General features: G+C 42.3%; 28 protein-coding genes and 2 tRNA genes. 16 read left to right on the top strand and 14 right to left on the bottom strand.

What is annotated here, in order from left to right; all coding sequences use genetic code 11:
- Positions 1–63: 63 nt before the first annotated feature.
- The 5 genes from K2Y18_08280 to K2Y18_08260 all read left to right on the top strand — a co-directional run bounded on the left by K2Y18_08280 (position 64) and on the right by K2Y18_08260 (position 7892).
- On the top strand, positions 64–828 hold the full coding sequence (locus tag K2Y18_08280) for a hypothetical protein (protein ID MBX9805731.1): 765 nt from the start codon (positions 64–66) through the stop codon (positions 826–828).
- A gap of 11 nt (positions 829–839) precedes the next feature.
- Positions 840–2618, top strand: coding sequence for a hypothetical protein (locus K2Y18_08275; protein ID MBX9805730.1), 1779 nt, complete (start codon positions 840–842; stop codon positions 2616–2618).
- 184 nt (positions 2619–2802) lie between these two features.
- On the top strand, positions 2803–4107 hold the full coding sequence (locus K2Y18_08270; protein MBX9805729.1) for an efflux RND transporter periplasmic adaptor subunit: 1305 nt from the start codon (positions 2803–2805) through the stop codon (positions 4105–4107).
- An 11-nt stretch (positions 4108–4118) separates the two neighbouring features.
- Positions 4119–7367 carry a CusA/CzcA family heavy metal efflux RND transporter gene (locus K2Y18_08265; protein MBX9805728.1) on the top strand — a complete coding sequence of 1083 codons (3249 nt, stop codon included), beginning with the start codon at positions 4119–4121 and terminating at the stop codon, positions 7365–7367.
- Positions 7368–7568: 201 nt separating this feature from the next.
- A complete protein-coding gene (locus K2Y18_08260) occupies positions 7569–7892 on the top strand; it encodes a YnfA family protein (GenBank protein MBX9805727.1) in 324 nt (107 codons plus the stop codon).
- A gap of 19 nt (positions 7893–7911) precedes the next feature.
- On the opposite strand, the gene K2Y18_08255 is transcribed toward K2Y18_08260, so the two are convergent.
- Together K2Y18_08255 and K2Y18_08250 are read right to left on the bottom strand one after the other, a co-directional pair.
- Positions 7912–10251 carry a hypothetical protein gene (locus K2Y18_08255; protein MBX9805726.1) on the bottom strand — a complete coding sequence of 780 codons (2340 nt, stop codon included), beginning with the start codon at positions 10249–10251 and terminating at the stop codon, positions 7912–7914.
- Positions 10226–11749, bottom strand: a complete 1524-nt coding sequence (locus K2Y18_08250) for a hypothetical protein (protein ID MBX9805725.1) — start codon at positions 11747–11749, stop codon at positions 10226–10228. The genes K2Y18_08255 and K2Y18_08250 overlap by 26 nt, the downstream gene beginning before the upstream one ends.
- A gap of 645 nt (positions 11750–12394) precedes the next feature.
- Here K2Y18_08250 and K2Y18_08245 point away from each other — a divergent pair.
- The gene (locus tag K2Y18_08245; GenBank protein ID MBX9805724.1) at positions 12395–12766 is read left to right on the top strand and encodes a hypothetical protein; all 372 of its coding nucleotides are present in this window, start codon (positions 12395–12397) and stop codon (positions 12764–12766) included.
- Positions 12767–12827: 61 nt separating this feature from the next.
- Here the strand turns inward: K2Y18_08245 and K2Y18_08240 are convergent, their stop codons facing one another.
- The 3 genes from K2Y18_08240 to K2Y18_08230 form a co-directional block, all read right to left on the bottom strand.
- Complete coding sequence (locus K2Y18_08240; GenBank protein ID MBX9805723.1) at positions 12828–14003, bottom strand: tyrosine-type recombinase/integrase; 1176 nt, start codon at positions 14001–14003, stop codon at positions 12828–12830.
- Positions 14004–14186: 183 nt separating this feature from the next.
- Positions 14187–14262 (bottom strand) — tRNA-Lys (locus K2Y18_08235).
- Positions 14263–14322: 60 nt separating this feature from the next.
- Complete coding sequence (locus tag K2Y18_08230; GenBank protein MBX9805722.1) at positions 14323–14811, bottom strand: GyrI-like domain-containing protein; 489 nt, start codon at positions 14809–14811, stop codon at positions 14323–14325.
- Between the two features lie 178 nt (positions 14812–14989).
- Between K2Y18_08230 and K2Y18_08225 the strand changes: the two genes are divergently transcribed.
- The 3 genes from K2Y18_08225 to K2Y18_08215 all read left to right on the top strand — a co-directional run bounded on the left by K2Y18_08225 (position 14990) and on the right by K2Y18_08215 (position 20597).
- Positions 14990–15064: transfer RNA gene (locus K2Y18_08225), tRNA-Gly, on the top strand.
- A gap of 42 nt (positions 15065–15106) precedes the next feature.
- Positions 15107–15610 (top strand): DNA-3-methyladenine glycosylase, encoded by a 504-nt coding sequence (locus tag K2Y18_08220; GenBank protein ID MBX9805721.1) that lies wholly within the window; start codon positions 15107–15109, stop codon positions 15608–15610.
- Between the two features lie 70 nt (positions 15611–15680).
- Entirely contained in the window at positions 15681–20597 is a 4917-nt protein-coding gene (locus K2Y18_08215) for an NAD-glutamate dehydrogenase (GenBank protein ID MBX9805720.1), read from the top strand.
- Here K2Y18_08215 and K2Y18_08210 read toward each other — a convergent pair.
- Positions 20594–21163, bottom strand: coding sequence for a hypothetical protein (locus K2Y18_08210; protein ID MBX9805719.1), 570 nt, complete (start codon positions 21161–21163; stop codon positions 20594–20596). The two genes, K2Y18_08215 and K2Y18_08210, sit on opposite strands and share 4 nt — an antisense overlap.
- A 185-nt stretch (positions 21164–21348) precedes the next feature.
- Between K2Y18_08210 and sdhC the strand changes: the two genes are divergently transcribed.
- The 4 genes from sdhC to K2Y18_08190 are packed head-to-tail and all read left to right on the top strand — an operon-like array spanning position 21349 to position 24703.
- On the top strand, positions 21349–21753 hold the full coding sequence (gene sdhC / locus K2Y18_08205) for a succinate dehydrogenase, cytochrome b556 subunit (GenBank protein ID MBX9805718.1): 405 nt from the start codon (positions 21349–21351) through the stop codon (positions 21751–21753).
- Positions 21750–22121, top strand: coding sequence for a succinate dehydrogenase, hydrophobic membrane anchor protein (gene sdhD / locus K2Y18_08200; protein MBX9805717.1), 372 nt, complete (start codon positions 21750–21752; stop codon positions 22119–22121). Before sdhC ends, sdhD begins: the two co-directional genes overlap by 4 nt.
- Positions 22122–22131: 10 nt before the next feature.
- Entirely contained in the window at positions 22132–23913 is a 1782-nt protein-coding gene (gene sdhA / locus K2Y18_08195) for a succinate dehydrogenase flavoprotein subunit (GenBank protein ID MBX9805716.1), read from the top strand.
- A 13-nt stretch (positions 23914–23926) separates the two neighbouring features.
- Positions 23927–24703, top strand: a complete 777-nt coding sequence (locus K2Y18_08190; GenBank protein MBX9805715.1) for a succinate dehydrogenase iron-sulfur subunit — start codon at positions 23927–23929, stop codon at positions 24701–24703.
- Positions 24704–24715: 12 nt separating this feature from the next.
- Here K2Y18_08190 and K2Y18_08185 read toward each other — a convergent pair whose 3' ends face one another.
- The 5 genes from K2Y18_08185 to K2Y18_08165 all read right to left on the bottom strand — a co-directional run bounded on the left by K2Y18_08185 (position 24716) and on the right by K2Y18_08165 (position 33213).
- Complete coding sequence (locus tag K2Y18_08185) at positions 24716–27124, bottom strand: sel1 repeat family protein (protein MBX9805714.1); 2409 nt, start codon at positions 27122–27124, stop codon at positions 24716–24718.
- A 420-nt stretch (positions 27125–27544) separates the two neighbouring features.
- Complete coding sequence (locus tag K2Y18_08180; protein ID MBX9805713.1) at positions 27545–29668, bottom strand: hypothetical protein; 2124 nt, start codon at positions 29666–29668, stop codon at positions 27545–27547.
- A 2-nt stretch (positions 29669–29670) separates the two neighbouring features.
- Positions 29671–30429, bottom strand: coding sequence for an F-box protein (locus K2Y18_08175; protein ID MBX9805712.1), 759 nt, complete (start codon positions 30427–30429; stop codon positions 29671–29673).
- A 473-nt stretch (positions 30430–30902) separates the two neighbouring features.
- Positions 30903–31676 carry an alpha/beta hydrolase gene (locus tag K2Y18_08170; GenBank protein MBX9805711.1) on the bottom strand — a complete coding sequence of 258 codons (774 nt, stop codon included), beginning with the start codon at positions 31674–31676 and terminating at the stop codon, positions 30903–30905.
- Positions 31677–32067: 391 nt separating this feature from the next.
- On the bottom strand, positions 32068–33213 hold the full coding sequence (locus K2Y18_08165; GenBank protein MBX9805710.1) for a hypothetical protein: 1146 nt from the start codon (positions 33211–33213) through the stop codon (positions 32068–32070).
- A 583-nt stretch (positions 33214–33796) separates the two neighbouring features.
- Here K2Y18_08165 and K2Y18_08160 point away from each other — a divergent pair.
- The gene (locus K2Y18_08160; GenBank protein MBX9805709.1) at positions 33797–34138 is read left to right on the top strand and encodes a hypothetical protein; all 342 of its coding nucleotides are present in this window, start codon (positions 33797–33799) and stop codon (positions 34136–34138) included.
- A gap of 78 nt (positions 34139–34216) precedes the next feature.
- Here the strand turns inward: K2Y18_08160 and K2Y18_08155 are convergent, their stop codons facing one another.
- Complete coding sequence (locus K2Y18_08155) at positions 34217–34894, bottom strand: outer membrane beta-barrel protein (protein MBX9805708.1); 678 nt, start codon at positions 34892–34894, stop codon at positions 34217–34219.
- An 85-nt stretch (positions 34895–34979) separates the two neighbouring features.
- Complete coding sequence (locus K2Y18_08150) at positions 34980–38432, bottom strand: FAD-dependent oxidoreductase (protein MBX9805707.1); 3453 nt, start codon at positions 38430–38432, stop codon at positions 34980–34982.
- Between the two features lie 174 nt (positions 38433–38606).
- Here K2Y18_08150 and K2Y18_08145 point away from each other — a divergent pair, with 174 nt between their 5' ends.
- Both K2Y18_08145 and K2Y18_08140 read left to right on the top strand, forming a co-directional pair.
- Complete coding sequence (locus tag K2Y18_08145; GenBank protein MBX9805706.1) at positions 38607–40214, top strand: hypothetical protein; 1608 nt, start codon at positions 38607–38609, stop codon at positions 40212–40214.
- A gap of 108 nt (positions 40215–40322) precedes the next feature.
- On the top strand, positions 40323–40739 hold the full coding sequence (locus K2Y18_08140) for a hypothetical protein (GenBank protein MBX9805705.1): 417 nt from the start codon (positions 40323–40325) through the stop codon (positions 40737–40739).
- A 57-nt stretch (positions 40740–40796) separates the two neighbouring features.
- On the opposite strand, the gene K2Y18_08135 is transcribed toward K2Y18_08140, so the two are convergent.
- Positions 40797–41828, bottom strand: coding sequence for an SRPBCC family protein (locus K2Y18_08135; protein ID MBX9805704.1), 1032 nt, complete (start codon positions 41826–41828; stop codon positions 40797–40799).
- Positions 41829–41968 lie beyond the last annotated feature (140 nt).

Here is a 41968-nt window from a genome sequence, read left to right as displayed (position 1 = left end):
AAACGATTTCCATTTTATACCTCCATTAGTTGTTTGGAGGCATCTTAGCATGACGTCACTTATTTGTTAATACCCTCAAATTATTATAGGCGGATAGTACATCTGCATCACGAAAAACAATGGCATATTGGATGGCTTGAGGTAAAGTTTTTGCCGGACTTAAGCGTAGTTCAGGTGACGCTGGATAACAAACTTATACCCGTTATTATGCCGGTCATAAAACGTATCAAAAAAGCTTTCGATCTTACATGTCACCCAGATGAAATTATATCAGCTTTGGGTTCTCTAACAGATGTAAATCCTGGTTTGCGGGTACCTGGAGCTTTTGATGGTTTTGAAATAGCAGTTCAAGCGATTCTTAATCAGCATGGCCCAACTAAAACTGCGTATGAAACACTAGAGAAGTTTGTTGTTTGGTTTGGTGAATCATATTCTACACCTTTTCCTGAGGTGACCCATGCTTTTCCTAACCCCAAGCGTATTGCAGCAGCCACAGTTAAAGAGCTCTCTATCCTGGGTATAACGCGTGTGCAAACCAAAGAAATTATTGCTTTAGCCCAAGCTATTGTGAACAAAAAATTAGTTCTTACGCCAGATGCCGATGTAGAAAGCACCCTAAATCAGCTCAGGACCTTACTGAATAGAGATGAATGCTTAGCTCAGTATGTTGTGATGCGCGCATTGTCTTGGCCTGACGCCTTTCCATTTTCAAATAAAGATTTAATGAAAACTCTGAAGATAAATTCATCCTTAATGGCTCAAAAATCTCTAGTTTCGTGGCAACCTTGGCGATCATATGCCGCAATGCACTTATGGCCAAATTTATGAGGAGAAAGACGATGAAGCAATTACCTATAATAGCTTCTCTTTTATTTATCTTGTTAATAATTTTTCCAGACTGTGCTCGATCCATGGATCTCACTGTTGAAACAGTAGAAATGAAACCCATTTCAAGGATGAGTCGTGTACCAGATGAGATAGAAAAAAGAGAAAGTATTGACGAAAACAGCCACCCTCAAATGAAATCATTAGCTCAACAATTTGATGATATGGTTGAAGATAGAGAGTTTGATGATTATTTAAACAAATTGTCTAATAACGGTTTAGTAACTTCTCTTAAGGAGCACATTAGTTTAGTAAATGGCGAACAAATTATTAAACGCCATGGCAAACGAAAAGCTGCTACATTAATTACGCTTTTTTCAGGTGCCGTGGTCTCAGCTATTGGTTCATTGACATTCTTAGTGGGGGAGCAGTTTCCGGAAGAGTTTGCAAACTTTATCAACATTAGTATTTCAAACAGTACGGCTGATGGCCTTGGAAAGTATCTAGGATGGAGTAATATGGCTGTTGAGACACTTTTTTATACTTGGACGATAAGTGGAATGTTGCCTCCGCTGCGTCCGGAGCTAGCTGCAGCTAGTCTTTTTCATTGCTCCAAAATTTGTTCTTGGTTACCAACTTTAGGAGAATGGGGGTTATCTCTTGCATCTGCTATTCCCCTTACATTGTTAAGTTGGGTAGATCAAGCAACTTCAGAAAGCAACTTTAAATATGTGGTTGTAGGATCTATTGGATTAGTCACATTAGTATCAAATAAGTTCTTTTTGTCCTTGATGCATAGACAAGCTAAAAGTGTGTGGACTTGGTTGTGGGGTCGAAAAAAAACAGAGGAGCCAGAGTCTCCTCCAAATGTCTTAGAAGAAGCTAAGAAAGCATTTGCCGTGTCAACTGTTCGAGCAAATGAAAAACTAAAACACCTATCAAAACCTGAGGTCAAACAACTAATAAGTGCCACAAAAAGCATCTCTCGCTCTGAAGAAGACTCATTAGTTGATCCTTTAGTTAACGAGCGATGGGTAACTTTAACAAATTATATGTTTGCAGATTTATCTTTTGCTCCAGCTAAAGTTAATAAGAAAGCTATTGTGCTTGTACCATCTCTTGCTGTTTTTACAGCCTTTTCTTGGCTGGGGTTAATTGCCACTGTTCCAACAGGGATACAAGCAACTGTAAGCTCTTCAGCAGCTTTACAATACACGTTGATGGTTCTTGCTGGAATACCCCTCATAGAAATTGGGCTATCTGTAGGGGGTTCTTTTGGATTAAAACTCTCTAGAATTGGTGATGGTTATTACTCCTTAAGTGAAGTTCTAACCAATCGAGCAGAGAGATTCTTGGGTTATATCCCGATATCTTTAGCTGGTATAGGCTCTTTTGCGACAACAGCTACCTTAACAATTAGACAATTCAAGTCTACACCTGGAGTAACATGGGCATTATTGCCTTCCGCTGTCCTAGGTATGGATTTAATCAATATTTCTACTGGCATGGAACTTTGGGATGATACTTTAGTGGCTATTAAGTGCGGAATTAACGATGATAAAGCTCTTTTTGTTAGTCACATCAAGTTTTTACAATATTTTCAGAAAAGATTAGATGTTACCCCTGCTAGGGAAGTAGCCGCAATTCTTCTAAAATTAGACCATGTAGTACAGAAAAATATCATGCAATTTGTTCCAAGCATGAGAGATGGGGAGCCTAGCGAATGGCAGCATGCCTTAAGGAAAGCCTTAAGGGAAGAAAGGGAAAAAGAGGTATGTATAAATACACTTTAATATCGCTTCGTTAAAAACAAGCAAGGCTATTGTTTAATCTATGATCAATCGAATTAATTTAACTAAAGGATATGCCTTTAAAGCGTAATCACCCGGAATGGATTGGGTAAGGAAATGTTAACATTTACACCTGTAAAGTAAATATAGGAAAGTGCTTCTTTTAAAGGGCTCAGGGGAAAGATTAATGAATAAAAAGGGCTTTATCAAAGTAGTGCTTATCTCAATTGCTATAGTATTAGGCTTCTACTATATTCCATTCGATTGGAACATTGCTTATAAATTTTTCGGGCAAGAAGAAAATCAAGGGACCGATGATCCAACCAAACTCACGACAGAGAAACCCCATGACAGTCATCATGAGGAAAAGAAGCATGATGAGCATGAAGCCCATGGAGGTTTCAAAGAACATGGCAATCATGAACATGAAGAAGAAAAAATTATCAAATTAAGCCCAGAACAAGTTAAGCGCTTTGGTATTGAAACCCTTAAAATCAACAAAAGTAGTTTTCAACATCGTCTTACCCTACCCGGACATGTTGAGTTGAATGAGAATACTATTACACATGTGGTACCTTCTGTTCCTGGGGTAGCCAAAGAAATTTACAAGGGACTAGGGGAGGTGACAAAGGTAGGGGAACCTCTAGCAACTTTGCAAAGTCGAGATATGGCGGAGGCAAAGTCAGCTTATATTTCAGCTCATAAAGATTTTGCTCTTAAACAAGACCTTTATGAACGTGAGGAATACCTTTGGAAGAAAGGGGTCAAATCTGAAACCCAATTTATCCAAACCCGTAATACGTCTGAAAATGCCAAAGTGAACTTAGAGCAGAAGAAGCAAAAATTACTGGCTCTTGGAATGAATGAAGAGAAAATTCAACAATTACCAGAAGAAAAAGCACCTTTGAATATATATACGATTGACTCTCCTATTGCCGGGAAAGTTATTGAAAGACACATAACGTTGGGGGAAGTCATTTCCGGAGACAAACAAGTTTTTGTTATAGCGAATCTGGATACAGTATGGGTAGAGCTTGCGATACCTGCTGAGGATTTGCAATTCGTAAAGAAAGATCAAAAGGTAGATCTGTTTGCTCATCAAGGTGAAAGCATTCAATCAGGAACTATTATGTATGTTAGCCCTGTCATTAATGATGAGAGTCGCACGGGTAAGGCAATTATTCAATTGGAGAATTCTAAACAGGAATGGCATCCAGGGGACTTTATTACAGCCCAAGTTATTGTCAGCGAACAATCTAGCTATTTAAGTTTGCCAAAATCTGTCATTCAGAAAATAAACGAAAAACCCCATGTTTTTGTAAAAAGAGGAGAAGGCATTTTTGAAGCAAAGCCTATCCAAATAAAAGGATCTGACAAAGGGGAGTTCATCGAAGTTATGAGTGGCGTTCAAGTAGGTGAGGAACTCGTTTCGACTAATACTTTCATCCTTAAAGCAGAGCTTGGCAAAGGTGAAGCCGAGCATACAGATTAGGGGAGGTATGTATGCTTGAAACCATCGTACAATGGGCAACTCAAAATCGGTATCTGGTGTGTTTCCTGACATTTATTGTTGTGGTTCTGGGGATAAGCAGCCTTAAGCACCTTCCGATCGATGCTGTTCCAGACATTACGAATAATCAAGTGCAAATAAACACTTTAGTTTCAGGCTTTTCTCCCTTTGAGATGGAAAAGCAAGTTACTTTTCCCATTGAAACAGCTTTATCAGGTATCCCAGGCTTAGAATCTACGCGGTCTCTTTCACGTAATGGGTTTTCACAAGTCACAGCCGTGTTTAATGACAATGTGGATATTTATTTTGCCCGCCAACAAGTGAATGAAAAATTGATTGAGGCAAAAGATAACCTTCCTCCCAGTACGGATCCTAAAATGGGCGCGATCAGTACTGGGCTCGGTGAAATCTATATGTGGACAATACAATATGCTGATCCTGACAATAGGAAGACTTCCGATGGAGGCCCTGGATTCCAGTCAGATGGCAGTTATTTCACACCCGATGGTCAGCTACTGAAAACTGAAGCTGAGAAAACGGGGTATCTTCGGACAGTTCAGGATTGGATTATAAAGCCTCAACTTCGTACGGTTCCTGGCGTTGCTGGTATTGATTCGATTGGGGGGTATGTCAAACAATATCATGTCCAACCGGATCCCTATAAATTAATTGCCCTTGGCCTTAGTTTCCCAGAAATTCAAGAAGTTCTGGTCAAAAACAATCTAAGCCTGGGGGCTGGCTATATTGAAAGAAATGGAGAGTCACTTATCGTGCGAGCTGATGGCCGTACAGAAAATATTGAGCAAATCCAAAACATTGTCGTTGCTTCTCCCAATGGTACCCCAGTTTATATCAAAGACATTGCGAGTGTCGAAATAGGAAAGGAGCTCAGAACAGGAAGTGCCAGTGAAAACGGTCAAGATGCTGTGGTGGGAACAGCTCTTATGTTAATCGGTGCAAACAGTCGCACAGTTGCCGATGCGGTCGACACAAAGTTTAAAGAAATTATCAAGTCCCTGCCTCCAGGTGTTAAAGCCCAAACAGTTTTAAATCGAACAAAGCTAGTGGATGCCACGATTAACACGGTCAGCAAAAATCTTGCTGAAGGGGCACTGCTTGTTATCGTTATCCTCTTCTTGATGCTGAGGAATTTTCGTGCTGCCCTTATAACGGCTTCGGTAATTCCCATCACCATGCTGATGACATCCATGGGCATGCTCGGTACGCACACAAGTGCCAACCTTATGAGCCTTGGGGCGCTTGATTTCGGGCTATTGGTAGACGGGGCTGTCATTATTATTGAAAACTTCCTAAGGCGTATCAGCGAAAAAGCGCACTCTCTAAAACGGTCACTGACTTTGCAGGAACGCCTTAGGGAAGTCGTTGACTCAACCAAAGAAATGAGCCGCCCTACTCTTTATGGCCAGGCTATCCTGATTCTTGTCTATATTCCGTTGCTCACTTTTTCAGGTGTGGAAGGAAAAATGTTTAAGCCTATGGCGATTACCGTTATCTTGGCGCTGGGATGTGCCTTTATCCTCTCTATTACCTTTATCCCTGCCATGGCGGCTTTATTCATCAAGGGCAGCCATAAGGAGAATAAAGGATTTTTTTTGAAGTTTGCCTCCACTGCTTATGAAAAGTGTCTTGATCTTGCTTTAAGAGTCCCGAAAACACTTCTATTTTTAAGCATTGGTGCTTTTGTGTTTTCTCTTTTTATATTCACAAAACTGGGTCAAGAATTTGTCCCCACCCTTGATGAAAAAGACCTGGCAATGCATGCCATGAGAATACCGAGCACCTCTTTGACCCAATCTCAAAGCATGCAGTTTGAAGTTGAAAAAACTGTTCGCTTATTTAAAGAAGTGGCCTTCGTTTTCTCGAAAACGGGTACGGCAGAAATGGCCTCTGACCCGATGCCACCCAATGTGTCAGATACATTTATTATCTTTAAGCCCAGAATGGAATGGCCAATGCCCGATCTTAAAAAAGAAGACCTCATTAAAAGAATCGAAAACGCTGTTAATCAGGTTATCGGGAATAATTACGAATTTACTCAACCCATCCAAATGCGCTTTAACGAGCTTATTGCTGGGGTGAGAAGTGATGTAGCTGTTAAAGTGAACGGTGATAACTTTGATACTATGAATAAATTGGCCAATCAAATTGCTGGTGTTTTAAGAACCATTCCAGGCGCTGCTGACGTCAAAATTGAACAAACAACTGGTTTACCAGTCCTGGACTTTAAACTCAACCGAGATTATATGGCACGGCTAGGCCTCAATGTAAGTGAAGTTTTAAACGTCATTAGCATTGCTATTGGGGGTCGTGAAGCTGGCGTCGTTTTTGAAGGGGATCGTCGATTTGACATTATTCTAAAAATGCCTGAACAGTTCCGCCAGAACCTAGAAATGATTCAAAACATCCCTATTTTTCTAAAGAAGCCCCTAGAAGAGAAAAATAAAGTCTCAGGTATCTCACAACAAAAAATGGTCTCTATTCCCCTTAAGGAGGTAGCAGAGTTGGTTATTGCTGATGGACCGAATCAGATTAGCCGCGAAAATGGTAAGCGGCGAGTCGTGGTTCAGTCGAATGTTCGTGGAAGCGATATTGCAACGTTTGTGAAGAGTGCAGAGAAGGCAATCTCGAAATCTGTCCAAATTCCTGCGGGTTACTGGCTTGAATGGGGCGGCCAATTTAAGAATCTCATTGAAGCTAAAGAGAAACTTTATTGGGTGGTGCCAGGATGCTTCTTTATGATCTTTATGCTGCTTTTTGCGGCTCTTAATTCTGTGAAAGGGGCATTATTTATTTTTACGGCTGTTCCCCTTGCACTTACCGGTGGTATCTTAAGTCTCTGGTTGAGAGGAATGCCCTTTTCGATTTCAGCAGCCGTTGGTTTCATTGCTCTGTCAGGTATTGCCGTTCTCAATGGCCTTGTGATGGTAACAACAATCAATGAACGACTGAAAAATCAATCTCTCGATAATGCTATCAAAGGAGGAGCGCTGACACGCTTACGCCCCGTTCTCATGACGGCACTTGTAGCATCCTTGGGGTTTGTTCCTATGGCAATTTCTACAGGCACAGGAGCAGAGGTCCAAAAGCCTCTCGCCACAGTCGTCATTGGAGGCCTTATCACCTCAACCTTGTTGACAATGCTTATTATCCCCACACTTTATAAGGTTTTTTCTCGTAAGAGAAATGAAGATTCTGCGGTTGGGAACCCATCTCACAATTAGACGCCTCATTTTCGTCACTACAAGAGCAAAAACACTTGAGGAAAAAATATAGGTTTATCTCTCTCAATACCGGGGTCTGCTCTTAAGGTATAGAAATTTCATTAGGCGTTGCCGTAAGTAGATAATACGATGACCTTGCTGCACCATAATTGATTTGTTAGGTTGATAGCTATTAAAATACTAAGCATTTGGTGAATTTGAATGAAAATCTTTTTAGCGTTAATAGGGGCATCGATCGCAGAAATAGCAGGCTGCTTTTCTTTTTGGACATGGATGAAATTAGAGAAGACTATCTTTTGGTTAATTCCTGGAACCTTGTCTTTATGGGTTTTTGCTTACCTATTGACATATGTGGAATCGGATTATGCTGGACGAGCTTATGCAGCATATGGCGCGGTTTACATTTTTTCTTCGATTCTCTGGATGCATATCATTGAAGGAAATGCTCCAGATCGATTTGATGTCATTGGTGTCTTTGTGTGTTTAATTGGTGCCTCAATCATCCTTTTTGGGCCACGAGGTTAAAAACTTAAATATTACTTTTTTACATAGGTGCAATTATACCTCTTTCATCTAGATAAATTAAAACCTCTTTTGTTCTAAAGTGATCTAGCCCAAAAATATCCACCTGTTTTTTAAGATAGGTATGAACCAATGGCTCATCTTTTGTATCCGCCCCTAAAATGGCTAACTGTTTATAAAGATGACTTACGTCATCAATTTTTTGGTTCTTCAAAATCTTGTTAAAGATCTCTTCGCTTTTAAGGTAACTAGCCTTTGCAAGATGATACTCTTGAACTCCATGGTACAACTTTCCCAGCTGTAAGTGAGCAAAAGCTTGATCGCGGTGTTTATCTGACCCTTTATAAATATTTTCAAAAACTCGCACCCCCAAATCAATAAATGATTTAGCTTTGTCAAAATATTTTGCTTCTTTAAATAGACACATTCCTTTGAGAACATACACCCTTCCAAAAAAGTTATTTTGATCATTATCCCCATAGAACTCCTTACCTTGTTGTTCTGCCAAAGATAAAATACTTTTGGATTCTTCGATCTCTCCTTTTTTAAGACATGCTTCTGCAAGTTGGTAAAGAGTAAAAAAGCGCATTGACGGATGATAAGCGGCTTGTTGATCTAACAAACCCCTGTATTTCTCTGTTAGGGCAATTGCTTTATCAATTTCTCCTCGATCAATGTGATACTTTGAGGTAGCATATACATATAGACAATTATGTTCGGGCGCCTTTGATAAGACGAGTAATTTTTCGCCAGCTTCAACAAATTTGCTTGCTTCTTCTATCGTTCCTGTCAACGAACAAAATTGAATCAGATTTGAATAAAGCCGTACTTTTTCTTCATGCATTGTTTCCTCTGTGTTTAGAAGCTTTAAAGTTGCCTCACCAATTCGTTTTACCTTTTCAAATTCTGATCGTACCGCAGAAAGAATAAAAAGGTTTGTGTGGTAGAGGATGTTATCTGCATTAGATATTGTTATCTTATTTTCTAAATCATTCTTGATATGCTCTACGATTTTCTTCCCAGTATCGAAATCCCTCATATAACCAACTAAAACATTTAATAGGCTAATTCTAACGGAAGATAAACTTGGAGAATGATAATTGAGGCTATCCGCTTCTTCAGATAGTTTGATTGTATGCAACAATGGGGCATTGTTTTTTAAAAGTTCTTTAGCAATATCACCTGCCATACCAGCGAAAGACTCTTGCAATATCAATATAGCTTCGTCAATACGCATCCTTTTTTCGCGATCGAGGATTGATGAACTGACAATCTCTTGGATTAAATCTTGCATGGTTAGGTAAACCTCTTTATTGGTTTTTGAATCGGTCACTTCAATGAGAGAATATTGTTTTATTATACTCACCAAAGTCATTATATTTGTCTTAATGCCTTTTGCAATTACCCATTTTTCAATTAAATCCATAGCAATTTCATCACGGTGAAGTAAGGAGAACAAGCTCAAAAGTTGATATGCTTCTTCAGAGCGTTCTCGTAATTCCTTCATGTTAATTTGAATGGCTGCCAATATATCTTTTTCATAACCGTCTATCGAACTACCAAACTTATTAGTAGACCTTCTTTGAAAAGGCAGGTTCAGTTTTTGTCTTGTATGTTTACTCAAATAACGTTCAATGGTCATACTTGGGTAGCTTTTAATGTAATCAATTGCTATTGCTAAAGCCGCTGGACAATCCCCCAAATGATCAGCGAGTTTGTATTTTGAACTATCAGGATCATTAGGTAAGAATAGGTTGATATATTTCAGAGAATCCGAGCGCGGAAACGGTTTGATCTGAAGAGAGTTGCTCGAAAAATTACCATTCTTAGTCGTGATCAGGGTATGAATTGTCTTGTCGTGTGAAAATAAAATATATGGTTCAATCTCAGAATAAGTTTGCGTATCATCAAAGACAATCAAGCATTTGAGATTCTTCAGCCGGATTCCTTCCTTAACCATGCTGATCAATCGCTCATGGCCTATAGCGCCAATGGAATTTTCAATGTTGAGTCCAAGGACGGAAGACATCGCGAGAGCAAATTTCTCAAATTGCGGTTTCATATATTGGTTTGCTCGAAACCACCACACCACATCATAGTTGGCAAAGTTTTGATAGACGAACCGCTTAGCTGTTTGTGATTTACCAAAACCTTGGGCGCCGCCAATAACAGCTGTTTTAAGGGGTGCAGAATTAAAAAGATTGAGAATATCATTCAGAATATCTTCTCTTCCAACGAAATGAGGGTTTTCAGGTGGGGCGTTCCAGACAAGTGGAAAAGGTTTTGAATGAGTTGAGGCTTGCCAAAAGATGAAGATCAATAGGATTTTAAAGAAGCTAGTTTTTGAATAACCTAACCACATTATTGTTTTGCACCTCTTCCTCTTGAAAGGGAAGTATGAGGCAGGAAGTGTTTAAGCCATTGGTCTCTTTTTTAGAAGAAAAGCTCAGACCATTTTCCCGACATATATCTTGGAAATTATCATTACTAAAGAACAAATCAAAGGACTTTTTGATAAGCTTATCTGTTGATCCTGTGTTTGTGTACCCATTGTCGAGGGTTTCTAAATGAAAGCTGTTCTCATCCTCTTTTAAGGAAATGGATACAACGCCATTCTTTGGAACACGATGGATAGCTTTGCCCAGAACATCCATAAATAGAACCTCCATCAGCAAGGCATCGCTTTTGATGGTACAAGCGTTTTCAGGGAGGTTTATATCAACAGAAATGTTTGATTTGTGGGTCTTCTCCTTAAAGAGTAGGAGTGTGCACAAAATTATTTGCTTTAAATCAACCTTCTCTTTTTCCAAGGACTTACCCAACCCCAAGGAAAGGGATTGGGCCACCTTTTGACATTCGTGAATGATGTCGAACTGGTCTTGTTCTGGTAGATAAATCTTTGGATTTTGATAGGATTGACTTACCACATCTAAGGATTGGGTAATCCATGTTGCACGCTGCTTCTGACGCATCCGAATCGCCCCTTCCAATTTAATATGAGATTGGCGCGAGACCTGAAGGCTCTTCATCGTTTGTTCACTCTCATTCAAATCTTCTTTTAATTCACCCGCTTCTTGTGCTGATAGGGTTAGGGCTTCTTCAAGGTTTTGTACCTGCTGGAAATATCTTTTTCGAGTAACGCGTAGAGTCATAACGATTCCCCAAGCCAGTAGCATGACTAGGGCGAAGGTTACGCCACCTAAGATGGTGAACTGATGCCTGTTTTGGTTAACAAATTCCCTAAAACCTATGGATGCTTTGCTTTCAAATTTGATGGCGCCATCTGTCACAAAATACTTAATCTTCGAGGGAGATCCGAAATAGGCACGTAGCGTGGGGTGATAGATCCGGACCTTTAAAACACCATCAACGACCCCATGTTTTGATACGGGCAGCCGCCCCAATAGAAAGTTTTCCTTCCAAAAAGTAATCTTTTCTTTCTGAGATAGTTCTGAAGGTGAATATATTCGATCAGAGTCTCGCACACCTAGCCTTGTAATGACACCCTTTGGCTCGGAGATTTGATGATAAGAAACAGTTTGAAATGCGACGGGTACTTGATTAATGGTCAAGTACGTTAGGGAAGTAATAATTTTCTGAAGTCTTTCAAGGTTGCCCTCCGCGGCTTCAATACGTGACCCAGTTAGCTTCAAAACTTTAGTGAGTTCTTTTAGGAGAACGGATTCTTTATGCTTTATGTCATTGATCTCATTTGTCTGGGCTACGTGATAGACATCTAAATATCGCCTATACTCGATATAGAGACTTATGCTCACAATCAGGCTGGTTAGGATGAGCATCAGGGTCATCGTAACGACACCTGGCATAATGACACTGCGAAGTCTATGAGCTTCTTTCATCCTACAACCTATTCTAGACAAGTCCTCTTCTAAAATCGTACCGCTGATTTTCAAAGAAATTCAAATGTTTTTAAACGATTGTTTCAGAATAGTTAAACTGTTAACGCGCATTATGCTTGCTGCGCAGCCTTGTTATCGTGTTGTATTAATGTCAATAAGTTGAAGAATCGAGGTAATTATATAGTTTTTTCTTGATTCTTGAAGACCTCCCTTCTAAAGTAAAAGGGAGGTTCAAGATTAGTGACGGACTACGCGCTTTTCTTACCTCATTGTTAAATAAGCGTGGCACCCGAGCGCTACTAACGCCCTGATGCCACTAACCACAATCAACCACTGGAGGTTAATCATGGCTAAAACCAATATAGCTCACACCGGGCGCATTTTCCAAGAACTGATCAAAAGAATTTGGCATAAAACTGGCTCGCCAGAAGTGTGTCTCGATTGAACATTTTCATTTGAAGGGGGCAAGGGTTTCCTTGCTTCCTTCTTGTTGTGTGATGTTTGAGACAACTTCTTTAGGCGATTTTTTCTTTGAATTGGTTCATTTTGCCTTAACGGCAAGTTGATTCACTATGCCTAAAATTCAGGGTTGAAGAGCCTCTCAAACATTCATACGTCGATTTTGTAAAGACAAGGAGACAGTGAATGATAAAAATTGTGCCTTTAGATGGAGCTCCAGCTGAATACTTTGAAAGTTTCGATGAATTTTTTAAGGATGTCACCACAACTGAAAATACGAAGCTCGTGGATGATCAACCTGATCTTTCGCAAATGAATTGGAGCTTTACGATCTATCCATCCAAGCGGGTAGCCGCCCTTTATGCTCACACTAAAGACCCATGTGGGGCGATGCAGGAAGCGTTCGAGGACAATCTACCCTTGATCGAGATTTGCACAGGCGATTACAAAAAGCCCTTGTACATCGTCCTGACCCCGAACGTTGATATGGATTACTTGAAGCGAAAATGGTGCATCGATTATTGCACGTTTCACCATTTGCTGGTGAGGGAGTTTTGAGAGCGTAGAATCTTTCAAGTTCATGCATAATGGTTTGTGCCAAAAATTCTTATACTTTAATTTATGAGCCACTATTCGTATTAAAGTTCCCCACTTTAGTACCAAACACCTCGGTCGCTTTCCGTAAGGGCTCATCGGCTAAATGCGCGTATCTTTGTGTCGTAGACGCCTGGGTATGGCCCAGGAGTTTTCCTACGATGCTTAAACTGAGGCCGCTGGAGACCAAGTGAGACGCATGGGTATGGCGCAAATCATGGATGCGAACGTTCTCCAAATTTGCTTTTTTAATGATACTATGCCAGAACGTTTTGATTTCCTTCAGTGGCTCGTCTTTAATACGCCCAGGGAATAGGTATTTGGATGGTTCTGTAGATAGAATTGGGGGAAGATTCTTCAAGATGTGCAAGAGTTCCATGGTTTTGTCCGAAAGGGGGAGATGTTCTTTCTTCTTCTGCTTCGTGATGTGAGACGGCTTTGTCCAAATCCCTTTCTCAAGGTCAAATTGATCCCAGGTAGCTTGCAAAGCTTCGCCTTTGCGAGCGCCAGTCAACAATAAGAACTTGAATACATAAGCCGTCAAATTTTGCGGATATTGATCGAGAATACCCCAGAGCCTCTGTAGCTCTTCATCATCGAGCCATCGATCCCTTTTTTCTTCTTGATATTTAGGAATTCCTAGCACTGGATTATCGCTTCGCCATCCCCAAGAAACAGCCAGCGAGAACATTTTTGACAACAAAGACAACATTCGATTCGCCTGATAAGGCGTGTTCTCATGGCGAAGGTGGAGGTTCTCGATATCCCGCCGAGTAATATGTGCAACCTTTCGCCCCTGCAAAGCAGGAATGATAATGTTCTTTAAGAGTTTTTGATCTTCTAGGAGACTCTTAGGACGCTTTTTTTGGCCGTGTCGTTCGAGATAATCAGTAACGAGGTCATTAAAAGTCGATAGGTTTCGGACCGTTTTCTTTTCTGCAACAGGATCAATACCTTGCGCAACGCTTGCAAAATGCTTCTTCGCAAGTTCTCTCGCCTCTTCTGCCGTGATTGACCCATGAACACCCAGCTTTAAGCGCTTTTGGTAATGAGCCGCGTTTCTATATTGAATGACATAGGTGGTCCTCCCACTGGGAAGCACGACGACCCCAAACCCCTTAAGCTCAGAGTCCCACGTCGTAATGGGTTTTGTCGGATGGAGCTTTATGCTTTCCACAAATCGTCTTGTTAGTTTTGGCATTAACAACCTCCAATCTTGAAATGTTCGTATCGATATAATGATACATTCCGGAAAAATGTGCCACAAAAAATTATCACCAAATTATCACCACTCGAAACCACTTCGAGCAGCATTTTCCAAGAACGAGATAGAACGACATGCATCTCGAGGTGTTTTGAAAGCTAGGGAAAGATTGGGTTTTTGTGGTGGGCGCTGCAGGGATCGAACCTGCGACCCGCTGATTAAGAGTCAGCTGCTCTACCAACTGAGCTAAGCGCCCCCCTCAAGTGGAATAGCAGAAATGGGACGCCCTTGTCGACTAAAAACTATGGCCGAAACGCTACTTAATGCCAATATAAAGATCAAATGTTACATTTTGGGGGTCTGCGGCCCGCTCATCATAAATTTCAAAGTCCGTGCGAAACCCGCGTGAGCCGCCCAAATCCTGAGGGGTCATTTGCCATATCTTCTGCCAGGCGCCAATGACCACATCCGGCATAGGGCCAGCTTCCGTTGTAAACTTGGCATAAGCTTGAGGAGGGATAGTTAGTGTTTGAAATCCTTCAGGCACATCCTCAAAAGAACTCACTTCTTCCCCAATAAAGTAGGTGTAGTCCCCCGTGGTATCACTCTCATAATCCGTAAAGGCACAATAGGTTGTTTGTGGCTTTAAACGGTTGGGAATTTGGGAGGGGAGCCCTCCAAAAAAGTACTTTTGCACGGTCGGTGAGATTTTGGCGAGGGTTGGGTTGATTTCGTTTGCATTATTGGTTCGAGCCGTAATCCCGATCAACTTCATTTCCTTTAAGCTTGTTTGTGTTTGTTTCACTTATTGATTCCTTTTCTTCGATATCTCTGAACTTTAAATATCCTGAATCAAATTAGAGATCCTTTCAATAGAAAAGCGCCTCTCAAGGCAATCCGTCTGTTAAGCAACCTATTAGGAAATATAAAAACGGGCTTGCAATTCTCTGAGGAACAGGTATGATTCCTATTGAATAAAGCGGGCGGGCGTAGCTCAGGGGTAGAGCACAACCTTGCCAAGGTTGGGGTCGAGGGTTCGAATCCCTTCGCCCGCTCCAATTCATTCTCCTTTAATTGAAGACCATTACAGCCTTAAGAAGATGACCATGAGTCGTTTAGATCGTTCCTTTTTCTTAAAACCAACGGTAGATGTTGCCAAAGCCTTGCTAGGTAAGAGACTGACTTTTCATGATTTTTCTGGAATTATTACGGAAACAGAAGCTTATCATCAAGATAATGACCCCGCCTGCCATGCCTATAGAGGAAAAACCCCTCGAAATGCCGTGATGTTTGGGCCGCCTGGTCATGCTTACGTTTATTTCATCTATGGTATGTATCATTGCTTAAATATTGTAACGGAACCGGATGGTATCGCAGCAGCGGTTTTGATTCGGGGCCTTAAAATCGATTCCCTTGATCTCAACGGTCCTGGGAAGCTGTGCCGCCATTTGAAGATCACAAAAGATCACAATGCCCTAGACCTAGTGACCTCTGATCACTGTTACATCAGTGATGTTGGCCTAAAACCTAGATTTATAAGCACCCCCCGCATCGGCATTCGCGAGGGTCGAGACAAGTTATGGCGCTTCGTTACTCAATCTTAACTCTCTTTCCTGTAAAATTAAGATAGAGACGGCTTTTTTAGCGTATTTTAGACACGAAGGCTTGGGGTATATGACGGTGTTTGATACAAAACCGAACTTAATAGCAGCCATTTGTCGGGAAATTAAGGGCAAAACCCCTCGTGATGACAAGAATTTAGAAATATTCGCATTTCACTTCTTTAAGCGCGTACCCATTGAATTTCTTCAAAAAATGCTTGTTTCTGAATTGATCTCTATCGTCCATGAGGCTTGGAAGCTCTTTATAATCCGTCTTCCTCAAGAATCTCTTGTCAAAATTGATGAATATAGACTGAGTCACCACAGATTGCCTCGATTAGGCATATTTATGGTGAACATAGATCAGCCTTTTTTGGTCGACAGTATCACAACATTTCTTGAGAAAAATGGATTCAAAATTGAACTCATGGTGCATCCAGTCCTTGGTGTGCAACGAACACAGGAAGGTGAGCTTGTTTCTCTTGTGGATTTAAAGGATACCAACCCTCAAATGGGTCTTGCTGCGGGAAGTCAGCAGTCAAGTTTTGACCTCATGCCTGATTATTTTGATACTCAAAATCCAACCCCGCTCCTAAAGGATATAGACGCGACCCACCAACCCGAATCCATTGCTTTTATCCAAATAAAATCGGATATGAAGAAGAAGCAAATCGAAGCCTTACAAAAGGAAATCAACAATCTCATAACACAAGTTCGTAATGTGGTGTTGGATTGGCCTTTAATGAGGAACCAACTTAAAATTGTACAAAACGATATGGATGGTTTACCCCTTGCTCAAAAATTGCCGACACCGGCTGAGCGTCAAGATTTAAAGGAACTTCTCATCTGGTTAGAGGGTGGCCATTTTGTTTTTTTAGGTGTTCGATATTTCTCAGTATCTACAAAAAGGGACCCTCAAGAAAACGCGCCAATATTGTGCGTTGAGGCCAATTCAGATGATCTTCATTTAGGTTTGTTTCGTGATGAGGCTTTTCGAAATAATGACGATTTACTGCCTATCTTTTGCAGAACGCGCCTTACGAGAGATAGCAACAAATCCGTACAGTTGCGCCTTCCACCGTTATCAATTACCAAGACGAGTGCACGCTCAACCGTCCATCGATCCTCACGGATCGATTCCATTGAAGTTATCGATTGGGATCATGATGGAAATCCCCAAGGTCTCTTCCAAATTATTGGTATTTTTACAAACGCAACCTTTACAGGCTCCGCCTTTAACACTCCCATAGTTGGCCGTAAGGTCCGCAATGTCTTTAATCAATTTGGTTTGGCACCACAATGGCACGATGGCAAAACGCTCATCAGTATTATCAATAGTATTCCGCGTGATGAACTCTTCTACCTCGATGAGGATCAAATTTTTGAGGCCAGCCAAAATGTGTTGAATATGAATGACCAGCATTCCTTAACACTCTCGATTCGCCCAGATACATATGGCCGTTACATCACAGCGATGGTTTTCTTACCTCGTGAAAAGTATAGTGTGTCTTTAAAAGACCGCTTTGTTAAGCTCTTAGAATACCACCTGAAGGGGAAGATGAGTTCAGAAAATATTCTTCTTGGTGAATTGGATTATGCGAGGCTTATCTTTGTTATTAGCTATTCTGAACCCTGCTTAGTTGACTATAATCAAGCGGATATAAAGAAGGACCTCTTGGAGGCTGCTCTTAGTTGGGAGGATTATCTAGAACGGCTTATTAATCGTCATTATGATGAAGAAGATGCCTCAACCCTTCTTGCACGGTATCAAAAGGCATTTCCACCTGCTTATGTTGATCTGTTCAAGCCTGAGGAAGCCTTGATAGATATTAGTTATATTGAAAAAACTGGGGAGGCAAAGCCCATTGATCTTTACCTTTATAAGGATAAGGATACCAGAACCTTAAGGGTAAAAATCTTTCATGCGCACCATCCTCTTTCCTTGTCGACCCTATTGCCTATCTTACAAAATTTGGGGCTCCTGGTCATTGGGGAAACTTCATATTCCATAGAAAAATATGGCACACAGGTGTTTATTCATGTCTTTGAGATTGACTCACACGGGGTTGAAAATTGGAAAGCGAACCATGAAAACTTGAGGTCTGCTTTTCTTCACATTTGGGATGGTACTGTTGAAAACGATGTTATGTATCAACTCATTCTGAAGGCTGGTTTAAATGTAAGCCAGGTTACCTTGATGAGAGCGTACCTGAAATTTTTAAGGCAAGTTCAAGTGCCGTATTCTATTGGATATTTAGAAGAAACCTTGAGCAATTATCCCGAAATCACCCGCTATTTCGTCGATTTGTTTGAATTACGGTTTTCTTTGAAGTCTTCAAAGGCCAACGTGCGAGAAGAAGCCATTCTTGTTGTAGATATCCAACTTCTCTTGGAAAAGATAGATCGTTTGGATCATGACCGCATTTTGCGACGTGTTCTTAATGCAATACTTGCGACCGTACGGACGAATTATTTCCAGGTTAAGGAGACGGAAGGGTTATCGGCCACTGACTTAAAACCCTATCTCTCCTTCAAATTTGATTGTCGTAAATTAGAAGATTTGCCTCATCCCCTGCCTTTGTATGAAATATTTGTGTATTCTTCAAGAGTAGAGGCGATCCACTTAAGGGGGGCAAAAGTATCCCGAGGGGGGATCCGATGGTCAGATCGCCCCGAAGATTTTAGGACAGAAATTTTAGGATTGATGAAAGCGCAAACAGTCAAGAATGCTGTGATCGTTCCTTTGGGTTCAAAAGGGGGATTTGTTGTAAAACATCAGGACAAATATACCAATCAAAGTGACCTGATGATTGAGGTGGTAAATTGTTATCAAATGATGATCTGTGGCATGTTGGATATTACGGATAATTTGGTTAAAGGGAATGTTGTTCACCCCCCCCAAGTTAGGTGTTTAGATGAAGATGACACATACCTTGTAGTTGCCGCTGACAAAGGCACAGCTGAGTTTTCTGATATCGCCAATGCTCTTTCACAAGATTATAATTTCTGGTTGGACGATGCCTTTGCGTCTGGAGGTTCTACCGGATATGACCATAAGAAAATGGCGATTACGGCTCGAGGCGCGTGGGAATCTGTTAAGCATCATTTTCGAGAGATCAAACAGGATTGTCAAAGCACACCTTTCACCGTTGTCGGTGTCGGCGATATGAGTGGGGATGTTTTTGGAAATGGCATGCTGCAATCGGAAAAAATTCGACTTGTGGCAGCATTTGATCATCGACATATATTTTTGGATCCGGACCCTGATATGGACATAAGTTTTAAAGAAAGAAAACGCTTATTTCAAATGCCTCGATCAACCTGGAAAGACTATAATCCGGCTCTTATTTCCGCAGGTGGCGGCGTTTATGACCGAAAGGCAAAGTCCATAAAATTAAGCGCGCAGTGTCGCAAAGCATTTAACATATCTCACCCAGAAATTACACCGGATGACCTTGTAAAAAGTCTGTTGTGTTTGCCGGTGGATCTCCTTTATTTCGGGGGCATTGGAACCTTTATTAAAGCAAGCACAGAAACGCATTCAGATGTGGGAGACAGGACGAATAATGACATAAGGGTTGATGCAAAATCTGTTCATGCAAGGATCATTGCTGAAGGGGCTAATCTTGCGGTGACGCAAAGGGCCCGCGTTGAATATTCCTTAAAAGGAGGACATATCAATACAGATGCCATTGATAATTCTGGGGGTGTTGACTGCTCCGACCACGAAGTTAATTTGAAAATTCTTTTTAGTACAGTCGGTAAATCCCTTTCCCAGAAGGACCGTAACAACCTTTTAAAAGAGATGACATCCGATGTTGCTCAATTGGTCTTAATGGATAATTATCGCCAAAATCAAATATTGACGGTTTTGGAAGCAACAAAGTCATCGGACCTGAATACATATCAATCGTTGATGCGCGCCTTTGAATCGGAAGTTGGCCTTGATCGATATCTTGAGGCTTTGCCCGACGATGAAGCCATAGACCAAAGGCGCGCTCGCAATCAAGGATTGACGCGGCCAGAACTATCCGTCCTGTTGGCGTATTCCAAAAATACCTTGTATGAAAAAATTCTCAACTCAACTTTGCCGGATGCTGTTAGCGCGCGTGCGTGGTTTAATGGGTATTTTCCGAAAATCATTCAAGAGCAATTTGTAAAAGCGATGGCAACTCATCCTCTACGTCGAGAAATTACTGCGACTGTTCTTGCAAATGAAGTGATCAATCGTGTGGGGCCAACCTTTATCTATAATATCTCCCAAACGTGTGGGGTAAGTGATGTTGAGGTTGTAAGTGCGTTTTTTATGGCCAGTCAGGTTTTAGAACTTAAAGATTTATGGTTTGAAATTGATCGACTTGATGCTCTTATGGTGGTGGATGTCCAAACCCAAGTCCTGATAGATATTAAGGAGTCATTGGAGCAAATAGTCTTATGGTTCTTACGCCATGAGGAAGTAAAACCTTCAGACTTTTCAAGCCTTCATTCTCTCTTGACGCAATTGCCTGGCAAGCTTCATGGGGATCAAGAAAACATCTTTAATGCGCGAAATCAAGGGTTTCTTCAAGTGGGAATCCCTCCAGCTACGGCAATAAATTTCTCTATGATTCCCTTTTTACCGGCTCTTGTCGATATCATGTATTTAAGCAAAAAACAACACAACGCTCTTGTGGTGGCCAATACCTATTTTTCATTGCGGTCAAAAATTGGGTTGGATTGGCTCTCCCTTCAAGCAGCTCAAATTCATACTGAATCAGAATGGCAACGCAGCGCTCGAAGTATTTTGATTGATGACTTGGCCCAAATTCAAGTGAAACTCACGAATCGTGTCATGAGTGAAGAGAAAGATTGTGATGTTGACGCTTGGATGAACAAACACAAAGATAATATCCATCACATCCGTCCCATTTTGGCAAATCTGAAAAGCGCCGGGCATGCGGATTTGGGGATGCTCTCTTACGCCATGAGACAGTTGGAGCGCCTTGTTTAAGGGGTGACTTCTTTGTCGTGCTTCAACAAGCTTAAGCGAACATTGCCGTATTGTTTATTCACAACAAAACGAAGCAAGTAGATATAAATAACCACTTCTATTATTAACCTATTGAAACTGACTGATGATATCTCAAAGAAGTGAGGGAATGTCATGTAGGCTAAATCACGTCCGATCATATAAAAACCTGATCTCCAAAAATATGCCCAACTGACATAAAAGAGCGCTGGCCAGAATCCTGGGGTTTTCTTGTCCATAGGGGGAACAAACGAAAAAGAAAAATCCGAGTACTTTAATCCGATGATCAGTCGAAATAGCAAGCAGTTCAATAAATATATGAAAAAGAGCTTGAGGGCATAGTTTATGCTGGGAGAAAATTCAAAAAAGCCAGTCCACTTTTTTTCAAAACGATCTGCTTCAACCTCCTTATAGACACCGTAGGCGAATATAATCACAAAGACAGGGGAGATCCATAAGATTGAGCGCCAAAATTGTGACCAGTAGATTTTTGCAAGTCGAAGATAGGTAGCCTCGACTTCTTGGGGGGTTGTTTCTTTTTTGGACATATTCTTATTCCCGTCAGGTGGTTTATGCCCTTTAATGACAGGAACTCATGTCAAATTCAAGCTTGAAACGTGAATTTTACGTGATGTGTATGTCGCACAATGTATTATCCCCACGAATCTTGACAGGGGCCTTGTGGCACCTTACGCTAAGAGCAAGATCTTCAACTTTTAGGTAAATTTTAACGATGCCCGTTGTCCCTCCCTCTTCGATACAACCTCGGCCATTGTCGCCGCATCTCCAAGTCTATCGCCCCCAACTCACCACTGTTCTCTCCATTCTTCACCGCTTTACGGGCATGGCTTTAAGTGCAGGCACCCTTCCGTTGGTTATATGGTTAGGATCGATTGCGATGGGCCAAGAGACATACCTCAACGCTTCACTGTGGTTCGCATCCCCCCTTGGGGTGACCCTGATGTTAGGATGGGCTTTTTGCTTCTATTTTCACCTGGCTAACGGTATCCGCCACTTGTTTTGGGACATGGGGGTGGGTTTTGAGCTTCCAACCGTCTATCGCACCGGTTGGATCGTCGTTGGATTTTCTACTTGCCTAACGCTCTTAACTTTCTGGTGGATGGTGACTCCCTCATGACAAAACTTCAAGCATCTGGAGGTTCTTCTCACAACGGCGTAGCCCATTGGAAAGGCCAGCGCGTTTCTGCCGTGGTGCTCATCTTTTTGAGTATATGGTTTCTCATGGAGATCATGCGTCATACCCAGTCGGCTTATCCTGTAGTTTTGGCTTGGGCTTCGAGCCCTTGGATTGGGGCTGCTTTAAGCCTCTTTGTCGGGATGGTTTTTTATCATGGGGCATTAGGTTTGCAGGTCGTCATTGAAGACTATATTCCCAATCCTTTTTGGCAGAAGACCCTCATCCTGGGTGTAAAAGCGTTTAGTTACGCCCTGGTTCTTTTGTCTTGGTTTTTTATCATTCGCATCGCAATTATTGGCAACGGATAGGACACCTTTCATGAAATCACAATATCCCTTTGTGGATCATCATTACGATGTCGTCGTCGTCGGTGCAGGTGGAGCGGGTTTGCGCGCGACGCTCGGCATGGCAGCAGCAGGCTTAAAGACCGCTTGTTTGACCAAGGTATTCCCCACACGTAGTCATACGGTTGCGGCCCAAGGCGGTGTGAGTGCCGCTTTAAATAATATGGGCGATGGGGATGACTGGCGTTATCACTTTTATGATACCATCAAAGGCTCTGACTGGCTCGGAGACCAAGATGCCATTGAGTATATGTGCAAACATGCGATTCCTGCGGTCGTTGAGCTGGAGCATTATGGGGTTCCTTTTTCAAGAACATCTGAGGGTAAAATCTACCAACGGCCCTTTGGAGGGCATACTATTGAACAAGGCAAATCTATGGCCAAGCGCGCCTGTGCGGCAGCCGACCGTACCGGCCATGCCATATTGCACACTCTTTACCAACAGTCCTTAAAGCATCAAGCGGAATTCTTTGTTGAGTTTATCGTTCTCGATTTGATGATGGATCAAAAGGGCGCGTGTTGTGGCGTTGTTGCTTGGTGTTTGGATGATGGGTCCCTCCATCGATTCCAAGCGCATCAGGTTGTTTTGGCCACAGGCGGTTATGGACGTACCTATTTCTCCTGTACGGCTGCGCATATATGCACAGGGGATGGCAATGCAATGGCGTTGCGGGCAGGCCTACCGTTACAGGATATGGAGTTCATTCAGTTTCACCCGACGGGTATTTATGGGGCAGGGTGTCTTATTTCAGAAGGGGCTCGCGGAGAAGGGGGATATTTGACCAACAGCGAGGGGGAACGGTTCATGGAACGGTATGCGCCGCACGCGAAAGATCTTGCCTCTCGGGATGTGGCAAGTCGGGCCTGCACCATGGAAATATTAGCGGGAAGAGGTGTTGGGGAACACAAGGATCATGTCTATTTACACTTGGAACACTTGGATCCAGAAGTCTTGCATGAACGTCTGCCAGGGATCTCTGAAACAGCGAAAATTTTTGCCGGCGTGGATGTCACAAAAGCCCCAATCCCTGTTTTGCCGACCGTGCATTATAACATGGGTGGTGTTCCCACAAATATTCATGGGGAAGTGATTTCTTCTTCTAAAGAAAAAGTTGTCCCCGGCTTGATGGCGATTGGGGAAGGGGCATGCGTTTCTGTTCATGGGGCCAACCGTTTGGGGACAAACTCCTTGCTGGACATCATCGTCTTTGGTCGTGCCGCTGCCCTTCGAGCGGCCGAACTCATCAAACCCAGTACGCCTCATCATCCCTTAAAGAAGAGCGATGGTGAGCAAGCGATTGCGCGGTTGGATCACCTTCGGTGTGCAAAGGGAAATTACAAAGTGAGCGAGATTCGCCTCAACATGCAACGCACGATGCAAGCCCATTGTGGGGTGTATCGAAATGATGCTCTGTTGCGCGAAGGACAGAAAAAGATGTCGCAAATTGTGGACTCCTTTCAGGATGTTCAAGTGAATGACCGGTCCATGATTTGGAACACGGATTTGCTGGAAGCTTTGGAGCTTGAAAATCTCTTGCAGCAATCAACCGTAACATTAGCATCCGCCCTCAACCGTGAAGAGAGTCGGGGTGCTCATGCCCGTGAGGATTATCCGGATCGGGATGATAAAAAGTGGTTGAAGCATACATTGGTTTGGCTTGAAGAAAAGGGTGCAAAGTTGGGGGATCGTCCCGTTCACTTGCAGACGTTGACCGATGAGGTCGACTCCATTCCTCCCGCAAAACGTATTTATTAAGAAAGGCAAAGTCATGGTTCAGCTTCGTTTGCCCGAAAACTCCCGGATCAAACCCGGTAAAGTCTATAAAGCCGATCCCACAGCAACAACCGTGAAGACGTTTCAAATCTATCGCTGGAACCCGGATACGCCTGACAACCCAACCTACGATCTATTTGAGATTGATATGGCCACCTGTGGGTCGATGGTGCTGGATGCGCTCATAAAAATTAAGGATGAGAAGGATAGCACCCTTGCCTTTCGGCGGTCTTGTCGGGAAGGTATTTGCGGAAGTTGCTCGATGAATATTGACGGCACCAACACGCTGGCTTGTATTAAACCCATTTCAGAGATTAAAGGAACTGTGCGTATTACGCCCTTGCCCCATATGCCTGTTGTGAAAGATTTGATCCCTGATCTTACTCAAGCTTATGCGCAATATGCAGCTTCAAAGCCTTGGTTGCAGGCAGAGTCTCCCGTTTCTGATCGGGAGCGTCTGCAAAGTGAAGAAGATCGCGCGAAGTTGGATGGATTGTGGGAATGTGTGTTGTGCTTTTGTTGCACAACCGCGTGCCCCAGTTATTGGTGGAATGGGGATAAGTTTTTAGGCCCAGCGACCTTGCTTCAATCTTATCGGTGGATTATCGATAGTCGAGATGAGAATACGAAAGAGCGTCTGAAGGACTTGGAAGATCCTTTTAAACTCTATCGGTGTCACACCATTATGAACTGCACCAAAACCTGCCCAAAGGGATTGAATCCCGCCAAAGCGATTGGGGAAATTAAGAAAAAAATGAGTGAGGGCGGATAGAAGAAACCTCATTTATGGCCGTGCGTAATTTTGGAACGGCCCCAGCTCCTCACATTCGATAGCGGCCCAGTACTTGTAGGGCCGTGAGTCTTTTATATACCCATAAAGCATATCCTTGAGTACTGCTGCCGCCTCGAAATAGCGGTATTCAGTTGGGTTGTCATCATAATCCCTTAAGACTCGGACGTGCGGGCATTCACGTTCAAGAACCACTTGTTTAAACTGCAACATCGCCTCAGCTTTCTTAAGATCTTCTTGGGTTACTCCTGGAAATGATTCCTCTTTCATCTTTTTGTTGAGACCAAGTTCATACTGGATCTCTTGAGTTTTACGTATGCTCTGCAAAGTTTCTCCAAAATACAATTGATCCATATCTTGATCCTGGGCAGACAAACCATGGACTTGTTTAAACTGCAACATCGCCTCATCTTTCCTAAGATCTTCTTGGGTTACTCCTGGAAATGATTCCTGTCTCATCCTTTGGTTAAGACCTAGCTCAAATTGGATATTTTGAGTTTTACGTAGGTTCTGCAAGGTTTCCCCAGAACACACTGGATTCATATCTTGATCTTGGCCACACAAATTATGGAGTAGAATCAAAAATTCATTACATATTTTTACATTGGGATCCCCAACGGTCAGATAATCCTGTCCATTGATATGGTAGAACCTGATCGGAAAAATTGTTTCCAAACTTTCTAGATTCTCGGCGGAAGCTTCCATAGCCAGCGGATAGGGAACATCTGGAATCCATGAACCCTGCTTTACCAAAGTTAATACCTCTGGACTTGTCGGAATAAAACATTTGGTGTTGTCATGTATTGAATTCAGCAAGGCCTGTAAGCGAGTGAAGATCATATTCTCTGAATCCCACATCTTGGATTTAGCCTCAATCTTGGATTTAGCCTCATTCGGGTATTCAGCCACATCAGGACTGAGGGATGATTCGTGGTTGAGTTTAGGTTCATACTCGTGACAGATAAGTGCTGAAAAATGAACCATTTGCCCCAAAAGATTCAAACCTTTTCCTGCTCCCATATATTCTTCTTTAGGGTCAATCTGATGAACCGGCTTGGTTTCTTGTTTGCTTATATTTCCGAAAATTTCACAGATTCTTGTCAGTGGCGAATCCCCCCGAACGAAACATTCAAACTCATTCGCAATTGCATACCATATATACCATCCAACAGCTTCTTGCTTGTTCGCCGGCGTATCCTCACAGCCAACTCCCTTTTTCAAACAATTTGCAAGGTTTCTTGCCGCATCTACGTCTCCGCTCTCGGCGGCCATTCGATACCAGAGAACCGCTTCTTGCTCGTCCTCGTACGTACCCTCACACCCGATTCCTCTCTTCAAACAATACGCAAGATTAAACATCGCTTTTGCATCTTCACCCATAGCACCCTTTCGATACCAGAGAATAATGTTTTGCATTAGCTCCTCCTGAGGTTCCTCATAATACCTCTCCATCCAATATTTATAATACCAATCCCCAACCTTGTTCATCGCGGGGAGGTGCTCTAGATTTGCAGCCTTGAGGTACCATTGAAGAGCTTCATTCTTGTCCTGCACCGAAATCTCATCACTATCGCGGTGGATTCCTTCCCGCAAGGCATTCCCAAGGTTCATCATCGCTTCTATGTATCCGCCCTCTGCGGCCTTTCGATAACAAGTAATAGCTCTTTGCTTGTTCTGGAGTGTATCCTTACAACCGACTGAATTTTCATAACAAAACCCAAGTTGATTCATTGCCCATAGGTTTTCACGCTTAGCGGCCACTTGATAGCATAAAACTGCCTTCTCCTTGTTCTCGACCGTATCAGCATAACCGATTGCATATTGTAAAATTCGCCCAAGATGGCACAATGCTTCTGTCTTTCCGCCCACACCGGCTTTATGATACCATGGGCCAGCTTTATTTTTGTTCTCGGGTGTATCCTCACATCCGATGGCATATTCGTAACACAGTCCAATGACGTAGCTAAGTGAATGGTCTTGCGGATGTTTCTTTGACACCTCTATGAGTGTGTCTATATTTTGAGCTCTAATAAATATTTTGAGTTGTAGGGGCAGATCCAATAACTCAGAACAGTCTTTCACCAATCCTAATATTTCTTCATCGCTCAATACTACCTCATTTTTTTTCAAATCGTTATTTGATGAGAGGGCTTGTTTTTTCTGGGGCGCCGGGTTTTCCACCTCGTCTGAGGGAGGTCTCTTTCCTTCGGAGTTGGGCTCCTCTTGAGCACCATGAATCGTTGTTTCCTCTTCGGCGCTATCCATATTCATGGTATTGGGTCTTTTTACCGCCATAGAGTGTGGGAGCATAGATTCGGGGTCTCTCTCCCGCTTTTCCCCTTCATTTGCCAGAAGCGGCGCCGCAATAAAAAATAAGCTAAGAAAAAGAGGCGTATATTTCATATCTTGAACTCTAAATATAACAATTTGAAGATTGATACTGGCGATGACAGGCCAGTTCTATGGATATGTTTATAGGAGCATTATTTTGCAGATGCAAGTCAATTCAACAATTAACCTAATAAAACAAGGTCGTAAAGATCTCCAATAGTTTATTTTTCAACTCTTGATCAGCTTTATAATTATCCAGACCAAACCTTAAATCCCACGATCAGGTGATTTTGGAACATCAAAAGAATGGGGTAAAAGCCCCTTTTGTCTGCGTCATCATCAGAGGAGCGAGACAAGCATATTAATATCCACAAGCTGCTCAACATCATTATAACCATCAAAGTCCATCCCCTGTGCGGTGTGGGAAAACCTTAAGTTAAGGGCCACAATCAGTGATGTGGCCCCCAAGTCCAGTTTTTTTGCATGGGCCCTTTATTGGGGCGTCTTCTTAAAAGCATCGATAAGTTTGGGCAAATCCACCTCGAAGGTTTCCCTAATATCTTGCTCAATGTTATTGCCCTTTATAGCTTTCAGTGTTTTGTAGTGTTCTTGTGCTTTTAAAAAATATTCAAGGCTTGCGGGGGCATTAACTGGTCCACGTCCCTTAAGTATATGAACTTTGAAAAAAAAATTGTAAGCTGTTGTTAGAGTGTTACGTGATACCTCTTGATTCTCTTCTTCCCCACCCAATCTCTCAATAAGCTCAATGGCTTTTTTAAGGTGAGGGATAGCTTTTTGAGAGAAACTGATCTGTACCATCTCATACGTACTTTTTGATGCAATAAGAAAACTCAAAGTCCCAGATCTTAGATAGTCGATTACAGTTGCTTGCTCAGGAAACAGAAGGCATAGAGATTCGTGCACTTCTAACATTGCCAACTGAATGTCTTTATCCGGAGACCTTATGTCATCTGCGGTGAAGAGGTTTGCAGCACGTCTATAGTCTTCATAAGCCAAGATTTTCTTATCTTTTGAATAACCTATTTGTTTCAGGATTGGACATACCCTGCTGCGAGAAGTTTTTCTCTCCTCATCGTCCTGAGATAATTCAATTATTTCATGATGAGCAGTAAGCAAGGTTTTATAAAGAAGACCCTTTTTGGCTTCGTTGAACCTCTCGTAATATGGAGCGTTAGTCCTAGCATAGTGCACAGAACCAAAAGAAGCTGCTGTCTTGAAGAGTCGCAGTCGGGCCTCTCCCTCTACTCTTACTGGTGTGTTTGCAAACTCACAACAGGTATTAATAGCCAATTCGAGATCTTCTAGCGTTAGCCATTTGGCCTCAATATCCTGGATACTTTGAATCAATTCCACAGCTTGACCTAAATTTCTTCTGCCAACTTCTTGATTCTCTGATTTTTGTGAGATCAATAATTTTGACTTAGCCGCTGTTAAACAGATTGACTCAAAATCTTGATGCTTCTTAAAAGCTTGATGATTCTTGCTTAAATCAGGTATCCCATCAAAACAGTTTACAACCTGTAGATAGAGGGCAACAGATGCTTCAGCATTTGCAGCTAACTGACCCGCTGTGAAGAAGGCTTCCATTGCTTTTTTATAATCACTAGGCGTAGGGTTTTTCGTGTGGGTCAATATCAGTCGATAGACTTCCGCAGCCCTCGTAATAGCCTGACATTTCATAGCCCGGTGTGCATTATCTAATTTGTAAGTCCCGTAGGCGCACATAAAAGCCTCCGCTGCCTGCTCGAGAACCTTTACAGAGGGTTGACGATCCTGTTCGCAGGCTTTTTTAAGGCTCTCCCCTGCGCTCATATAGCGTGTGAACTTAGTGTCCACGTTCTTTACTTTAGTAATATCTTGTAGATCACGATTTGCCGCTTCTATATGGTCTTGAGAAGTAGCGCCCTGCTCTTCATCATCATTACGGCCAAGATTATTAAGGCCATGGGCAGGTTGACATTTCCGCAATTCCTTCTCAATTTCAGCTGTAAGACTCTTATTTTCTTTTCTATCTTTTGTTGCCCCATGATTCATGAACTCTGCGTATTTTTTGGCTTCAGTAAGAAGGGGTCCCTTTTCTTGTTTAGGAGCATTATTTGAGGCTTCAAGGAGTACTTCGGCAATTTCTCGTGCCTGTTGTGATTGTGCTGGCCTTAACTCCCCACTTAAGTGTTTCAGACGATAACCCTCCTTGTAAGCTTCGGCTGCCTCTATGAGAAGATCGCATTTTTCTTGCCTATTATTTTTAAGACCAGCAGCATTCCGAATTGCGATAGCGGCTCCACGAAAATCTCCTGCTTTTGCTTTACTTCTCAGCTTCCCAGTCATATGTCGGGCCATTTTCAATTGATCGGAAACCCTATCTCTCTGGACATCTTCTTCCTCATCCAAAAGTTCTATATTTTTCATTCTCTCCGCTAGAATGTCGCAATAGCTATTCACCAAACTGGCAAAGTGCAAAAGAGTTGTAAGATCACGTGAGGCTCCCAAAACACCTAACGTAAGGGGGTAGTAAACCCGCTTTATCTTTTGTTCAGCTTCTGTGCTAATGAGATCATAAGGCAAAAAGCCTACTACTTTAGCTGTTCCATACATCTTTATTCTAAATTGGTCACAGCCTGGGTCAGCAAAAAGTTGACATAGCTTCCAGGCCTTTGCATGCGTCCTCCAAATTTCCTTTTTTTATCCGTCACTTCGCCATGATCACCGAGTGTGGAGTTATCGCGTTTGTACATTCTTTCGGATGCTGGTCTGTCAAAATAGCTGAAAAAGAAACCCCGAAGCTTGGTAAAGCAATTTCGATCCCGAAGGAGGTGTTGTACCAACTGCTCAGTAATAGCGCTCTCTAAATTCAAAAGGCGTTCAAGCCCCTGATTGTCGAGGTTAAATTTCAAAGTAGCCAAATACCAATCCTTACACGCCCCTGACACTCCTCGATAAAAGTCCCAGAGGCTTAAATTATCAAAAATCTTTAGCAAGAGGTCCGAAGGGAAAAGCTTCAGCAATGCAACAGATTTCTCCGTAGCGCCTAGATAGGGAACAGGGGCAGAGTTTACCTCCACAGGCTGGAGTTGAATTTCGGAAGCTACTTCAATTTTTCGCTTCTTCACCGCAGTCGTTTCTGGATTATCGTTAAGCGTAATAGGGGCGGTCACTTGTGCCTTTTTATCAGATGCTCGCTCTAATCTTTGTTTCTTCCCCGCCCTCGGATTCGGGTCGGTCACTCGTTCCTGATGATCAGGAGAAACTGAGATACTTTCCTCATAATCCTCATCTGAATCAAAAGAATATCCAGGCAAGCAGGGTGTGGTAAGCAGTATGGCAATTATTGTTTTTGTTATCAGTGATGTTTTCATAGTTTTATACTCCGTATGTTAATTTTTTATCTGTGTCTCGTAATTTTCAGGCTTATCTGTTATTCCTTTGATCATAGGGATCACCTTTTCTTCCATTTACTCGCTTTGAGGTTGAGCTATCTCATTGTCAGCTAGACTCTTCCCTACTATTTAGGGAATGGGGAGCATTAGAAACATCTAGGATCCATATTTGGATTGTGCAGAGGTCTGTATCTGTTTTGTTTGATGTTATACTTATATATATCAATTTTATATATTTCAAGGATTATGAGTATGTAATCTCGTAAATACCTGATATTTGGGTTTATTAATTCTTTATTTGTCTGACTTTAGAATGGACGTATCCATCCCAAAACTCACTGATTTTGGAATGGACCAGTGACAGATTTAGATCCATACATATTGATGAATCCTCCTGCTTTAAGTTTCGCAGTTTGATGAAGAGGGTGGGCGAAGTTTGAGCGAAAGATGCCTTAGTGCGCCAGAAAACCATTCAATGTCTCTAAAAATTCCGTTGGCTGACTTAGGACATCTTCATGTCCTGCCGACGGGATGTGGAACCGTTGCGTCTTTCTTACAAGTTCTGATAGCTCAACAATATCTGATCTTGAAACAATTGGGTCATTTTCCCCTCTTGCGGCCAATAAAGAACATGAAATAGCTTTAACACGGTCATTGGGGCGGCCTTTTTCACTTCGATCAAGGGCCAGTTTTATAACCTCTTTGAATAGACGATCAAAGTCTGGTGAGGGGTTCAATTTCTCATAAGAATCATAGTCTGAAGGGCATTGCTCTTTCCAAATACAGCTTGTTAGTTGGGAATAAGTGTCCATTAGATGTTCTACATGTTTAGTGCTCCAAGGAGAACCAATGGTTATGAGCTTGTTAATCTTAAAGTTGGATAATGCAGCAAGCCTGTAGGCAACTGTACCGCCATTACTAAATCCCAGAATACTAAGAGAGTCGATGCTTAAATATTTTAAAATTATTTCTACTTCCTTTTGGAGCAGCTCATAAGATAATTCTTGGGAACCAAGACTTGATTTGCCATGTCCACGATTGTCAATTCCTATGATCTTAAAATCCTCTTTGAGTCCTGAAATGAGGCCGTTAAAATCAGCAATGTTGCCAAGTGCACCATGAAGAAAAAGCAAGGCAGGAGCTGATTGGTTGCCAATGACTTCGTAATATATTTTTGCATCATCTATATCTAGATAATCACCAGAACGATGATTGAATCCTTTCATATTTGTGCTCCTTACTTTAGCATTGGTATATATATGTGAATTGCGTCAAACCATTAAGAAAGAGCATATTAAATGCTTGGTTATTTTTAAACGATTACCTAGCGTTGAGTCAACTCAATCAATCGAGCCTTACCTCTCCGAATACAAAGCAGAAAGTAATTGAGGGTGAAATGTAATCCTCAATTAAGTGTTACTATTTTCACCCTAACCAAAACCCGGTGTTTTTGTGGATGGCAGGATAAGGGGTAACAACCCCCTTTTTCGTTCCTCGCAAATTGATCGGAAATCAGCCCTAAAAGCCCAAAAATACATGATAATGGGATGGTTTCAGGGTCCTATAAAAATAGCCCCAAAGATACTCCTAGGGGCTATAATTGGACGCGAAGTAATTTTAAATTTTACTTATAGTTATTTTTAAAGTTGGTCTCAGGGTCATTAATACTTCCATCCAATCAGAAGTGACCAGGGAACAATTTCCCAGCTCCAGCGATGTTAGGTTTGGACAATTATCAGTAGCATCGATGAGAGCTTGGGGAGTGATAAGAGTGCAACCGAACAGCTTCAGCGATCTTAGGTTTGGACAATTCGTTGAAACAGCAATGATGGCTTCAGGAGTGATTTGGTTGCAATTTGTCAACCTCAGCGATGTTAGGTTTGGACAGTTCTCTGCAACAGCGATGATAGCTTTGGGAGTGATCTGGTAGCAACAGTCTAAATACAGCGATGTTAGGTTTGAAAATTTCGTCGCAATAGCGACAAAGTCTTTAGGAGTGAAGTGTTTGCAAAAGCTCAGATTCAGCGATGTTAGGTTTGGACAGTTCTCACCAACAGTCATGAGGTCCCTCGCAGAGATTTGGGTCCAACCGGTCAGATTCAGCGATCTTAGGTTAGGTCGTATCTTCGCAACAGCGATGAGAGCTTCTGGAGTAAGCAGAGGGCAATCGGATAGATCCAGCGATGTTAGGTTTGGACATGTCGTCGCAACAGCGATGAGAGCTTCTGGAGTAAGCAGAGGGCAATCGGATAGATTCAGCGATGTTAGGTTTGAACATGTCGTCGCAACAGCGATAAGAGCTTTTGGAGTGAGCTGAGGGCAACAGGCTAGATTCAGCGATGTTAGGTTTGGACATCTCGTCGCAACAGTAATGAGGGTATCAGGAGTGATCTTCTTACACCAGCTCAGATCCAACTTCGAGACCCTTGAGAGATTATCTTCACTCATACTGTTAATTGTTGTCAAAAGATCCCTGTCGGTAGCTTCTTTTTGAATTTTCACCTTGAAGGGCTTCATGTATTGGGCAACCATCAGTAAAGCATTTCGACCATTAGAACTAATTATTGGACTTCGGCATTTCTTAAGGGCTAACATGGTTACTGTTGTTTCAAGGACATTTTCGTCTCTTAAATCGCGTGTTGTTATTGTAGTTACTGGGAGAGTTGGCGCAGCATTTTCGCTGTTAGCCGGAGCATCCATGGCGACGGTCAGTGTCGACAAACACGCGGCAATGAGAAGGCCGTACAGTTTAAAGTTTTTCATAAAATACAATCCTGTTGATGTTTTGAAATAATACAAATTTTATTTGATGTTATACATATAATAATTAAGTACATACTTTTCAAGGAATATCTATACATAGTGTCGTGAGTACGCAATATATCCGAGTTAACTACTTCGCTAGTTGTCCGATTTTAGAATGGGTGTATCCCTCCCCAAAACAGGTGGTTTTGGGACAGTAAATCTCTGGAGACAGTATCTATGCCTTAATCGTAAATATAAACCCCTTCAAAACCTCTAAAAAACCCGTCCCAATTGCTTTTGTCCCAAAACAAGCTGTTCATTCGGGTTTATGGAATAGCGATTACGTAATACCAAGTCTCATATTCAATTAGACCTATAAGAGTGATAAATGTTGGGCGTTTACTTTCAACTATTTTGTTGCCTGAGCAATAAGAAAACGGACAATTTTGTTTAAAACTTTATGAGTACTTAACATAATATGCATTAAATATAGAGCTTTAATTTTAATATTTACATTTAACTTTAACTTAACATTAACATCTTTCTTTTATAATAAAATAATGCGCAAATGGTTGCGCTTAAATTTATGGGAGTAAGAAACATGTCTTATCAAAATGATTCAAAAAAAGGTGGTTCAAATCCTAAGTCTGGTGGGAACCAAAAGAACCCACAAGGTCAAAATCCTGGTCAACAAGGCCAAGTTAGTGGTGCTAACTTTCACCCACAAGATATTAAAAGCCTTGTGCATAACCAAGGTAGAACAAAATTAGGTGGTCAAGAGTGGGCATTGAAGGCTCCATCTTGGAATGATTCAGCTCTTCAAGCAATCATCAGCGATCCACAATTTACAGCAAAGCCAGCTGGTGCGCCCCCATCTGATGGCAAGTGGACCTATGAACTTTGTGGTCATGGAAAAACAATACAAGTAACAATCGGTCGCTAAAGCTACACTCAATTTTATTGAGTAAAACCGTTTGTAAAAAGATGAAGGGGGCTTTTAAGCACTCTTCATCTTTGTATTTTAAAATTGATAGGTTACTTTAAAGAGCGCTCGATATTCCGCCGGTTTGTAGTGATAGGCCCTCGGGGGGGTCATGTGAATCTTATATCGTTTATATAATGATGTTCCTGCTTCTATTCCAACTAAGATGTGATTTGAAATCTTATAGGCGGCCCCTAGGGCAAAGCTCGGGGCTTTAAAGAGGTGGCCCAGAGTTTGCGTTCTTGGGAGACCTGGTACATTCGGAAAATTATAAGTAAACTGGAATCGAGCCATCTCAATACCCGCATTTAAGTAAGCCAAAATTTTGGGGTTAAGCATCATTCCGACAGTTAGCATAAAATTAATGCTTCGGGTGTGCTGAATTTTTGCCGTTCCTTCCACGCCACCCCGATTGTTTAAGATCAAGTCAATTTGGGGGTTGGCACCTGGAATGATGACAGAGGCTTCAGCGCCAACGATAAACTTTCCTGGTAATTCAATATAATACCTTGCATATAAACCATAAAGGCCTGCAAGAGCGCCAAGTCGCCGAACTTGGTCATTGTCAGGCGTTGTTGTGCCGGTATAAAAGTGTCTTCCTCTTAAATTTTGAAGTCCGACTATCCCTCCGATGCCGAATCCTTCAAAGGCAGCTTGGCTTGGCAGAATGATCAAAGTTATCCAGAGAAGCACCTGGCTGAGAATTCTTTTTTTCATGATGTTCCCCCTTTAACTACTCACAATTTTTACTAAAATACGCGATATAAAGCCACAGGGGAAGAGGGTATATAACAATTAAAATTTATTCACGTTCAGCTTTCAAACAATGGTGTAACCAATGCTGTGTGAGTTTTTCCGACAGGGTATTTTGACCGAGGCGGTCCGACAAGCATTGAAAGTCCACCTGATCCAGCAGTTGATCCTGATTGGCACAAGAATAGACAATACGCTCCTCTCCCGTGACAGGATCAATATGGCGCTGCAGACACATGGCACAGATTTCTTTCATCATACATTGCATGGGAGAATTGATGCTGCCAATTGCAATGTGGTCTGGATTCAAAAGAGACGCCAAGCTGCCATAACGAGCTATGGCGACCGCCGCCATCATTCGATCGGAACCAATGACAATCAGACGATCAACATCAGACAAAGCAATTGAGCAGGGCCCGAGTTCTTCCTTTCCGTAGGCTGCCATGGCTTCAATGATATTGCCAACGAAGGTGCGATCCTGAATGCGATTTGGCACAAATCCTGGCGCTTCATCGCAACACCATATGACGACATCGGCAGCAGCTTCGATTTCGGATTCTTTATAGCGATCCATCATTTTCTTGTAGCCAGCAAAATAAATAACACGGCACCCCTTTTCTCGCATCGCTTGACCAATGGAGAATAATACAGCATTTCCGAGTCCTCCTCCCACAAGCAAGACCGTTTCGCCTTCTGGAATTTCTGTGGGGTTACCCGTTGGTCCCATCAGAAGAATTGGCTCTTGGGGCTTGAGATATCCGCATAAATCAGAAGATCCCCCTATTTCCAAGACAATCAAGGATAATAATCCCCGCTCCCGATCAACAGAAGCGCCCGTTAGGGCAAGCCCCTCCATAGCGAAACGCGTTCCCTTAATTTGGGGGGCCAGGGCCTCAAAATTTTGAAGGCGATAGAATTGACCAGGTCGAAAGGCGCGGGCAGCCAGGGGGGCGTGCACCACGATTTCAACGATGGTGGGCGTCAATCGATGAACGGCCTGTACGGTTGCCCTCAGACACGAATTAAGTTCGGTCAACAGCCTGGATCCTGAAATGGAAGAGGGGGCAGTTTTTTTCATCATACGGGAGATTACAGGATATCCCTGTTTTGCACTGCCCATAGCCTTGACTACATTGCCCGCGTAAGAGGGGTGCATATCTCCAAAAAAACTGATCGCTTTTTGGTCTGCTCGAACATTCATCAGTACTTGGGGATTCTCTGGCTTGGCCAATCTTTCAGGGTGAACCGGCTCTCCTGTGTCATCAACGGCTTGAAAAGTGTGATCACTTAAAATCAGAGAGCTTGGATCATCATAGGTTAGATTAATGTTGGGTTTTGTGCCAGCGGCTATTAATATTCCCCGAGCCGGTAATGTTATTATCCCTTCAGGACGATGAACATTAAGCCCTTGGGCATGCCCGAGAGTGTCAACTTCAACAGCCATAGGTGTGGCATGATCTAGAATCGAGATTCCCTCTTCAAGAGCTTTGGCGACTTCCTCATGATTAAGGGTATAACTTGGTGCTTCGTTAAGAGATCGACGATACGCAACAGTAACACCTCCCCATGACTTCATAAGTTTTTGAAGATTCACAGGAATGCCTTTAAGGTTGGCTTGATGGCGCTCTTCTTGAATGATTTGGGCATGAGTTAAAAACTCATTTGCAATTTCATGGTCAAGAGGAGTCCATGAAGCTTTTACAAATTCTTCCCCATAGGTTGCCACCAACTCATGATAGTGCTTTGCGAATTTTTCTACCTGGACTGGATAATAGGCCATCGCTTCTGTTGCTGTATCAATGGCTGTGAGACCTCCGCCGATCACGACAACAGGCATTCGGACTTGCAGGTTGGTAAGAGACGACTCTTTGGCGGCGCCGGTAAGTTGTAAAGCCATTAGGAAATCGCTTGCTTGCCGAACTCCTGGTGCTAAACTATTTTTCATCGGGATTAGCGTGGGACTTCCCGCCCCCATACACAGGGCGATGTGATCAAAGCCTAATTCAAATGCCTGATCTATTGTGAGAGTGCCCCCGAAACGGACCCCACCAAATAAGCCGAAATTAGGTCGCCGCTCTAATACAAGTCGGATCAATTTTAAGAAATTCTTGTCCCACCTAACTGTAATCCCATATTCAGCGACACCTCCAAATCCGCCATTAAGGCGACTGTGCAAATCTTCTTCGATAGCTTGGTATGATTTGATGGGTAGAAAAGGCACGCGCGTCCCAGTCTGATCAATTCCTGAAAATTCTGATGGAAGGGGCTCGATCTTCAAACCGTCAATAGCAACAACCGTATGTCCATCGTTCATCAAATGATGAGCAAGAGTAAATCCGGCTGGGCCCATTCCTACCACAAGGACCTTATAGCCAGAGTCGAGCAATACAAGGGGACGACTAAAATTAAGTGGATTCCACCTGGTCAACAAACTATAAAGCTCCACACCCCAAGGGAGTGATAAGACACTCTTCAGAATTTGTGTTTCAGTACCAGGAATGTTAACAGGGTCTTGCTTTTGAAAGATGCAAGCCTTCATGCAATCATTACAGATTCGATGGCCTGTAGCCGGGACCATAGGGTTATCAATCATGATGATTGCAAGAGCAGCTATAGAGAGCCCGAGGCTCTTAACCTCATTCATCTCAGATATTTTTTGTTCCAAGGGGCAGCCAATCAAGGAGGCACCAGATCTATTCTTTTGGAATCGAGTTTGATCTTCCTGTTGTGTTTTTGGCTTTAATCCTTTGGAGCAAGAGTCTTTATTTTGATGGTGACACCAGATACAGTAATTTGCTTGATGCAAAGCAGACTCGAGGTTTAGGCCCTGATCGGTTAAAGAAAATCCATCCCGAGCGCGGTGATAATGTTCAGGCAATTCCCAAGCCTTGTGTATTCCCGAGGCTTCGACGGGGATGTAATGATCTGGATCAATTTTATGAGGGACTGAAAACAATGCTTGGCCCCGATGGTGTTTCTGGCCTTCAAGGGTTTGGGAAGCCCAGGCAGCATATTTGGCAGCCAGATCAAGCTCTTCTTGGTAATCAGTTGAAGCTGCTAGCCAATCTAGGATTTGCAAGGCAAAGGTATACTCATCATCAGGATTAGTGTAGGCAGCCAAAGCATGTTGCAGCGGCATTTTATCGATCGTTGCAGCAATGTCTTTAGGGTATTTTTTAACAGCCACCCTTTGAACAAATTGTCGGTTAACCTCAAGAATGACCTTGAATTTCTCATGCTCTTTTTGCAATTGACGGGCGGCTGTTTCATCAAACAAACTTCCCAAAAACTCCTCAACAAACGGCGCCAGGGCGATCAAAAGCGCGCTTTCATCAAGGGTTTCTCCCCCGCGAGCAGCCCTGTATTTCTCGGCTAAATCGCTGCTACGGGCCTCTATGTGCCTTAAGAAGGTCTGGTCAAGTTTGATCAGCCCTTCCCGACTGTATAAATCAGCAAAGGTTAACCCAAAGGGGAGATTTAAAGTATTTTCCAGTTCTTTCATTAACAATATCTTAAAAAGTTAGTCTAGGGTTGTTATAGCGGAAATCTTGGCGGTTTTTCTATGCATTTTTCCCACACAATCAAAAAGATCTGCTTCTTCTTTCATTTTCCCTCTTTTTATATTTCCAGAATTGGAGAAAAATAAGAGAAGTATATATAACGAGAGGTGTATTCAATGGTGCGCTCAATTCTCCTTGTTCCCCGTTTTGGTGTCCTTGGAGCTTTTTTAAGCGGCTTTATGGCGTGTGTGCAGCCGATCTTCGCCGGGCCTGAAGGCAGCTTAAGCCATAGAGGGATGGATGACATTCCAGAGCCTATGCCTCAAGAGAGTACACCCTTACCTCCAAGCCCCAATCCATACAATCCACAAGGAAATATCAGGTCAGTGCCTGTCCCTGTCCCTGTCCCTGTCCCTGTCGAACAACCTATCGATACTGGGAAAGTACGTAAGCGTATAAACTCACGAGAAAGGTTGCCCTCGAGAACTCGAGGAGAAGCAGCAAAGAGCGTCTCTCAAAAAAAGGATGAATCTTGGGAAAAGGCGAATAAAAAAAAATTGACGTCAAAAGAAGAAGGTAGCAAGAAACTTAAAGTCATCAGCGATCAGAAAAATCCACCCCCAAAGGAACTGAGACCTCTTCAAAAGAAGATGATACTCCTTGATGCGCGTCGATTAAAGGATCAAAAACTCGCAGCATCTATACGTTATATCAAAGAAAATCCAGATATGCGCTTTAAGGTGCAGAACATGACAATTGACATAAAGTCCATTGTTTCTTTAATGGAAGTATTCAAACGAGCCAATGTTCTGGATCAGATACGGGTTGTGGGGTTTGTTATGTTGCCAGGGGCAAATAACCAAGTGTTGAATGAGAATGAGTTTATTGAAAAAGTCTTGCCTTATCTAGGATATTTGGAAGGAATAGAGCTCAGTTGTTTGGGAGTGACGGACAAATTATTGAAAGAATTTCCTAAAAGAATCCCTCATTTAAAAAGTTTGTCTTTGTTTGGTTTTGGTGTTAATGACGACACAATATTAAACTTAAGCACATCCTTTCCAAATTTGACAAAGCTTCACTTAATCAATACAAAAGTGACGAACAAAGGGATAAGAATTCTTGTTGAAAATTTCCCCTATCTAAAGGCTCTTGGTATTAGTGGACAAGATCTGAAAAAGGAAGATTTTACCTTGCTCGCTGCGGGTGTTGGAAAACTTCACTCGTTCTCGATGATTGGGCAGAGCTTTAAGAAAGATATGGATATCATTAAAAATCTCTTGAGTGCGATGCCAAAGCTTCACACCTTAGACTTATCCGAAACAGATGTCAGCGATGATGTGGCGAAATCTCTTGGAAATTTAGTGAACAAACTGAAAGTCCTAGATATTTCGGAAACCCGGATTACGCGAAGCGGCCTCAGAGCCATTGTTGAAAATCTGGATCTGACGACCCTGAAGATAAACAACCTGAAGGGTATCGGAAAGACTGAACTGTTAATGATTGCGGATACTCAGCCGGGATTGCGAAAGTTCTATTTTTCTGGAGCCTATTTTGATGATCCGACGATTATGCACCTTATTCTTAAATTACCGAAATTGATGGATCTTACCCTTATTCCCAATGGCGAATCCGGGTGGATTATGTCAGAAGCTGTGGCTGAAGCGTGTTGTTTGAAGAAGACGAAGCTGCAATATTTGCATGTGCAAGCCAAGCGCCTCCCTGAAGTCCTTCGTTTGAAACTCGAAACAGATCTGCCAAACTTGCGCGTTGAATATGAAACCTAAAAGTAGACATAAGTCCCCTTTTTATCCTTACCTTATGAGACTGATTGACCTCATGAGCTCGAGAGAGCTATAAATAGTCTTTGGAAATCATGAACTTTTGGGGGACTCATGTTTAAGAAATTTGTTATCGTCTTATGTTTCATTTTAGCAGCTTTCACAAATGCGGATGAGGTAACCATTCACCTTGAAGAGGGCGCCTTAAAGCTCGAAGATGTTATAGACGCTTGTCAGGAGATTGCCACGTGCAAATCTTCTCAGCGTGTATCAACAAGCATTCCAGGAAAAATCATTACAATAAATGGGACCGATTATGAGGTACGCTTTTTTAGCTTTGAAGATACGACAGGCAAAACCCCTGGCAACACAACTTTCCGCGAGTATGCAAAACAAAGCAATTTGTTAACAATGAAGAGTGCTGCTCTAAGCCCTTTGCCTGGCATTCATTTTGAGAGCTTTGACTTTCGGCGGAATCCTATAAAAGATGGGGTATATTTCAGTATGGCACTTAGAAAAGTAGAGAAATAACTCTTCGTCCTTCAGAATGTCTGATGAATCTAAGAGTTATTCCTCAACACTGTTGTATTAGCCTTTAACATTCAGTTTTTTAACAGCTTTTGCTTTTGGTTTCGCTTTCGCTGTTGTTTTCTTAACGGCTTTAGTCTTCGTCTTTGGCTTCTTAGCCGCTGTTGTCTTTGGCTTTGTTTTTTTAGCTGCTGAAGCTTTAGTTGTCGGTTTCTTCGAGGCTGTTGTCTTTGCCTTTGTCTTAGGCTTGGATTTCTTAACCGTTGAAGCCTTTGTTGTCGGTTTCTTTGACGCTAAGGTCTTTGTCTTTGTCTTTGTCTTTGCTTTTGTCTTGGGCTTATTAGCGGCTGAAGATTTTAGAGTTGGCTTCTTCGTCGCTACAGACTTCGACTTGGCTTTCTTAGAAGACGTAACTTTTAGTTTTGGCTTCTTTGAAGTTTTGGCTTTTGTCTTTTTAGTTGCTGTAGGGGTTGGTTTTAAAGCTGTTTGAGACATAGATGGGGTTACCTTTATCTTAGAGTTAATATCAGCGGACACACTTAACTTAACTTTACCTTTGGCTTTTGCCTTAACCTTGGGTTTGGCTTTGAGAGACGTCGGAGTAATAAGGTGAAGATTTGGTTTTTTATCACCTGGCAGACTTGTCTGGGGAAGATTATTATCGCTTTTGACAGCTGGGGCGCCCACGATGCTTGCCAAGTTATTAAATAGTTTTGGTAAATTCGCCCCAATCTTTTCCGCAACAAGCTTTCTCCACAAAAAGCCAAGCGGTCCTGTAACTTTTAATGTAACGGTAAGGCGGGTGCCTTGCGGATCTGGATGCATTTCATGAATATCATACATAGTTGCCCCAAAGAAACGAGTGCAGCCTATGAATTTCTGATCCTTTTTAACTTCGATGAGTTCGACCGAAATAGGGGAAGAACCTTTTGGCTTTAGAGTATAACGGTTGCCGGTTGCAAATGGTTTGTCCATTTTACAATATTCAACATTAGGAATCCAGGTATGCCATGTGCTGACATCTGACAACCGTTCCCAGATGACTTCTTTCTTAACGCCTTTAATAACCTTGCTGTGTGTTGTTGTCCACATATTATAATCCTCCTCAAATGCTCTACATTATAATGAATGTTAACAAGGGTTTGTGATATGAGCAATAAAGATTCTTTAAAGTTTTCATAAAATATTCTAAAAGCTTACATTTTGAGATGGGCGTGACTTACAAACCACAC

The organism is Alphaproteobacteria bacterium (assembly GCA_019746225.1).
GTDB lineage: Bacteria > Pseudomonadota > Alphaproteobacteria > Paracaedibacterales > VGCI01 > VGCI01.
This window is presented reverse-complemented; position numbering and strand designations above follow the sequence as displayed.

Coding starts and splice junctions, on each gene's coding strand:
- K2Y18_08275 (MBX9805730.1), top strand. CDS start 840: ATGAAGCAATTACCTATAATAGCTTCTCTTTTATTTATCTTGTTAATA.
- K2Y18_08270 (MBX9805729.1), top strand. CDS start 2,803: ATGAATAAAAAGGGCTTTATCAAAGTAGTGCTTATCTCAATTGCTATA.
- K2Y18_08265 (MBX9805728.1), top strand. CDS start 4,119: ATGCTTGAAACCATCGTACAATGGGCAACTCAAAATCGGTATCTGGTG.
- K2Y18_08260 (MBX9805727.1), top strand. CDS start 7,569: ATGAAAATCTTTTTAGCGTTAATAGGGGCATCGATCGCAGAAATAGCA.
- K2Y18_08255 (MBX9805726.1), bottom strand. CDS start 10,251: ATGTGGTTAGGTTATTCAAAAACTAGCTTCTTTAAAATCCTATTGATC.
- K2Y18_08250 (MBX9805725.1), bottom strand. CDS start 11,749: ATGAAAGAAGCTCATAGACTTCGCAGTGTCATTATGCCAGGTGTCGTT.
- K2Y18_08245 (MBX9805724.1), top strand. CDS start 12,395: ATGATAAAAATTGTGCCTTTAGATGGAGCTCCAGCTGAATACTTTGAA.
- K2Y18_08240 (MBX9805723.1), bottom strand. CDS start 14,003: ATGCCAAAACTAACAAGACGATTTGTGGAAAGCATAAAGCTCCATCCG.
- K2Y18_08220 (MBX9805721.1), top strand. CDS start 15,107: ATGACCATGAGTCGTTTAGATCGTTCCTTTTTCTTAAAACCAACGGTA.
- K2Y18_08215 (MBX9805720.1), top strand. CDS start 15,681: ATGACGGTGTTTGATACAAAACCGAACTTAATAGCAGCCATTTGTCGG.
- K2Y18_08210 (MBX9805719.1), bottom strand. CDS start 21,163: ATGTCCAAAAAAGAAACAACCCCCCAAGAAGTCGAGGCTACCTATCTT.
- sdhC (MBX9805718.1), top strand. CDS start 21,349: ATGCCCGTTGTCCCTCCCTCTTCGATACAACCTCGGCCATTGTCGCCG.
- sdhD (MBX9805717.1), top strand. CDS start 21,750: ATGACAAAACTTCAAGCATCTGGAGGTTCTTCTCACAACGGCGTAGCC.
- sdhA (MBX9805716.1), top strand. CDS start 22,132: ATGAAATCACAATATCCCTTTGTGGATCATCATTACGATGTCGTCGTC.
- K2Y18_08190 (MBX9805715.1), top strand. CDS start 23,927: ATGGTTCAGCTTCGTTTGCCCGAAAACTCCCGGATCAAACCCGGTAAA.
- K2Y18_08185 (MBX9805714.1), bottom strand. CDS start 27,124: ATGAAATATACGCCTCTTTTTCTTAGCTTATTTTTTATTGCGGCGCCG.
- K2Y18_08180 (MBX9805713.1), bottom strand. CDS start 29,668: ATGTATGGAACAGCTAAAGTAGTAGGCTTTTTGCCTTATGATCTCATT.
- K2Y18_08175 (MBX9805712.1), bottom strand. CDS start 30,429: ATGAAAACATCACTGATAACAAAAACAATAATTGCCATACTGCTTACC.
- K2Y18_08170 (MBX9805711.1), bottom strand. CDS start 31,676: ATGAAAGGATTCAATCATCGTTCTGGTGATTATCTAGATATAGATGAT.
- K2Y18_08165 (MBX9805710.1), bottom strand. CDS start 33,213: ATGAAAAACTTTAAACTGTACGGCCTTCTCATTGCCGCGTGTTTGTCG.
- K2Y18_08160 (MBX9805709.1), top strand. CDS start 33,797: ATGTCTTATCAAAATGATTCAAAAAAAGGTGGTTCAAATCCTAAGTCT.
- K2Y18_08155 (MBX9805708.1), bottom strand. CDS start 34,894: ATGAAAAAAAGAATTCTCAGCCAGGTGCTTCTCTGGATAACTTTGATC.
- K2Y18_08150 (MBX9805707.1), bottom strand. CDS start 38,432: ATGAAAGAACTGGAAAATACTTTAAATCTCCCCTTTGGGTTAACCTTT.
- K2Y18_08145 (MBX9805706.1), top strand. CDS start 38,607: ATGGTGCGCTCAATTCTCCTTGTTCCCCGTTTTGGTGTCCTTGGAGCT.
- K2Y18_08140 (MBX9805705.1), top strand. CDS start 40,323: ATGTTTAAGAAATTTGTTATCGTCTTATGTTTCATTTTAGCAGCTTTC.
- K2Y18_08135 (MBX9805704.1), bottom strand. CDS start 41,828: ATGTGGACAACAACACACAGCAAGGTTATTAAAGGCGTTAAGAAAGAA.